Origin of the sequence: Streptomyces sp. NPDC053474 (assembly GCF_044544845.1) — a bacterium.
Taxonomy (GTDB): domain Bacteria; phylum Actinomycetota; class Actinomycetes; order Streptomycetales; family Streptomycetaceae; genus Streptomyces.
In genome coordinates this window covers 1-57,671 of sequence record NZ_JBITXV010000029.1, presented here as the reverse complement: position 1 = coordinate 57,671, position 57,671 = coordinate 1, and the positions used below count along the sequence as shown (strand labels likewise).

The window sequence follows — 57,671 nt, the reverse complement described above, 5'->3', positions numbered from 1 at the left end:
CGTTGCCATAAACTCAGCACGCAGTAACGGTCCGCCTGGCAGGCCAAAGGCGTACACTACCGGCCTTCGCCCCTCGTTGCTAAATCAGGCCCGGAATCGGCTGGTCCGCGCCCTGGGCCGGGGCGGTCAGACCCAGGCGCCGCGGTCCTTGAGGACCGCGCGCAGCGTCTCCGTCTCGTCCGTCATGATGCCGTCGACCCCCAGGTCGAGCAGCGTGTGCATCCGGGCCGGGTCATTGACCGTCCACACATGGACCTGGAGCCCGCGCGCGTGGGCGGTGCGCACGAAGCGGTGATCGACCACCCGGACCCCCGACTGCGCCTCGGGCACCTGCGCGCACACCGCGGACACCCGCGGCACCGCCGGGAGCCCCAGGGAGCGCAGCCGCAGCGCCAGGACGCCGCGCGTGCCGTACGACGTGGCGAGGCGCGGCCCCGCGAGCCGCTGGGCCCGCGCCACCCGCGCCTCTGAGAACGAGCCGACGCAGACCCGGCCCCACGCGGAGGCGCGCTCGATCAGGTCGAGCAGCGGCACGAGGGCGGGCTCGGCCTTCACGTCCACGTTCCAGCGCGCCTCGGGGAACGCCTCCAGGAGGTCCTCGAAGAGCGGCACCGGCTCACGGCCCGCCACGCGCGCGTGGCTCACCTCGCGCCAGGGCAGGTCCGCGATGCCGCCGGTCCCGTCCGTGACCCGGTCGAGCGTGGCGTCGTGGAACGCCACGAGGCGGCCGTCCGCCGTGGCGTGCACATCGGTCTCCAGGTACCGGTAGCCCTGGTCGACGGCGCGCCGGAACGCCGCCGCGGTGTTCTCCAGGCCCTCGGCCGCGCCTCCCCGGTGGGCGAAGGCGAGCGGCCCCGGATGGTCGAGGTAGGGATGGCGTACGCGCGTGGTCACCGACGCAGTATCGCCCGCTCCGATGGCGTGCCCGAGGCCACCACGACTCCGGCGGGCGGCGTGGGGAGGGCGAACAGGCGCAGGGAGAACTGGGCGAGCGGGCCGATCGTCACGGCGTACACGACGGTGCCCACGCCGAGGGTGCCGCCGAGCGCGAAGCCGGTGACGACCACCGCGACCTCCACCAGCGTGCGCGTCAGCCGGATCGAGCGGCCGGTGCGCTCGTGCAGGCCCGTCATCAGGCCGTCGCGGGGGCCGGGGCCGAACTCCGCCGCGATGTAGAGGCCGGTCGCCACGCCGTTGAGGACGATGCCCGCCACCAGCAGCGGGATCCGGACGCCAAGGCCGTGCGCGTCCGGAACGAGCGCGAGCGTGCCGTCCATCGCCAGGCCCACGACGAAGACGTTCGACACCGTGCCGAGGCCCGGCCGCTGCCGCAGCGGGATCCACAGCAGAAGCACCGCGGCGCCCACGAAGATCGAGACGACGCCGATGGACAGGCCGGTCCGCTCGGCCAGGCCCTGGTGCAGCACGTTCCACGGCTCCAGGCCGAGGCCCGAGCGCACGAGCAGCGCCGAACTCGCGCCGTACAGGACCAGCCCCGCGTACAGCTGGACGAGGCGCCGCGAGAGCTGGCCGCCGCCCGGCAGCCTGGGAAGGGACCGGCCCCGGTGCTCCGGGGCCGGGGCGGACGGAACTGGATGCTCCCTGGACAAGTGGTGCCCCCCGTGGTGGTAGTGGCCTGACTCATGACACTCTGTGGCTTGGCGCAAGGCGCCAACCATGGCCAATTCGATGAAGGTGGACTGGGATCATGGCTCAGTGGACATCGGCGGTGGGCTCGACCCAGCTCGCCCGGCTGCTCACCTCCCAGCAGGCGCGCCCGGCGGGCGCGGGCGCCCGCCGCCCGCCCGCCTACCGCGCCCTCGCCGACGGCATCAGGCTCCTCGTCCTGGAGGGACGCGTCCCCGTGGCCGCCCGCCTGCCCGCCGAGCGGGAACTCGCAGTCGCGCTCTCCGTGAGCCGCACCACGGTCGCCGCCGCCTACGAGGCGCTGCGCACCGAGGGGTTCCTGGAGTCCCGCAGGGGCGCGGGCAGCTGGACCGCCGTCCCGGCCGGGAACCCGCTCCCCGCGCGCGGGCTCGAACCCCTGCCGCCCGAAGCCGTCGGCTCCATGATCGACCTGGGCTGCGCGGCCCTGCCCGCCCCCGAGCCCTGGCTCACCCGCGCCGTGCAGGGCGCCCTGGAGGAGCTGCCTCCTTACGCCCACACCCACGGCGACTATCCGGCGGGGCTGCCCGCCCTGCGCGCCATGCTCGCCGAGCGCTACACCGCGCGCGGGATCCCGACCATGCCGGAACAGATCATGGTCACCACCGGCGCCATGGGCGCCATCGACGCGATCTGCCACCTCTTCGCGGGCCGCGGCGAGCGCATCGCCGTCGAGTCGCCCTCGTACGCCAACATCCTCCAGCTGATGCGCGAGGCGGGGGCCCGCCTGGTGCCCGTCGCGATGGCCGAGGGGCTGCGCGGCTGGGACCTGGACCGCTGGCGGCAGGTGCTGCGCGACGCCGCGCCGCGCCTCGCGTACGTCGTCGCGGACTTCCACAACCCGACCGGCGCGCTCGCCGACGAGGACCAGCGCCGCCAGCTCGTCGACGCGGCGCGCTCCGCGGGCACCGTCCTCGTCGTCGACGAGACCATGAGCGAACTCGGCCTCGACGACGTCGAGATGCCCCGCCCCGTCTGCGGGTTCGACCCCGCGGGCGCCACCGTCATCACCGTGGGCTCGGCCAGCAAGGCCTTCTGGGCGGGCATGCGCATCGGCTGGGTGCGGGCCGCGCCGGACGTGATCCGCAGCCTGGTGGCGGCGCGCGCGTACGCCGACCTGGGCACGCCCGTCCTGGAGCAGCTGGCCGTCAACTGGCTCCTGAGCACCGGCGGCTGGCGCGAGGCCGTGAACGTGCGCAGGGCGCAGGCCCGCGACAACCGCGACGCGCTGGTCGCCGCCGTGCGCAGGGAGCTGCCCGGCTGGGAGTTCGAGGTGCCGCACGGCGGCCTGACCCTGTGGGTGCGCACCGGCGGCCTGTCCGGGTCGCGCCTGGCCGAGGTCGGCGAACGCGTCGGCGTCCGCGTGCCGTCCGGCCCTCGCTTCGGCGTGGACGGCGCCTTCGAGGGCTATGTGCGGCTGCCGTTCACCGTCGGGGGAGCGGTCGCGGACGAGGCGGCGGTGCGCCTCGCGGCGGCGGCACGCCTGGTGGAGAAGGGGGCGGGCGGAGGGATGCAGGCCCCGCAGTCGTTCGTGGCCTGAACGGGCGGGCCCGGTAGGTGCGGAGGCGGGCCGGGTGACCGCCCCGCGCCTTCAGTTCTCCGCGGCTAGTTCTCCGCGGCGGCGGGTGCCGCGGAGAGGGCCGCGTCCGCGGGCCTCGTGCGCCCCGGGACCAGCTCCAGGACCGCCCGCCGGTGCGCGTCGCTCGTCGCGTCGTCGTACGGGTCCGGTGTGGCGGGGACCTGGAGGCGGTGCACCGGACCCGTGCCGAGGCGGGCGTAGCCGCGGCCCGCGGGGACCTCCGCCGTGGGGGTCGTGGGCGGCGCCGCCCCGAGGATCTGCTCCAGCTGGCTAGGGGTGGCGGGGCCGAGCACCACGCGCGCGCGGGTGTGCTGCCGTACCGCGTCGCTGAGGGCGTCCACGCTGTCGAGCTGGTCGGCCACCACGATGGTGACGCCCGCCGCGCGGCCGTGCCGCAGCGGCACCTGGAGCAGCGACTGGGGGTCCCGGTGCCCGTCGGCCGCGGCCAGGTGGCCGAGCGTGCTCGGGCGGTCGAGGAGGATCCACAGCGGGCGCCGGGTGTCCTCGGGCGGCGGCTGGCCCGCCTGCCGGGCGCGGTTGGCGGCGATGAGCCGCCGCTCCGTCTCGTGCGCCGCCCACTCCAGGCTCGCGAGGGCCCCGGTGAGCCCGCACTCGACGGCCAGGACGCCGTCGCGCCCGGTGAGGCACGCGTAGTCGCCGGTGCCGCTGCCCTCGACGATCACCACGTCGCCGTGCTGGAGGGCCTGCAGGGCGATCGAGCGGAGCAGCGTGGTGGTGCCGCTGCCGGGCGTGCCGACGGCCAGCAGGTGCGGCTCGGTCGAGCGCGGGCCGGTGCGCCACACGACGGGCGGCACGTCGCGCTGTTCCTCGCCGTCGGTCACGGGCAGCGTGCGCTGGACCGAGGTCGGGTCGGTGAAGCCGAGGACGGTCTCGCCGGGAGCGGTGACGAACCGCTGGGCGGCGATGTCGGTGGGCAGCGGCGGCAGCACGTCCACGGTGAGCGTGTTGCCCTCCTCGTCCCACTCGAAGCGGTACTCGCGGCCGCGGCCCGACTTGGCGTGCAGCAACTGCTCGATCCGCGCGCGGGACTCGGCCTCCCCGTCCGTGAAGTACGCCGGGTAGCGCACCACGAGGTGGGACACGCGGCCGGTGTCGTCGAACTCGTGGGCGGCGAAGGCCTTCTCCCACTCGCCGCCGTGCGCGAACAGCGGGCTGGGGTCCTCCGGGACGGAGAAGTACGGCACCAGCGCTTCGTAGAGGGACCGCAGGCGCTGCACCTGCGCCTCGTCCGGGCCGGTGGGCGCGGGGACGGTGCGCTCGCGGCCCTTCCAGGCGGCCGCCGCCATCAGGCTGATGACGGCGAGCAGCGGCCCGTAGGGGATGAGGGCCACCACCAGGATCACCGAGGCCACCAGGAACAGCAGCGGGCCCCGCCGGTCCTTGGGGGTCGCGGACCACTTGCGCCGCCCGGCTCCGGCGAGGCGGCGCAGCCCTCGGGTGATGGTGATCAGCGGGTGCAGGACGTCGGTGGCGCTGTCGGCGGCCGACCGGGCCAGCTCGCGGCTGCGCGCGATGTGCTCCCGGCCCCGGGCGATCTGGGCGGTGCCGGTGCTCAGGATGCGGGGGAGAGGGCGCCGGGCCACGTCGGTCTCCTGGAGGTGGTGGTGAGGGGCTCGGCCGTCAGAACTTGATGCCGCCGAGCAGGCTCGCGAGGCTCGCGCTGCCCGCCTGGATGCTCGGCGCGATCGCGGTGCCCGCGAGGAAGAAGCCGAAGAGGGCGCAGACCAGGGCGTGGGAGGCCTTGAGCCCGTCCTTGCGGAAGAAGAGGAAGACGATGATGCCGAGCAGCACGACTCCGGAGATGGACAGGACCATGAGAGTTCTCCTGATTGAGGGGGACAGTCACCATCAGTACTTCCAGGCTCACAGCATGTATCCATACGAGATGGGGTGCAAATGGGGGAAAGTATCGAAATTTCCCCTGAATGGCGGCGGGTCGCCGGGCCGTCCTGGGAGAGGGGCGGGCGGTCGGCCGCGCCCGCGGTGATCTTTGCCGCGGACGCGGTCGGTCATGTGCCGTGACGGGCAGTACCCTGTCGATTCACTCGTACGGCTGCACGGCTGCGCAGCCGGGAACCATCTGGGCCCCAGTACGCGCTGGGGCCCGGCTCACGCGCATCGCGAAAGGCGGGCACCACCATGGGCGAAGCCCTCGACCCCGAGGTCGTGGAGCTGGCGGGCAAGATCTTCGATCTGGCGCGCGCCGGCGACACCGACGCCCTCGCCGCGTACGTCGACGCGGGCGTCTCCGTGAACCTGACGAACGACAGCGGCGACTCGCTCCTCATGCTCGCCGCCTACCACGGGCGCGCGCCCGCGGTGCGGGCCCTCGTCGAGCGCGGCGCGGACGTCGACCGCGCCAACGACCGGGGGCAGACGCCGCTCGCCGGTGCCGTCTTCAAGGGCGCGGACGACGTGGTCAGGGCGCTGGTCGACGGGGGCGCCGATCCGGCCGCGGGCACGCCGTCGGCCATCGACACCGCGCGGATGTTCGACAAGGGCGAGCTGCTCACGCTGTTCGGGGCCGCCTGACCGGGGTACCCGACCTGGTGCGACGGGGGCGCCGGAAATGTGGTCGCGGCGGGTGGAACCGCTGGGTCATCATGACGACGTGATTCACGGACACGACGTCGGGGCAGAAGTTGCCGCGGCGCGTGGCCCGTGATCGGCCCGAACCCGGACCTGGTGTCCGGCATCCCCCCGGGCCACCGACGAAAGGCAGAGGAAAATGGTCTTCGACAAGCAAGAGACGGCGGGCGGCCCGACGTGTTGGCGCACGGCCAGGTAATGCGGATTCCCGGTTGCGTCGACGCTTGATGTGAGGCTGTTTCCCATGTTCGAACCGGTCATAGCGCCCAGCGGTACGCTGCTCGGCCTGCTGCAGAGAGGCCGCGGCGACGGCACCCTGCACGCGCTCACCGCACCCAGGGCCGAGGCGCTCGCCGCCCTCGACCACTGCGTGCTCAACGACCCGCGGCACGACTGGCAGGTGGAGAACCGCTCCCTGTACTACGCCCGCCTGTACCTCGATCTGAACGGTGAGCTCGACGCCGTCGAGCGCCACCTCTTCGACCCCGAGGACGCCCTGGTCACGGACGACTCGCGCACCGGCCTCGCGCTCTCGGTGCTCGGCCACCTCGCCTCGTACGACCGCCTGGACGCCCTCAGGCTGCTGCGCCGCTACGCCGAGTACGGCAGCAACTGGGCCTGGGCCCTGGACGAGCTGGCCCTGCGCGACGACGACGCGGCGCTGCGCGCCCTCGCCGGGCCCGTGCTCGCCCGCTTCTCACCCGACGCCGAGGGCGAGGCCGCCCTCACCGTCGCCGTCCGCGACGCCTTCGAGCCGCGGCCCTGGCGGCTGTGGGCCGAGGACCCCCGCCCGGAGATCGGCGCCCGCGTGCGCGCCGCCCGGGAGCGCGGCTCCTTCGACCGCTGGCAGCGCCAGCTGGAACCGGCCGGGCCGCGGCCTGGCTGGAGCGTCAAGGCCGTGCTCGACTGGGCCCAGGAAGGGCTCGACCGCGGCGCCGCGCTGCACGGTCCCGCGGCCCGCTGTCTGGGCGCCGTCGCCGGGCCCGAGGACCGCGCCGAGATCATCGCGGCGGCGCGGTACGGCGCGGACGGCGCGCGCGGCACCGCCCTGCGCTATCTCGCCGACGCGTACGACCCCGACGCGCTCGACCTCATCGAGGAGGCGGCGCGGAGCGCGTCGTCCGTCGTCGTGGACGTCGCCGCCGAGACCTTCGAGCGGATGCGCTCCGTCGCCGCCGTGCAGCGGGCCCGGCAGTGGGCCGGACGCCCGGACGTGCTCGGCGCCGCCGCCGGGCGCGTGCTCGCCTGCCGGGGCGGCGCCGAGGACAGCCAGCTGGTGCTCGCCGCGCTGCGCGAGGCCGTGCGCGGCGAAGGTCCGGACGCGCCGACGCTGTGGCCGCTGGTCGACGGCGCCGGACGCCTCGGCATCGGCTGCGCGGCGCCCGTCCTGCGCCACGTCTACCGCGAGACCGCCTCCTCCCACCTCAGGGGCCGGGCCGCCGGGGCGCTCGCCGTCACCGACCCCTCCTTCGCCGCGGGCTTCGCCGTCGAGTGCCTCTGGGACTGCGAGGAGACCACCCGCGAGGTCGCCGCACGGCACGCGGAGACCGGCGACGCGCGTGTCGTCGCCCAGCTCAGGAGGCTCGCCGCCGATCCCGCCGAGGAGGACGAGGTCCAGTCCGCGGTGCGCAACCGCATCGGTCCTGACGCACCCGCCGTGTGAGCGCCCGGCGCGCGTCGGCGGCGACCAGGACCTGAGGGCAGGGCCGCGGGCCGCCGCCGCGCGCATGACGCTCCGGCTGTGAGCCGCCCTCCCGTCCGCGTGACGTCGCTGCCGTGAGCCGCCCCCGCCCGCGTGACGTTCCTGCCGCGGGCCGCCGCCGCGCGCGGAGCGGAACGCTCATGGGACGTTCCTCGCCAGGAAAGATCCACGTTGACGTGGGCACGCCCCATCTGGCGACAACACCGGTATGCGTGTCGTCATCGTCACCGAGTCCTTCCCGCCCGATGTCAACGGCGTGTCGCACTGCGCCCTGCAGACCGCGCGGCAGCTCGTCGCCCGCGGCCACGACCCTCTCGTCATCGCCCCGGCCGCCGTGCCCGGGGCAGAGCCCGACGGCCGCGCGCCGTGCCCCGTCATCCGCGTGCCCTCGCTGCCGCTGCCCGGATACCCGCAGGTCAGGGTGGCGCTGCCGAGCCGCCGCCTGGCCGCGGCGCTGAGCGCGCACCGGGCCGAACTCGTCCACCTCGCCAGCCCGTTCGTGCTCGGCGCCCGGGGCATGACCGCCGCGGCCCGCCAGCGCATCCCTACCGTCGCCGTCTACCAGACCGACCTCGGCGGCTATGCGCGTACGTACATGGGCATGGGCGAGGCGACCGCGTGGCGGCGCATCCGGGCCGTGCACGCCGCCGCCGACCGCACGCTCGCGCCGTCCTCCGCGGCCCTCGCCGACCTGGTGGCCCACGGTGTTCCCCGGGTGCGCCTGTGGCCGCGCGGCGTGGACACCGGCCGCTTCCGGCCCTCGCTGCGCGACGAGGCGCTGCGGCGCGAGCTCGCCCCCGGCGGCGAACTCCTCGTCGGCTACGTGGGACGGCTCGCCCCGGAGAAGCACGTCGAGCTCCTGGCACGGGTGTGCGGCCTCCGCGGAGTGCGCGTCGTCGTCGTGGGCGACGGGCCGAGCAGGGCCGCGCTGGACACGGCGCTGCCGGGCGCGCTGCTGCTCGGGCGCCGTACCGGCGGCGAACTCGCCCGGATCTTCGCCTCCTTGGACGTCTTCGTGCACACCGGGCCCCTGGAGACGTTCTGCCAGACCGTGCAGGAGGCCATGGCCAGCGGTGTTCCCGTGGTCGCCCCCGCCGTGGGCGGGCCACTCGACCTGGTCGTCCCCGGCCGCACCGGGAGCCTCGTCCCGCCGGGCGACGCCGAGGCCCTGCGCGACGCCGTCTGGGCCATGGCGGCCGACCCCGGCCTGCGCGCGGCGTACGGCGCCGCGGGGCGCGCCGCGGTCGAGGGGCGGACCTGGGACGCCGTCGGCGACCAACTCGTCGGGCACTACGAAGAGGTCCTCGCGGAGCGCACGGCGGTGGCGGCGTGAGGCCCGGCACGAGGCAGGGGCCCGGAGAGGGTGCCGAGGCGGCGGGGCCGGGGGTGGTGCGACGCGGAGGCCTCGTCCTCGTGCCGCGCACCGCCCCGGCCCCCCTACGGCCCGACGGGCCGTACCCCGTGCGGCACACGGGCCCCCTGCGCATCGTGCGCATCGCCAACTTCGTGACGCCCTCGTCGGGCGGCCTGCGCACCGCCCTGCGCGAGCTGGGCCGGGGCTACCGGGCCGCCGGGCACGAGCCCGTCCTGATCGTCCCCGGGGCACGCGCCTGCGTGGCCGACACCGACCAGGGGCGCGTCGTCACCGTGCCCGGGCCCGAACTGCCCGGCACGGGCGGCTACCGCGTCCTCGCCGACCGGCGCGGGGTGACCCGCCTCCTGGAGCGCCTGGCCCCGGACCGCCTCGAAGTCTCGGACCGTACGACGCTGCGCTGGACCGGGGCGTGGGCGCGCCGCGCCCGGGTTCCCGCCGTGATGGTCTCCCACGAGGCCGCCGACGCCGTGATGCGCACCTGGGGGCTGCCGCCGCGCCTGGCCCGGCGGGCCGCCGACTCCCTGAACGCCCGTACCGCGTACGCCTACGCGCGCGTGGTGTGCACCACCGAGTGGGCCGAGCGTGAATTCGTCCGCATAGGGGCGAGCAATGTCGTACGGGCTCCCCTGGGGGTCGATCTGCGGGACCGGCACCCAGGGCTGCGGGACGCGCGGCTGCGCGCCGCCCACGCGCGCGAGGGCGACGTCCTGCTCCTGCTGTGCTCCCGGCTCTCGGTGGAGAAGCGGCCCGGGAGGGCCCTCGACGCCCTGGCGGAGCTGCGTGCGCGCGGCGTGCGCGCGGTGCTCGTCGTCGCCGGGGACGGGCCGCTGCGCCCGCGCCTCGAACAGCGGGCGGGGGAGCGGCGGTTGCCGGTGACGTTCCTGGGGCACGTCGCCGATCGCGCCGCGCTCGGCGCGCTCCAGGCCACCGCCGACGTGTGCCTGGCGCCGGGGCCCTGCGAGACGTTCGGGCTCGCCGCCCTGGAGGCGCTCGCGTGCGGCACCCCCGTCGTAGCCAGCGCCTCGTCCGCTCTTCCGGAGATCGTGGGCGGGGCGGGAGCGGTGGCCGCCGACACGGGGGGCGCGTTCGCGGACGCGGTCCAGACCGTCCTCGGCAGGCCCGAGCGGGACCGGAGACAGGGTGCACGCGCGCGTGCGGAGGGCTTCGGCTGGGACGCCGCGGTGGCCGCGTTCCTGGCGGCGCACGACGCGGGCGTCGAGGCGGGGCCGCAGGCCCTCGGGGCCGTGGCGCTGCCGGGGCACGGCGGTGCCGGATGAGCGCCCTCACCTACGTGGCCCTGGGGGACTCCCTCACCGCGGGCGTGGGCGACCCCGTGGACGGCGCCTGGCGGGGCTGGGCGGCCCTCCTCGCCGCGGGCATCGGCTCGCCCGAACGGCCCGTGGAGTTCCACAACCTGGCCGCGAACGGAGCCCGGACCTGGGACGTCCTGCACCGCCAGACGCCCGAGGCGCTGGCCCTGCGCCCCGGCCTGGCGTCCGTCGTCGTGGGCGTCAACGACACGCTGCGCCACACCTTCGACCTGCACGCCGTGGCCGCCCGCCTCGACGAGGTCTACGGCGCGCTCACCGGGCGCGGCGCCGCCCTGCTCACCGCCTGTCTGCCCGACCCCGGGGCGATGCTCGGGCTCCCCGGGCCCCTCGGCCGTCCGCTGGCCCGGCGCCAGCGCGCGGTGAACGCGGTCGTGCACGCGCTGTCGGAGCGCCACGGCGCGCTGCACCTGCACGCCGCCGACGAGGAGTGGGTGGCCGACCGCACCCTGTGGAGCACGGACCGGCTGCACCCCGGCGAGCGCGGCCACCGGGTGTTCGCCGCCCGCTGCCACGCCCTGCTCGCCGCCGAGGGCCTGGCCGTCGGGCCCGCGCCCGGGCACGAGCCCGAACTGCCGCCGCCCACCCGCTCGGCGAGCCTGTGGTGGCTGGCCACGGCGGGCACGGGGTGGGTCGCCCGGCGCTGCACCGACCTGCTGCCCCAGCTCCTCGCCCTGGCCGCGACGGAGGTGCAGCACGGGCTGTGCGGCACCAGCGGCGGCCTTGACGCACGGGCCGCGCGGTCGGTCGCGGCGGCGCTCACCGGGCTCACGGTCGCCAAGGCCCGGCCGGAGGCGGCGTGAGCGCCCCCGTGGCCACGAACCGCACCCGCGTCCCCGGCGCGGCCTGGGCCGCCCCCGCCAGGTCCGCGCGCCGCACCACGCCCACCACCGGGTAGCCGCCCGTGGTCGGGTGATCGGCGAGGAACACCACGGGCCTGCCGTCCGGCGGCACCTGGACCGCGCCGAGCACCATGCCCTCGCTGGGCAGTTCCCCGCTCACCGCCCGGTCGAGCGGGGGCCCCTCCGTGCGCAGGCCGATGCGGTTGCTCGCCGACGCCACGCGGTACGCGCGCGTGGTGAGGGTCCGCAGCGCCCCGGGCGTGAACCAGTCCGCACGCGGCCCGGCCGTCAGACGCAGCACCAGTTCGCTCGGTGGCGCCGGGTGCGGGACGACGTCCACGCGCGCGTGAGCGGGGGCCGGGTCTCCCAGGGGGAGCACCGCCCCGTCGGTGAGCGGCGGCGGCCCAAGGCCCGAGAGCAGGTCCGTGGAGCGGCTGCCGAGCACCGGCTCGACGGCCACGCCGCCGCTCAGGGCGAGGTATCCGCGTACTCCGGAGACGGCGGTTCCCACGTCGAGCAGGGCCCCGGCGGGCACCCGTACCGGCATCCCCCAGGGGGCGGGCCTGCCGTCCACCGTCACCGGGCACGGCGCGCCGCCCACCGCGACGGTGACCGCGCAGCGGGGCCGCACCGCGCAGCCGTTGAGAGTGGTCTCCAGGACAGCCGCTTCGGGAGGGTTGCCGACGAGACGGTTCACGAGGGCTGCGGCCGGCCGGTCGAGGGCTCCGGAGTGCGGCACCCCCAGGTGGGCGTGCCCGGGCCGCCCCTCGTCCTGCACGGTGGTCAGCGCCCCGGAGCGCACGACGGCGAAGGCCCGGTCGGTCATCGGGCCTCCGGGACGAAGCGGACCCGCGCACCGGGCGTCAGGAGCGCGGCCGGTACGCGCGCGTGGTCCCACAGCACGGCCTCCGTGGTGCCGATCAGCTGCCAGCCGCCGGGCGACGTACGCGGGTACACGCCCGTGTAGGGCCCGGCGAGGCCCACGGAGCCCGCGGGCACCGCCGTGCGCGGCGTGGCCCGGCGCGGCACGTCGGGCAGCCCGCCGAGGCCCGTCAGATAGCCGAAGCCGGGGGCGAACCCGCAGAAGGCGACGCGGAACTCGGCCGCCGCGTGGATCCGCGGCACCTCCCGCACCGGCACCCCCCACAGGGCGGCGACGTCCGCCAGGTCGGGGCCGTCGTACCGCACGGGGAGTTCCAGGACGTCCTGCGCGCGCGGGGACAGCGGCGGGATCTCCCAGGAGGGCAGGCGGGCGGCGAGCCGCTCCGGGGCGTCGAGGCCGTCCAGCAGCACCGTACGGGCCGCGGGGACGATCTCCCGCACCGTGAGCTCCCCGGCGGCGCGGCGGCGCAGCAGCTCGGCGTGCAGGGCCTCGGCAGCGCTGCCGTCGGACAGCTCGACGAGCAGCGCCCGTTCGCCCATCGGCAGCACGGTCATGCGCGGCCGCGCGGGGGAGGCGCTCACGCGAACGCCTCCACCTGGACGCCCGCCGCCTCCAGGCGCGCGCGGACCTGCCGGGCGAGTCCCACCGCCCCTGGTGTGTCGCCGTGCAGGCACAGGGAGCGCGCGCGGACCGGGACGCGTTCCCCGCTGTGCGCGGTCACGGCGCCGGAGCGGGCGATTCCGACGGACCGTTCCACGATGGCGTCCGCCTCGGTGATGACGGCGCCGTCCGTGCCGCGCGGCACCAGGGTTCCCTCGGCGGTGTACGCGCGGTCGGCGAACGCCTCGGTGACGACGGGGAGTCCGGCCTTCTCCGCCGTCTCCAGGAGGCGCGATCCGGGCAGGCCGAGCACCGGGAGGCGGTCGTCGGCGAGTAGCACCCCGTCCACGACGGCCGCCGCCTGCTCGGCGTCGTGGACCACCCGGTTGTAGAGCGCGCCGTGCGGCTTCACGTACGCCACGCGCGTGCCCGCCGCCCGGGCGAACACCTCCAGGGCACCGATCTGGTAGGCCACTTCGGCCGCGAGCTCCGGGGGTGGTACGTCCATCGCGCGCCGCCCGAAGCCCGCCAGGTCGCGGTACGAGACCTGGGCGCCGATCCGCACGCCCCGCTCGGCCGCACGGTCGCACACGCGCCGCATGGTGGCCGCGTCGCCCGCGTGGAAGCCGCACGCCACGTTGGCGCTGGTGACCACGGACAGCAGCTCCTCGTCGTCGGTGAGCCGCCAGCGTCCGAAGCCCTCGCCGAGGTCGGCGTTGAGGTCGATCGAGGCCCAGGTCATGAACGTCTTCGCTCCTGTTTCGTCGTCGCGTGCCCACGCGCGTGGGTGTGGCTGCCGGTCCGGTCAAGCCACGCGGTACTGCTCGTCGCGCGCGTCGGTGAGGAACATCTGGCCCGGCGCGTGCGTGAGCGCGAACGGCGGCCGGGAGGCCATCACGGCGGCCTGCGGCGTGACCCCGCACGCCCAGAAGACCGGGATGTCGTCGGGCTCGGCGTCCACCGGGTCGCCGAAGTCGGGCTCGCCGAGGTCGGCGATGCCGAGCCCGGCCGGGTCCCCGCAGTGGACGGGGGAGCCGTGCACCGCGGGCAGCAGGGAGCTCTCCTCGATCGCCGCCGCCAGGTGCGCGGGCGGGACCGGGCGCATGGAGACCACCATGGGTCCCTTCAGGCGCCCCGCGGGCCTGCACGGGCGGTCGGTGACGTACATGGAGACGTTGCGGCCCTGCTCGATGTGGCGCAGCGGCACGCCCGCCGCCGCGAGGGACCACTCGAAGGTGAAGCTGCACCCGATGAGGAACGCCACCAGGTCGTCGCGCCAGTGCGCGAGCACGTCGGTGGGCTCGTCGACCAGCTCCCCGTGGTCCCACACGCGGTAGCGCGGCAGGTCCGTGCGCAGATCGGCCCCCGGGGCGAGCGGTGTGGTCCAGGAGCCCGCGTCGGTGACGTCAAGGACCGGGCACGGCTTCGGGTTGCGCTGGCAGAACAGCAGCATCTCGTACGCCCAGTCGGCGGGGACGGCGATCAGGTTCGCCTGGGTGTGCCCAGGGGCCCAGCCCGCCGTCGGGACGCTCAGGCCCGCCCGGAACCTCTTCCGTGCCTCCCCGGGGGTCACAGCAGCTCCCTGCCGCGCGTCTCCGGAAGGCCGAGCAGGGCGACGACGGCGAGGGCGTATCCGAACGCGCCGAAGATCAGCGCGCCGCCCGTGCCCCAGCTGTCCGCCAGGAAGCCCACCGTGGTGGGGAACACGGCGCCGATCGCGCGCCCGGTGTTGTACGTGAAGCCCTGTCCGGTGCCGCGCACGGCGGCCGGGTACAGCTCGCTGAGGAACGAACCGAAGCCGCTGAAGATGGCCGACATGCAGAATCCCAGCGGGAAACCGAGCACCAGGAGAAGGCCGTTGGCGCCGTCGGGGATGTTCGTGTAGGCGACGATGCTGGCCGCCGAGAGGAAGGCGAACAGGGTGATGTTGCGCTTGCGGCCCAGTTTGTCGGTGAGGTACCCGCCGGTCAGATAGCCGAGGAAGGCGCCGGAGATCAGGAACGTCAGATACCCGCCGGTGCCGACGACCGTGAGGCCGCGGTCGTCCTTGAGGTAGGTGGGCACCCAGGTGGCGAGCGTGTAGTAGCCGCCCTGGACGCCGGTGGACAGCAGGACCGCGAAGCACGTGACGCGCAGCAGGTCCGGCTTGAAGATGGCCGTGAAGGAGCCCTTGTCGGTGCTCTTCTCGCGCGCGGCGGCCGCCTCCGGGGCGTCGTGGACGTTGCGGCGTACGTAGACCACGAGCAGCGCGGGCAGGGCGCCCGTCCAGAACATCACGCGCCAGGCGACGTCGTCGTCCAGGAACTGGAAGACCAGGGTGTACACGATCGCGGCGAGACCCCAGCCCACGGCCCAGGCGCTCTGGATCGCGCCGAGCGTGCGGCCGCGGTTCTTGGCGCTCGCGTACTCGGCGACCAGGATGGCGCCGACGGCCCACTCGCCGCCGAAACCGAGGCCCTGGAGGGCGCGGAAGACCAGCAGGGTCTCGTAGTTGGGCGCGAAGCCGCAGGCGACGGTGAACACCGCGTAGGTGACCACCGTGATCATCAGGGCCTTCACCCGGCCGATGCGGTCGGCGACGACCCCCGCGATGGCGCCGCCCACGGCGGAGACGACCAGCGTGACGGTGGTGAGCAGGCCGGTCTGGCCGCTGTTCAGGTCGAAGTACGCCTTGAGGGCGACCATCGTCAGCGGCAGCGTGAAGTAGTCGTACGAGTCGAGCGCGTACCCGCCGAAGGCGCCGGTGAAGGCGCGGCGGCCGCGCGGCCCGAGCGCGCGCAGCCAGCCGAACGCGCCGTCGTCGTCGGCAGGTCGGGTCTCGCCCCGGGGGCCGTCGACGGATATCGGGGAGGGCGGTGGGGTCGTGCTCATGGGCACCTCGCAGAGGGGTTGGCGGTGCTGGAGGGTGCTTGTGATGAGCGGTGCCGAAGGGGGTCCGGGAGCGCCGCGGGTGCTGTTGACGGGCTGAGCATGGCGGTCCCCGGCGGGGAGCGGGAGCCGCTTGCCGGACAACGTAGAGGATTGTTCAACGATCCCTCAATACCCGTGTTGTTTCGTTCTGGTCTCTGCGGTTGAATCCCGGCATGGCTGAGGGGATCGCTGAGCATGGCTGAACTGACGGGTCTCGCCGACGACCGCGCGCTACTGGGCCGCACCAGCACCGCCGAACGCGTCGCGGACATCCTGCGGAGCCGCATCGCCGAGGGGTACTTCCCTCCCGGAACACGCCTCTCCGAAGACAGCATCGGCGGCGCGCTCGGCGTCTCCCGCAACACCCTGCGCGAGGCCTTCCGGCTCCTCACCCACGAGCGGCTCCTGGTCCACGAGCTCAACCGGGGCGTGTTCGTACGCGTCCTGACCGTCGACGACGTCGAGGACATCTACCGCGTCCGGAGCCTGGTCGAGTGCGCCGTCGTCCGCGGCCTCGGACCGCCGCCGTACGCCGTCGACGGACTCGCCGACGCGGTCGCCGAGGGCGAGGCGGCGGCCCGCGCGCGGGACTGGAAGGGCGTGTCCACCGCCAACATCCACTTCCACCGCGAACTGGTCGCGCTCGCCGGCAGCGACCGCACCGACGAGCTGATGCGCAGCGTCTTCGCCGAACTGCGCCTCGCCTTCCACGTGGTGGACGACCCGCGCCGCCTGCACGAGCCCTACCTCGCCCGCAACCGGCAGCTCCTGGAGGCCCTCCAGGCCGGTACCGCGCCCGAGGCCGAGCGGCTGCTCGCCGCGTACCTGGACGACTCGCGCCGCGGCCTGGTCGACACCTACGCGCGACGGGTCGCGGAGGGCGGGCTCGGCGCCAGGTGAGGCGGGAGCGGGCCCGGCGGCGACGCCGGGGCCCGCACGGTGCATCTGCGTCGTTTCGACCGTTGTCAGACCGAGGACCTAGTCTGTGCACCGTGACTTCGCCTGCCGTATCGGACACCGCTCCGCCCCAGCTCAGCGCGGGGCCGCGGCCCGCGCCGGGCCCGGCCGCCGACGAGGGCCTGGCGCGGCGCCTGCGCGCGCTCGCGTGCACGGCGCCGCTGCACGACCTGGACGCCCGCAAGGCCAACCTCGCGGGGGAGTACTCGGTGTACGCGATGGCGGAGGTGGCCCTGTCCGCCATCGACCTCGTCACGCTGAACATGGACTTCGACACGGGCGCCGACCACGAGCAGATCGTCGCCCGCCTGCTGCCCCGCGTCGCCGCCCAGGCCCCGCGCCGCCCGGCCGCCGAGCACGAGCGCGTCGCCCGCTGGGTCCTGGAGAACCTGATCAACGTCGGCAGCGTGGACCGCGGCTTCCGCGCGGTCTACGGCACCTTCGACCCCGACGGGACGTACGTCCGCAGGGACTACGACTTCAAGCTCATCGAGGAGGTCCCCGGCTACGGCGGCGGCGTCTACCTCCGCACCACCGACGAGGCCGTGAACGTCCTGGTCGGGGCCCTCGACACGGACGTCACCAGCGCCCAGATCGCCGCCGAGGTGAAGCTGGAGGTGCTCATCAGCAGGGGCCGCCTCGCCGACGCCCAGCTCGCCGCCGAGCAGGCGCGCTACCGCACGGTCCAGTACTCGGAGACGCTCCGCAAGGCCCTCGACGCCACCCGGCGCAACGTCCGCGCGGTGGACTGGCTGCGCGCCGTCCCCGACATGATCGCCGAGGCCCTGGACCACGTGGCCGACCGCTACCGCCACGAGAACGCGATCCTGACGAACATCCGCAAGGCCCGCGACGAGTCCGAGGACCCCGAGCAGAAGCGCCGCGCCGCCGAGCTCGTCGACATCGTCAAGGACTGCATCCGCCGCCACACCCAGCTCCAGTCCCGGCTCCTCGAAGCGGGCCCCCTGTTCCGCGCGGAGCAGGACCGGCAGGCCTTCGCCACGCCCGCCGCGCGCACGGGCCTCGACCTGTACGGCCAGCTCGTCACCCCCGTGCTGCCGCTCCCCGCCGAGCAGGCCACCCGGGTCACGGACGCCTTCTTCGCCCACGGCACGGGCCTGCGCACGCCCGTGTCCGTCCGCGTCGGCGACCTCGTCGACATACTCCTGACGCCGCCGCTGGAGCGCGAGCACCTGGGCGCCGAGATGCCCGAGCCCGACCTCATCGCCACCCCCGACGACAGCCGGTTCAGCGAGGAGCAGCTGGCCAGTGCCATGGAGCTGCTCGCCCTGCCGCCGGACGCGCCGCGCAGGCTCTCCGGGCTGCTCGCCGACGCCCGCCGCCGCGACCCCGAGCTGCCGTACCTGGTCGCCCTGCTCGCCGTGCACGCGGCCAGCCCGCCGGTGGGCACCGCCTACCGCCAGGGCGAGGAGCAGCTCCTGTTCGCCGTGGACGACGGCACGGAGCTCGACGACCCCGAGTTCGGCGGCGCCGACCTCGTCGTCGGCACCGCGCTGCTCGACGCCGCGGGGATGGCCGCCGACCGCACGGAGGCGGCGTGACCCCCCGGGCCCGCGGCACCGCCCCGGGCGCCCCAGGAGACGTACGACCGACCCACCGCAGCAAGGAGCCGCAGCCGTGACCGACCACCCCGCAGAGCACGCCGCGTGGGGCGAGCCGGACTCCGCCCCGGCCCCGGCCGCCGCCCCCGCCGTCACCCCGGCCGACGCCGCCGACGCCGCCCGGCTCGTCGCCTTCGGGCTCCAGCCCAAGCTCCAGCCCGCCCGCGACCAGGAGTACGGCGAACTGCTGCGCCGCTACCGCGAGGACCCGGCCTTCGCGCGCCTCGCCGACGCCGTCGCCACCGGGCTCGGCCTCGTCGTCCTCGAGGTGTCCCCGCGCGCGGGGATGGCGGTCACCGCCGCCGAGGACTCCGTGTTCGCCGTCCGCATGGGCGACTACGCGCGCCGCGCCGCCGCCGACTCCACCGACCGCTTCCTGCACGGCCTCGCCCACCTCGCGATCGCCGCCATGGCCTTCCCGCGCCCCGAGGACCTCGCCGACGACGGCTACATCGGCCGCGTCACCGTCAACGGGGTCGACGCGTTCGTCCGCCAGGCCTGCCGCCGCCTGGAGGAGCGCGCCGAGGAGCAGGGCGAGAACACCGACCCGGCGACGCACGCCCCCGGCCTGGAGGCCGCCTGGCGCGTCTGGGCCCGGCGCAGCTCCACCGGAGCCACCAAGGACGCGCGCAGACTGGCCGGTTCGACCACGGGCATCGTCGGCAAGGCCGCCGCGTTCCTCACCGACTCCGGTTTCCTCCAGCGCACCGGCGACGACTCCGGCGGGACCTACCGCACGACGGCCCGCTACCAGCTCCAGGTGCGCGACATGGCGGGCAGCGCCGCCATGGCCGAGCTCCTGGAGCTCGGCGTCGTCCCGGTCACCGACGGCTCCGCGACGCTCCTGCCCCCCGACGACACCGACGACCTGGAGCTGGTGGCCGACGCGGGCCTGCCGTTCCACTCCTGACCCCCGGTCCTGACCCCCGGTCCTGACCTCCGGTCCTGACCCCTGGGCGGGCCCCACCACCGGGGGCTCGCCCCCACCGCCCGCCGTTCCGCACGAGTCACCGACTTACGACGAGAGTCCGCCGCCATGTACGAGCTGTCCCGGGTCCGCCTCTACTCCATCGGACCTGCCGGTGCCCGCTACGCCGACACCGTCCTCGACCTGCGCGGCGTCGGCGAGGTGGTGCCCGACCCCGCGCCCGCGCAGGCGGAGTTCTTCGAGGAGGAGCCGGTCGGCCCGCCGCGCAGGCCCGCGCCCGCGGGCGTGCTCTTCCTGGAGAACGGCGGCGGCAAGTCGGTCCTGCTCAAGCTGATCTTCTCGGTGATGCTCCCGGGCCACCGCAACACCCTGGGTGGCGCCAGCTCCGGCGTCCTGCGCAAGTTCCTGCTGGCCGACGACTGCGGCCACGTCGCCCTGGAGTGGCAGCACACGCTGACCGGCGAGTGCGTCGTCGTCGGCAAGGTCAGCGAGTGGCGCGGCCGCCAGGTCTCGAACGACCCGCGGAAGTTCGCCGAGGCCTGGTACTCCTTCCGGCCGGGCCCCGGCATGAGCCTGGACTCGCTGCCCGTCGCCGAGTCCACCGCCGTCAGGGCCGCCGCGGAGGGCGCGTCCGGCGCGCAGGGCCGCCGCCGCACCATGAAGGGCTTCCGGGACGCCCTGACGGAGGCGGGCAAGGCGTACCCGCACCTCGAAGTGCACTGGGAAGAGATCCACGACCGGTGGAACGAACACCTCGGCGACCTGGGCCTCGACCCCGAACTCTTCCGCTACCAGCGCGAGATGAACGCCGACGAGGGCGAGGCCGCGGGCCTGTTCGCCGTCAAGAAGGACTCCGACTTCACCGACCTGCTGCTGCGCGCCGTCACGGACACGCGCGACACGGACGGCCTCGCCGACCTCGTCCACGGCTTCGGCAACAAGCTGGGCCGCCGCGCCGAGCTGATCGCCGAGCGGGACTTCACCGCGGGCTCCGTCGACCTGCTCGGCCGCATCGTCGAGGCCGCCGAGACCCGGGCACGCGCACGTGAGGTGCACGCGGGCGCCGAGCGGCGCACCCGCACCCTCGCCCGGCGCCTGTCCGCCCGCGGCGTCGAGGAGCGCGGCCGCGCCGCCGACCTCGCCGAGCAGGTCACGGCCGCCGCGCACACCGTCACCACGGCCGAGCAGGCCCGCGAGCGCTCCGCGCTCATCTCCGCCGAACTGGCCTACCGGCACGCCTCCCTGGCGCTGACCGTCGCCGAGAAGGCCGCCACCGCCCAGCGCCGCGAGCTGGCCGACGCCCGCACCCTGCACGCGGCGTGGCAGGCCGCCGAGGCCGTCCTGCGCCACCGGGCGGCCGCCGACCGCTCCGCGCGCGTGGCCGCCGCCATCCGCGAGGCCGAGCGGGACGCGGCCCCCGCGCTCGCCGCCCGCGCCAAGGCCGCCGCCGACCTCGTACGGGCGCTGCACACGGCGGCCGAGGGAGCCGAGGCGCACGCGAACGAGGAGGAGGAGCGCTCCGCCGTCCTCCAGGAGACCGGCGAGGCCGCCCACCGCGACGCCACCGCCGCCGCGACCGAGGCGCAGCGCGCCCGCAGCGAGACCGGCCACCTGCGCCAGCGCCTGGCCGAGGTCGAGCAGGAGACCGCAGAGGCCGTCCGCGCGGGCTGGCTCGACGACAGCGAGCCCGACGCCGACCCGGCGCGCGCCGCGCTCGCCGCGAGCGACGCCGAGAAGTCCGCGGTCGCCGCCTGGGACACTGCCCGCGAGGCCGGGAGCCGGGCCGCCGAGCACGCCAAGGAGGCCGCCGCCGCGGAGGCCCGCGCCGAGCTGACGGCTGCCCGCGCCGCCGACGCCGCGACGGCCGCCGAGCAGGCGTACGAAGGGGAGCGGCGCACCGCCGAGTCCCTCGCGAGCGACGAGCGGCTCGCGGAACTCCTCGGCCTGCCCGGCACCGCGAGCGCGGGCACGCCCGGCGCCGGGGTGCCGCAGCCGCGCCGCGCGGCCGTCGACGCCACCGGCGGCACGCCCGAGAGCGAGGCGCCCGCGGACCCCGAAGGCCGCGCCGACGAGCCCCTCACCGCCGAGCACCTCGACCACTGCGCCGACGATCTGCGCGTCCTCCTGGAGGACGGGGTGGCCGCCGCCGAGCGGCAGCTGTTCGAGCTGCGCACCGCCGCCGCCGACGACTCCCGCATCCTCGGCGCGCTCGGCGACGGCGGGCTGCTGCCGCCGGGGCCCGACGTCCTGGCCACCGTCGAGTTCCTCGGCGAGCACGGCATCCCCGCGCTGCCCGGCTGGCGCTATCTGGCCCAGGCCGTCGACCCCACCGACCACGCGCGCGTGCTCGCGGCCCGGCCCGAGCTCGTCGACGGCGTCATCATCACCGACCCCGACACGCACGTGCGGGCCCGCGAGGCGCTCTCCGGTGCCGCCCTGCTGCCGCGCTCGACGGTCGCCGTCGGCACCGCCGCCGCCCTCCTCGCCCCGGCCCCCGCGGCCGACGCGGAAGCCGACGGCGACGTCTTCCTCGTACCGCCGAACCCGGCCATGCACGACGAGCACGCCGCCGACGAGGAGCGGCAGGCCCTGCGCGCCCGCGCCACCCGGCGCGACGACGAGATCCGCGTCCTCGCCCAGCGCCTGGCCAAGGACCGGGAGCTGGCCGCGCGGCTCGCGTCCTGGCGCTCCGGCTGCCCGGCCGGACGCCTCGCCGAGCTGGCCGCCGCCGCGCGCGCGGCCCGCTCCTTCGCCGAGGAGGCCGAGGCCGAGCTCGCCGAGGCCCGTACCGCGCGCGCCGAGGCCGACGAGGTCGCGGGCGACGCCGCGCGCGTGCGCGACGAGCGGCAGGAGGCCGCCCAGCGCGCCCGCCGCGCCGCCGACGCGCTCGCGGGCCTGGCGTTCCGGCTGCGCGAGCGCGCCGGGTGGCAGACGAAACTGCGCGAACTGGCCGACGAGGCCGTGGAGTTCGAGGCCCGCGCCCAGGCCTGCCTCGACCGTGCCCGCGCCGCCGACGAGGACCGCCGTGCCGCGCAGCGCGCCGCCGACGACGCCCGCCGCACCGCCCGCGCGCTGCGCGCCGAGCGCGCCGAGATCGCCGGTGCTCCCGAGGACATCGCCCTCGACGAGGAGGCCCCCAAGACCTCGCTGCCCGCGCTGCGCGAGGCCTACCGCGCGGCCTCGCAGCTCTACGAGAAGGTCGGTGTCGGGGCCGACCTGCGCGCCGAGCAGGCCCGCGCCGAGAGCGACGAGTCCGCCGCCCTCGCCGAGCTCGACCGGCTCAGCAACAAGGTGCGCACCCGCGCCGCCCAGCTCCTCGAAGGCACCGACGGCGCCGACGGCCCCTCCCGGCAGGCCGCCTCCGCGCGCGCGGAGGCGCAGGTCCAGCTCATCGAGTCCCGCGCGTCCGCCGCCAGCGAGCAGCTCGGCCGACTGCGCGGCGAGGCCGAGCGGCACGCGCCCGAGGACGGCGACGCGCACACCGAGCTGCCCGCCGAGCTGGTGCCCGCCGACGCCGAGCACGCCCAGGCGCTGCTGCGCACGGCCACGGGCGAACTGGCCGCCCACAGCGCGGCCCTGACCCGGGCCAAGGAGGCGCACGCCGCGCTGCTGCGCACCCACCGCGCCACCGAGGACGCGGCCGGAGGTTTCGACGAGACGGCCGCGCTCCTGCGCGACCTGCTGCGCGAGCACCCCGACGGGGACGGCGACGAGCAGCCCGAGCCCTACCCCGGCACCCTGGAGGAGGCCCGGCAGGCCGCCGCCGAGGCCCGCCGCTCGCTGCGCGGCTGCGCCGCCGACCTGTCCGCCGCCGAGACGGCCGTCCGCGAGGCCAGCGACATCCTCGTCCGGCACGCCAACTCCACCCGCTACGAACAGGTCCGCACCCCCGCCCGCCAGCAGATCCGCGAGCTGCCCGCCGCGGCGCTGCCCGAGCACGCCAAGAAGTGGGCGGACGCCTTCGCGCCCCGCCTGCGCGTCCTCACCGACGAGCTGGAGCAGCTGGAGCGCAACCGCGACAGCATCGTCGACCGGCTGCGCGGCCTCGTCGAGTCGGCCCTCGCCACCCTCAGGTCCGCCCAGCGCCTGTCCCGGCTCCCCGAAGGCCTCGGCGAGTGGTCGGGCCAGGAGTTCCTGCGCATCCGCTTCGAGGAGCCCGACCAGGCCACCCTGGTGGAGCGCCTCGGCGTGGTCATCGACGAGGCCACGCGCGCGGCCGTGAAGAAGAACTCCGACCTGCGAAGGGACGGAATGTCCCTGCTGCTCAGGGGAGTTCAGGCCGCCCTTGAGCCGCGCGGCATCGCCGTGGAGATCCTCAAGCCCGACGCGGTGCTGCGCGCCGAGCGCGTCCCCGTCGGCCAGATGGGCGACGTGTTCTCCGGCGGCCAGCTGCTGACCGCCGCCATCGCCCTGTACTGCACGATGGCCGCCCTGCGGTCGAACGACCGGGGCCGCGACAAGCACCGCCACGCGGGCACCCTGTTCCTCGACAACCCCATCGGCCGCGCCAACGCCACGTACCTCCTGGAGCTCCAGCGGGCCGTGTCGGACGCCCTCGGCGTGCAGCTGCTGTACACCACGGGGCTGTTCGACACGACCGCGCTTGCCGAGTTCCCGCTGGTCATCCGCTTGCGCAACGACGCTGACCTGCGGGCGGGCCTGAAGTACATCAGCGTCGAGGAGCATCTGCGCCCCGGCCTGCCGCAGGAGCAGCAGGCCCCGGCCGAGGAGACCGTGCACGGGGAGATCACGGCGACGCGGATGTACAAGCGGCCCGTGACGACCTGAGGGCGCACGGGGCTGCGGCCTCTCTGGGGGGTGCTGTTCAGGCGAGCCGTCGGGTCACCCAGTCGTGGAACTCCCCGATGTGGTGTTCGGTCGGCACGAGCACCCCGCCGTGCCGGTAGGCGCGGGAGCTCATCGCGGGCTGGGTGCGCTCGCACGCCGCGAAGTCCTGCTCGTTGACCCGGTGGAAGAGCTCCACGGACTTCGACAGATCGGCGCCGGAGGCCACGACGTCGGGTGCGTACAGCCAGTCGCACTCGACGACCGTGCGGTCCGCGGCCAGCGGGACCATGCGGTGCAGGATCACGTGGTCCGGTACGAGGTTCACGAACGCCGTCGGCCTGACGGTGATCGCGTAGTAGCGGCGGTCCTGCTCGTCGGCGACCCCCGGGAGGCGCCCGAAGCCCGCGCTGCCGTCGACGGTGAAGCCGCGCACCCCGTCGCCGAAGGCCGCGCCGTGCCCGACGTAGTACTGCGCGGCGAAGCCGTCGGTGAACTCCGGAAGCACGTCGGTCAGTTCGGGGTGGATGGTCGCGCAGTGGTAGCACTCCATGAAGTTCTCGACGATCAGCTTCCAGTTGGCGCGCACGTCGTAGCGCACCCGCCGTCCGAGGGCCAGGTCCTGGAGGCGGTAGCGCTCGACGGCCGCCGGGTCGCCCAGCCGCGCGGTGACGGCGCCGACCACGGTCTCCTCGAAGGACGGCGGCTCGTCGGCCAGACACACCCAGGCGTAGCCGAGCCACTCCCGCAGCGCCACCGCCACCAGGCCGTACGCGGTCCGGTCGACGTCGGGCATCCCGGTGAGGTTCGGCGCCGCGACGAGCTTGCCGTCCAGGTCGTACGTCCAGGCGTGGTACGGGCACCGCAGGCCGCGCCGCACCTCGCCCGCGTCGTCGGCGCACAGCCGGGCGCCCCGGTGGCGGCAGACGTTGAGGAAGGCGCGCAGTGCGCCGTCGCGGGCACGGGTGACCAGGACGCTCTCGCGGCCGACCTGGACGGTGCGGTACGTGCCGGGTCTGTCGAGGTCGGCGGCGCGTACGGCGCACACCCACAGCGCCTCGAAGACGCGCTCCTGCTCGCGCGCGAAGACCTCGGGGTCGGTGTACGAGCGGCCGGGCAGGGTCGCGATGAGACTCCTGGACACCTGGGTCGTCACGTCGGTCCTCCTAAGCGGGCGCCGCGGCGGGCAGCTGGCCGGTGATCCGGCGCGGGTCGAACAGCTCGACGGGGTGCGCGGTGGCGCCGTCGAGCGCCAGGTCAGCGAGGATCTCGCCGACGACCGGCACGAACTTGAAGCCGTGCCCGGAGAAGCCGCAGGCGACCGTCACCGACTCCGGGTGGGCGGGGTGCCGGGCGATGACGAAGTGCTCGTCGGGCGTCGTGGTGTACATGCAGGTTGCGGCCTTGAGCAGGCGCCCGGGAAGCAGGGGGATCTGGCGGGACATGTGGTCGGCCATCGCGGCGGCCTCGTGCGGGTGGACCGTGCGGTCGATGGTGTCAGGGGTGCAGACGTCGCCCTTGCGGAAGAAGGCGACCTTCGCGCCGAGTTCGGGACCGTCGATCGCCGGGAAGCCGTACACCTGGACGCCCTCCGGGTCCTCCCACACGTAGATCGGATGGTGTGCGGGCAGGAAGGGGCCGACGCCGCCGGTCGGCTGGAACCAGTACATGACCTGCCGCTCGATCGTGAACGGCACCCCGAGGTCCGCGAGCAGCTCGGGCGCCCAGGCACCGGGGCAGATCACCAACTGGCCCGCGGTGTACGTGTCCTCGGGCGTGTGCACGCGGACGCCGCCCCCACACGGCTCCCACCGCACGACCGGCTCCTCGAAGCGCAGCTCGGCGCCCTGCCGGGTGGCGAGCTGGAGGTGCGCGGCGACGGTGTTCTCCGGCCGCAGCAGGCCCGCGCGCCGCTCGAAGAGCGCCACTTCGTCGGCGCGGGGCGTGAGCGTCGGGAAGCGGCGGCGGATCTCGCGGGCGTCGAGCATCTCGTGCGGCAGTCCCCACGTCTCGGCGGACAGCCGCGCCCCGGAGACGACGCGCCCGTCCGGACGGCCGACCATCACACCGCCGCACAGGATCGCGATCTCGCGCCCGGTGTCCCGCTCCACCTGTTCGTACAGCTCGTACGCGCGCAGCAGCAGCGGTACGTACGCGGGGTCCTCGAAGTACGACTGGCGCGTGACCCGGGAGCCGCCGTGGCTGGAGCCGCGCTGGTGCACGGGGCCGAACCGCTCCAGGCCGAGGACGCGGGCCCCGCGCGCGGACAGGTGATGGGCGGCGGCGCTGCCCATGCCGCCCAGACCGATCACGATCACGTCGTACGTGGGGGTGGTGCGGGACATGCGGTCTCCAAGGGAGGGCGACGGGGCGGGAAGAGCGGGGGAGGACGGCGCGGGGCCGAGGGGTGGCTAGCAGCGGATGCGGGTCATCTCGGGGTCGAAGAGGGGTTCGTCGGCGACCGTCGCGGGCAGGCGCTCGCCGAAGTACTCGATGTGGACGGGCGTTCCGGCGGGCAGCGGCGGCAGCCAGGCGTAGGCGACGCAGCGGCCCAGCGTGTAGCCGTACGCGGCGCTGGTGACGTATCCGGCCGGGGTGCCCTCGACTCCGGCCGGGGCGTCCTCGACGTACACGGGCTCCTTGCCGAGGACGACGGCGGCCGGGTCGTCGAGGAGCAGCGGCGTCAGCCTTCGGGGGGCGGGGCCGCGCTCCCGCAGGGCCGCGCGGCCGACGAAGTCGCCCTTGTCCTGGCGTACGGCGAAGCCGAGCCCGGCCTCGTAGGGGTCGTGCTCGGTGGTCATGTCCTGGCCCCAGGCGCGGTAGCCCTTCTCCAGGCGCAGGCTGGTGAAGGCGGACCGCCCGGCCGCGACGACGCCGAGGTCCCGGCCCGCTTCCCACAGCGTGTCCCACAGGCGCAGGCCCAGGTCGGCGGTGGTGTACAGCTCCCAGCCGAGTTCCCCGACGTAGCTCAGGCGCAGGGCCGTCACCGGGACGTCGCCGATGTGCGTCCGCCGGGCCTTGAAGTAGCCGAAGGCCCGGTGCGAGAAGTCGTCGCGGGTGAGCGGCTGCACCAGCGCGCGGGCGCGCGGACCCCAGACGCCGACGCAGCACGTCCCCTGGGTGATCTCCCTGATGTGGACGTCGTCCGGCGCGTGCCACAGTAGCCAGGTGAGATCGGCGGGGGAGTTGGCGCCGACTTGGAAGTGGTCGGGGGCGAGCCGTGCCACGGTCAGGTCGGAGCGGATGCCGCCCGCCTCGTCGAGAAGGAGGGTGTAGGTGACCGAACCGGGCTTCTTGTGAAGGTTGTTGGTGGTCATGCGCTGGAGGAAGGCCAGGGCGCCGGGGCCCGTGACCTCCAGGCGGCGCAGCGGCGTCATGTCGTACAGCGCGACGCGTTCGCGTGTCGCCCGCGCCTCGGCGGCGGCGACCGGTGACCAGTGGCGGGCGGACCAGGCGTCCCGCGCGGGCAGCTCCAGGCCCGAGGTGAGCGGCGCGTTCGCCTCGTACCAGTGCGGGCGCTCCCAGCCGCCGCCTTCCAGGAACACCGCCCCCAGTTCGAGTTGGCGGGCGTAGAAGGGGCTGACGCGCAGCGGCCGCGGCTGGTCGATCGGCTGCTGCGGGTGGATCACGTCGTAGACCTCGACGAACTGCTGGGCGCCGCGCCGCGCGATGTACGCGGGGGAGTGCTGCGCGTCCTCGAAGCGCGTCAGGTCGCAGTCGTGCACGTCCGTCGAGGGCCTGCCGTCGACCATCCACTCGGCGACCGCCTTGGCTACGCCTGCCGAGTGCGTGACCCACACGGCCTCGGCGAGCCAGAAGCCGCGCAGCGCCGGGGACGGGCCGAGCAGGGGCATGCCGTCGGGAGTGAAGGAGAAGACGCCGTTGAAACCCTCGTCGACCGCCGACTCCTTGAGCGCGGGCAGCAGACCGCAGCAGTCCTGCCAGCTCGGTGCGAAGTCCTCTTCGGTGAAGGGGCGCACCGACGGCATCGCGGGCACGGCACGGCCGCGCCCGGCCGCCTCGTCGTACGAGTCGACCGTGAACGGGTCGACGGGCAGCGGCCGGTGGGCGTACGAGCCGATGCCGATGCGGTCGGTGTGCTCACGGAAGTACAGATCCCTGTCCTGGAACCGGAGGATGGGCCGGGAGGCCTCCGTGCGCGGGTCGTTGACGCCCGCGAGCTCGGGCAGCGGGCGCGTCTTCGCGTACTGGTGGGCGAGCGGCAGCAGCGGCACGTCGACGCCCGCCATCCGTCCGATCACCGGGCCCCAGAAGCCCGCGGCCGACACCACGCGGTCGGCGGGGAACGTGCCGCGGTCCGTGACCACGCCGGTGACCCGGCCCTCGGCGCGCTCGATGCCGGTCACGGTGTGCCGGTCGAGGAAGCGGGCACCGCGCCGGGTGGCCCGGTCGATCTGCGCGCGGCAGGCGGGCACGGCCCGGGCGAGCCCGTCGTCGGGCGTGTGCAGGCCGCCGAGGACCTGCCCGCTGTCGAGCAGCGGCCACAGCTCCGCGCACCGTTCGGGGCCGACGAGCCGCGCGCGAACGCCCCAGGACGCGGCGAGCCCGGCCCTGCGGCGCAGATCGGCCCAGCGCTCCGGCGTGGTGGCGAGCTCCAGGCCGCCGACGGGGTGGAAGCAGGGCAGCCCGTCGACGGTCAGGGAGCTGAACTTCCGCACGGTGTAGGCGGCGAACTCGCTCAGCGTCTTGGACGGGCTGGTCTGGAATACGAGCCCGGGCGCGTGCGACGTGGAGCCGCCCGGGGCGGGCAGTGGCCCCTGTTCGAGGACGGTGACATCGCTCCAGCCGCGCGCGGTGAGCTCGTCGGCGAGGGAGCAGCCGACGATTCCGGCGCCGATGATGACGACGCGGGGGCCGCGAGGGCCGTGGGGGTGCTCGTGCGGGGTGGAGGCGGTGGCCTTCGCCGTGCCGCGCTGGGGGGCGGTCGGCGTGTCCTGCCGCGGGGCGTTGCGGGCCCTGTCCGGCGCGGCCGTCACAGGACCACCACCGAGCGCAGCACCGTGCCCTCCCGCATCCGGTCGAAGGCCGCCTCGACCTGGTCGAGGGCGATCCGTTCGCTGACGAAGGCGCCGAGGTCCAGTCTGCGGCGCACGTACTCGTCGACGAGGATCGGGAAGTCCCGCGTGGGCAGGCAGTCGCCGTACCAGGAGGACTTGAGCGCACCGCCACGGGAGAAGAGGTCGATCAGCGGCAGCTCGATGGTCATCGCCGGGTCGGGTACGCCGACCTGGACGAGGGTGCCCGCGTGGTCGCGCATGTAGAAGGCCTGGCGATAGGTGTCGGGGATGCCCACCGCGTCGATCGCCACGTCGACGCCGAAGCCGCGGGTGAGCCCGCGCACCGCCGCCACCGGTTCCGTGCCACGGGAGTTGACCGTGTCCGTCGCCCCGAACCGCGTCGCGCCGTCGAGCTTCGCGTCGTCGACGTCGACCGCGATGACGCGTCTGGCTCCGGCGAGCGCGGCCCCCGCGATCGCCGCGCAGCCCACGCCGCCGCAGCCGATGACGGCGACGGTGTCGCCGCGGCGTACGCCGCCCGTGTGCACGGCGGCTCCGTACCCGGCCATCACCCCGCAGCCGATGAGGCCCGCCGCCTCCGGACGCGCCGCCGGGTCGACCTTCACGGCCTGACCCGCCGCGACCAGGGTCTTCTGCGCGAACGCGCCGATGCCGAGCGCGGGGGTGAGCGGGGTGCCGTCGAGGAGCGTCATGGGCTGGGCCGCGTTGCGGGAGTCGAAGCAGTACCAGGGGCGGCCCCGCAGACAGGAGCGGCACGTTCCGCACGGGGCGCGCCAGGCGATGACCACGTAGTCGCCGGGTCGCAGGCCCTCGGCGCCCTCGCCGACCGCCTCGACCGTCCCGGCGGCCTCGTGCCCGAGCAGGAACGGGAAGCCGTCGCCGACCGCGCCCTCCCGGTAGTGCAGATCGGTGTGGCAGACCCCGCAGGCCTGCACGGAGACGAGTACCTCGCCCGGTCCGGGGTCCGGCACGACGATCGTCTGCACCTCGACGGGTGCGCCCTTCTTCGCGGCGACGACGCCACGGACCTCGTGTGGCACGGCCAGGCTCCTCTGCGGGACCGTTGCGCGACTCCGCGCAAACGCGGCTGTTGTTGCGTACTCCACAGTTCGTTGCGCTATCAGGAACATCGTGCGAGCGGCATCAAGGGGCCGTCAAGGGGTCGTCAAGGGGCGGACGCGAAGGCCTGGGAAAAGGCCGGGGCGGCTTCGGGGCGCGGTGTGGCGGGAGGCCTGACGGTGGGGCGGCCGGGCGGTGTTGCCGGGTGCCCCTCGGGGCTGTGGGCGGTGGGGCGGAGGGGGGCAGCGGGGCTGGGGGGGCTTCCGGGCGGTGCGGCGGAGGGTGGCAGCGGGGCCGGGTGACCTCCGGGCGGTGCCGTGAAGGCCGGGGCCGCCGAGTTGGCCTGCGGTGGTGTGGCGGCGGTGCCTCGTCCCGGCCTGTGGCTCAGAGGCCGTAGCCCATGCGGCGGGACAGGTCCACGGCCGCCGCGACCGTGCGCTTGGCGAGCTCGGTGAGCCGGTCCTCGGTCAGCCGGTACACCGGCCCGGACGCGCTGAGCGCCCCGATCACCTTGCCGTCGTGCGCCCGCACCGGCGCGGCGACCGCGGCGAGCCCCACCTCGAACTCCTCCACGGCCGTCGCGAAGCCCTGCTCGACGACGGTCTCCAACTCGCCGCGCAGCGCCACCGTGCCGGTCACGGTGTGGTCGGTGAGCCGTGGCAGCGTCCGGGCGACCAGGCCCTCGCGCAGCGTCGTCGGCAGATGGGCGAGCAGCACCTTCCCGCTGGAGGTGGCGTGCAGCGGGGTGCGGCGGCCGAGCCAGTTCTGCGCGGTCACGGACGCGGGGCCGCGCGCCTGCATGATGTTGACCGCGGCGTCGTCGTCGAGGACCGCGATGTTGACCGTTTCGCCCAGCTCGTCGGCCAGCGCGCGGCAGACGGGGGCGCCCTCCTGGGAGATGTCCATGCGCACGGCCGCGGCGCCCGCGAGGCGCAGCACGCCCGCGCCGAGGAAGTACTTGCCGCGGTCCTTGGCCTGACCGACCAGGCCCCGGTTCTCCAGGACGCCGAGCAGCCGGAACGCCGTCGACTTGTGCACGCCCAGCTCGTCGGCGATCTCGGTGACCCCGGCCTCGCCGTGCCGCGCGAGGATCTCCAGGACGCTCACGGCCCGGTCCACGGACTGCACCGACCCCGTGGCCGCCCCGGACTGCCGCGCCCGGGATCTGCCCGCCCCGGGCTGGTCCTGGCGCGGCTCACCGTTCTGGTCAGGGCTTTTCGGCGTGCGGGTCATATCTCAACTCTCACCACTCGGCGGCGGTTGAAGCCGCTTCTCAGGGAAGCCCTTGACTCCGTGGGCGTCCCACCGGATTCTGTTGCGCATAGCACTACGTGGTGCGTCATATGGAACTCCATGTTACCGAAGAGTCCCCAGTCGAAACGGGGCCGGACAGGGCTGGGGCCTCCTGACAGGGCTGGGCGTCGAGCTGGCGTCGAGGCCATAGCCGTGGCGGCTGTCGCTGCGGCCGGATCGCGGCCACACTCCGGTGGGCCCAGGTGGGCCCAGGTGGGCCCAGGTGGGCTCCGGCGGGCTCCCGCGGGCTCCAGGCGGGAGTTGAGGCGTGGGACCTTGCCGGTGCCGGACCTGGCCGGGGGCCTGGCACCTTGGCCGGACTCGACCCTCCGGGCCCGGCCGGACCCCTCCTGAGCCTGTGCACCCGGCCAAGTCCGGAACCCGCGCTCCAGCTGGGACCTGAACCTCCGAGCCAGTGACCGAAGCCTGATCCCTCCGAGCCTGAGCGAAGCCACAACTTCTGGGCCTGGCCAAGGCCTTGGCCAGGCCCAGAAGCCCCGCCCCCCACCGGGAGCCCGAGGCCCCACCGGACCCGAGGAACCGAGCCAAGCACCGCTCCGGCCCGACCGCCCCGCGTCGATCCGAGCCTTCCACCACATACGACCGAGAGATCCAGAGGGACGCCATGATTCCCGTCTGCCGCCTCGACGAGCTCCCCGCGGGCGAATCCGTCCGCCTCGACACCACCCCGCCCATCGCGGTGTTCAACGCCGACGGCGCCCTGTACGCCATCGACGACACCTGTAGCCACCAGGACGCCTCCCTCGCCGCGGGCTGGCTGGAGGGCTGCCTGGTCGAATGCCCCTTGCACGCCGCCTCGTTCGACCTCAGGACGGGCCAACCGACCTGCCTGCCCGCGCGCCGCCCCGTGCGCACCCACCGCGTGAGCGTCGTGGACGGCATGGTCCACGTCCATGTGACGGGCGCCCCTTCGGCCCCGGCCGAGGCGGGCGCGGCGGCGGGGGAGGGCTCCGCCGCATGAGGACGGTCATCGTCGTGGGCGCCTCCCTCGCCGGTCTCTACGCGGTCCGCGAGCTGCGCGCCCAGGGCTTCGACGGCCGCCTCGTCGTCATCGGCGCGGAACCTCACCTTCCCTATGACCGCCCGCCCTTGTCCAAGACCTTCCTCACGGGCCCCTCGCCTGGCACCGGCATTGCCACCGGGCCGGGTCCCGGCGCGGCCGCCGAGCTCGACCTCGCCCTGGCCGACGCCGAGGAACTCGCGGAACTGGACGCCGAGTGGCACCTCGGCGTCCCCGCGAGCGGGCTCGACACGGGCAGCCGTACGGTGCTGCTCGCCGACGGCCGCGCGGTCGTCGGCGACGGCGTCGTCATCGCCACCGGCGCGCGGGCCCGCCCCCTCCCGGGCCCACCCCTCACCGGCGTCCACACCCTGCGCACCCTCGACGACGCCCGCGCCCTGCGCGCCGCGCTGGCCCGCGGCCCCCGCCGGGTCGTGGTGATCGGCGGCGGTTTCATCGGCGCGGAGACGGCCTCCTCGTGCGTGGCGCTCGGCCACGACGTCACCGTCGTGGAGGCCGCCCCGCTGCCGCTGGTGCCCCAACTGGGCGCTGACATGGCTGCGTTCTGCGCCGACCTGCACCGACGGGGTGGTGCGCGACTGCTCACCGGCGCAGGCGTGGCGGGCCTGCGCCCCGCACCGCGCACGGCCTCCGTGCCCGGCCCTGGCGCCCGGGTCGCCGCCGTGGAACTCGCCGACGGTCGTCTGCTCCCCGCCGACGTGGTGGTCGTCGGCATCGGAGCACAGCCCAACACCGCCTGGCTGGAGGGCACATCGCTCGACGGCGGCGCCGGGGAGCTGCGCGGCGGAGTCCCATGCGACGAGGGCTGCGTGACGGCGCTGCCACAGGTCGTGGCTGTGGGGGACGTTGCCCGCGTCGGCGTCGGCGTCGGCTTCGGCAGCGTTGGCGGAGCCGGAGCCGGAGCCGGAGCCGGAGCTGGAGCTGGAGCTGGAGCTGGAGCTGGAGCTGGAGCTGGAGCTGGAGCTGGAGCCGGTGGCGGTAGTGCCGCCCACGTCGGTGGCGTCCGCGCCGAGCACTGGACGAACGCCACGGAGCAACCTCGCGTAGCCGTACGCAACTTGCTCGCCGCCCGCACCGTGGAGACCGTGAACACCCTCCCTTACTTCTGGTCGGACCAGTACGGCTCCCGCATTCAGTTCGCGGGCCACCGCCCCGCCTCGGCCACGGTCCGAGTGCGGGAGGGCGGTCCCGCCCCGGACGACGGCGGCTTCCTAGCGGTGTACGAGGACGAGGGCCGCCCGACGGCCGTCCTGGCCGTGGACCGCCCGCGCGCGTTCATGCGAGCCCGCAGAGAGCTACGGGCCGGACACATGGCCTCGGCGTGACGGCGCCGCGCACGGCCCGGGGCGGGTGATACACCCGCCCGGCGAGCGCCGATTGGGCCTTCGCAGCCCGCAGCCCGCAGCCCGCAGCCCGCAGCCCATGGCCACTAGCCGCTAGTGGGTAGCAGGTAGTCGACGATGCGCGGGAAGCGAGACGCGGCGCGCCGTCAGGAGTGTGACAGCTGTCGCGCCGCGCCCCGCCCCCGTATGCCCTCCTTGGTGCGGGCGGCCGCACGAGCCGCACGGCGGGCCCTGCGCCGCTCGCGCCGGAGCTGGCGTGCCGTGCTGTTGGGTGCCGACACCACGCCGTTGCGCTGGCTCCACACCTGGCGGGTCACCCAGACGTCGAGGACGCCCCAGGTGGCCACGACCGTGCTGGCGACGCTGCTGAGGACCATGGGGAAGGCCAGCCAGGACCCGGCCATCGCGCAGAAGAACGCCGTCATCGCCTGAATGAGGGTCAGCGCCACGATGATCACGGCCCGTACGGCGGCGGTGCGCACCGGGTCCGGCAGGCGCGGCCGGGTCGCGGGCTCCTCGACCCACAGGGGCCGCCGCGCCTCCTGGGTGTCGTGTCCCACGTATGTGTCGTATCCCAAGCGGTGGCCTCCCGTTGGCGTGGCGGCGACGGCCGCTGCTCTGGCATCGGCTCTCCGCTGGCCTGCTTGCCCCGGGGCGGGGCGTCCTGGTGCGGCCCGAGGGTCGGCCCTCGGCCTCTCCGGGCTCCGGGGCTCGGCACCGCCTGCTTTTGCCTCGTCGTCGCGCTCGGCCCGGCGCAGCTCTCGTCTGCGTGCGCGCTCGGCCCGCCAGGGCTGCCCCGGCACGTCCCGCTCGTCCTGCTGTCGCGTGGCCAACTGCGTCTCCAGCCTCGCCGATTCGCCGCTCGCGCGCTTCTCGGATGTCTTGTCGCGCTCCGTTGTGCTCATCAACTCGTCACTCCCCCCGCTGCCTTACGGCGCGACGCGTGTCGCACGCACGCTGTCCCGCGCCCCGCGGCCGCCGAGAGTCTCCTGTCCGACTCTCTGGCTGCTGCCCGTTTTACGCTGCTTTACGCCGCCCGCCAAGCCGTACATCGCCGCTCGGTCCTGTGCGCCTCGCTGCTCGGTCCCGCGCACCTCGCCGTTAGGCCCGTGCGCCCCACTCGGTCGCCCCGTCCATCCATTCGCCCCATTCGACCTCGTGCTCACCTTCCGTACTGATCGACGAACGGGCCCCGCCGATGATTCCCACCCGGCACGAGACATCACTCGGAAGAGTGATCGGTTGCCGTTGGCGCACACTTCAGGCCAACTGGCCCACGGTGTAAGGGGGATGGGGGCGCGCGGGGTGCGCCGCAGGCGGGAGGCAATCTCCCGCAATGGGCGGACAACTCCCGACGTCCTTTTCGCGTCACGGCTGAAAAGCGTCCGGACGTGTCTTCGAGTTGCTCGTGTGTCAGTAGTAGGCTCACGCCGTTTGTTGACGCACATGCGTGCCCCTGGGCCATTCGCGCGGCCGCATGGGGCCCGATCTAGGGGAGGCCATGCGCTTTCGCGGGAAGTCGATCCGCCGGAAGATCGTGGCATTGCTGCTCGTGCCGCTCGTGTCCCTCACGGCGATCTGGGGCTTCGCCACGTTTGTGACCGGGCGTGAGGCCAACAAGCTGATCGACACCGCGTACATCATCGACGACTTGGCCAAACCCATCCAGGACACCGTCCAAGTGGTCCAGGAGGAGCGGCGTCAGACGCTCATCCACCTCGCGGACCCGCGGGCGTCGGACGCGCTCGCCGCGCTGCGCAGCAGCCGCGACGCCACGGACGAACTCATCGCCAAGGTCAGGTCCGCCGCCAAGGACTCCAAGTCCCGGGACGTCCTCGACGGCCGCTCGGAAGAACGCCTGACGGCGGTCCTCGACGCCTTCGACGGCATCGGGGCCCTGCGCCGCACCGTCGGGGAAGGCACCATCAGCCGCGACGAGGCGCTGAAGATGTACACGCGCCTCACCGACCCCTGCTACGGCTTCCTGACGACGCTCAATGCCCTGGACGACGTCAGCATCACCGCGCAGAGCCGCGCCCTCGTCGGCGTCGACCAGGCCCGTGAACTCCTCTCCCGCGAAGACGCCTTGATCGCCTCGGCGCTGACCACGGGCACCGTCACGAAGGCCGAGGTCCGCCAGGTCACCGACCTGATGGCGCAGCGCTCGCTGCTCCTCGACAACAGCCTCGCCCAGCTCCCCGACGGCGAGCGCGCCCGCTACGAGCGTTACTGGAACGGCGCCGAGACCGCCCGCCTGCGCGACGCCGAGAAGACCCTCGCGGAGTCCGGCCCCGGCACCCCGCGCGCGGTCACCTCATCCGACTGGAACCAGGAGGCGAACAAGGTCCTCCTCGGCCTCGCCGAGCGCAATGACGCGGCCATCGACAGGCTGCGCGACCGGGCCCGTCCCGAAGCCGTCAAGGTGATCGTGCAGCTGGCCGTCGCCGGTGTGGTCGGTCTGCTCGCCGTGGTCGTCTCCATCGTGCTCTCCGTGCGCATCGGCCGCGGTCTCATCCGCGACCTGCGCCGTCTGCGTCTGGAGGCCCACGAGGCGTCCGGCGTGCGCCTGCCCGGCCTGCTGCGGCGCCTCGCGGCGGGCGAGCAGGTCGACGTGGAGACCGAGGCCCCCCGCCTCAGTTACGAGAAGGACGAGATCGGCCAGGTCGGCCAGGCCATGAACACCCTGCAACGCGCCGCCGTCGAGGCCACCGTCAAACAGGCCGACCTGCGCCGCGGCGTCTCCGAAGTGTTCGTCAACCTCGCCCGCCGCAGCCAGGTCCTGCTGCACAAGCAGCTGACGCTCCTCGACACCATGGAGCGCAGGACCGAGGACACCGACGAACTGGCCGACCTGTTCCGCCTCGACCACCTCACCACCCGCATGCGGCGGCACGCCGAAGGCCTCGTGATCCTCTCCGGCGCCGCGCCCTCCCGGCAGTGGCGCAAGCCCGTCCAGCTCATGGACGTCGTCCGCGCGGCCGTCGCCGAGGTCGAGGACTACGAACGCATCGAGGTACGCCGACTGCCCCGGATCGCCGTCACCGGGCCCGCCGTCGCCGACCTCACGCATCTGCTCGCCGAGCTCCTGGAGAACGCCACGGTGTTCTCGCCCCCGCACACCGCGGTGCAGGTCCTGGGGGAGCACGTGGCCAACGGCTTCACCCTGGAGATCCACGACCGGGGCCTCGGCATGGCGTCCGAGGCCCTCCTCGACGCCAACCTCCGCCTCGCCGAGACGCCTGAGTTCGAACTGTCCGACACCGACCGCCTCGGCCTCTTCGTCGTCAGCCGTCTGGCCCAGCGTCAGCGGGTCCGTGTCTCCTTGCAGCCCTCCCCGTACGGTGGCACGACCGCCGTCGTCTTCATCCCGGAGTCCCTGCTCACGGACGACGTCCCCGACACCGGAGGCGTCGGATTCCGCCTCGACCGGCCGCAGCCCGCCACGCCCGTGGGCGGCGAGCCCGCGGGCGACCGCGCCTCGGCCCTCGCCCAGGTCCCCGTCCAGCTTCCCGGCCTGCCCGCGTCCATCCTGGACGGACCGGTCGAACTGGAGGCGCCGGTCGGCGGGGCGAGCCTGGAGGGCTTTGCGGGCTCTCTCGGCGAATTCGGTGACCTGGAGGATGCCGACAGCGAGCGCGGCGGCCTGTTCCGCCCCCGCCGCCGCGCCACCGATGCCCCCGGAGAGCAGCATCAGCAGGCGCGCGAACCGGTCCTCGACGAGCCCGCCCGAGGCACCGACCCCGTCGGCTACGGAACCTCCGGTCGCGACGACCTCCTGGACAACGAGCGCCCTCCTGGGGCCACGGTTCCCCTGCCGCGCCGCAGCACGCCGAAGCTGGTCTCCTCGCACGGCCGCCGCGTCGGCCCGACCCGCGCGCGCGACACGGACGCCCTCGACGCCGCCGAGACCGGAGACGACGTACGGCCCCGCCGCGAGGCCCCGGACGGGCGCCCCGGCCGCGGCCCCGCCCGCGACACCCGTCCGGCCGACCGCGCGGGCCTCGAACCGCCCCGCCGCCCGCGCCTCGACGACAGCTGGCCCGACCTGACCCCGCCCCGCCCGGAGCGGAGCGAGCCCCAGGCGGACCCGCGGCCGCTGCCCCGGCGGCGTCCGGCGGCGGACCCGCCGCGCAGCACCACCCGCACGGAGACAGCGCCCGGTGCGGACCGGGCGGCGAGGACGGACAGGGACGCCATGGACCGGGCCGCAGGCAGCACCGAGACGCCGCCCCGCACGGCGCCCCAGGACCCCGGGGGGCCTCCCCTGGGAGGGCTGCCGCGCAGGGTCCGGCAGGCGAACCTCGCCCCGCAGCTCAAGGACGGCCCCGGCCGCTCCACGGAACGCGACACCACCGCCCCGGCCGCCGGGAGGCCGGACGAGCGCGACGCCGACGAGGTACGCAGCCGCATGGCCTCGCTCCAGCGCGGCTGGCAGCGCGGCCGCGAAGAGAACGCCGCGGGCGACAGCGCCCCTGACGGCACAGCACCAGGAACGACATCTGAGGGGGACGGTCGATGACCGCACCGAAGGCCGACGCACGCACCACCGCGACCGGGGCGGCGGGAGAGCTGAACTGGCTCCTCGACGACCTGGTGGAGCGTGTCGCCAGCATCCGCAAAGCGCTCGTCCTCTCCGGCGACGGCCTGCCGACGGGCGTGTCCAAGAACCTCACCCGGGAGGACAGCGAGCACCTCGCCGCCGTCGCGTCCGGCTTCCACAGCCTCGCCAAGGGCGTCGGGCGCCACTTCGAGGCGGGCAAGGTCAGGCAGACCGTCGTCGAGCTCGACGACGCGTTCCTCTTCGTCACGGCCGCGGGCGACGGCAGTTGCCTCGCCGTCCTCGCGGACGCGGACTCCGACGTCGGCCTGGTGGCGTACGAGATGACGCTGCTGGTCAAGAGGGTGGGTGTGCACCTGGGTTCGGCGCCGCGCACCGACCTGCCCACGGGAGGGTAGTGGGAGGGCATGAGCGACGACGACGGTCAGGCCCCTCCCTCGACGCCTCGCTGGTTCGACGACGACGCCGGTCCTGTGGTGCGCCCGTACGCGATGACGCGCGGACGCACCACCAGCCCGGCCCAGCACCGCCTCGACCTGATCGCGGTCGTGGTCGCGGAGTCCCGCGCCGATGACACGGAAGCCGACCAGACGCTGTCACCGGAGCACGTGGACATCGTCGACCTGTGCCGCGACAGCCCTCAGTCCGTCGCGGAACTCGCCGCGGAACTCGACCTTCCGATTGGCGTGATCCGCGTTCTGATCGGCGACCTCGTCCACGACGAACTGGTGCACGTCACCCGCCCCGTACCCCCCGCCGAGCTGCCGGACGAGAGTATTCTGCGCGACGTGATCGACGGCCTCCGGGCGCTCTGAACAGCGCGAAAGCGGGGATTGAGACGTGACTGGCTGGCAGTTCTGGGTCGACAGGGGCGGCACGTTCACGGATGTCGTCGCGCGCCGTCCGGACGGCCGCCTCCTCACCCACAAGCTGTTGTCCGACAACCCCGCGCGCTACGCGGACGCGGCCGTCGCGGGCATCGCGCACCTCCTCGTCGAAGCGGGTGCCCTGGAGCCGACGGGCGCTCAGGAGCCGAGCGCGGGCGACAGCCATGGGCCGCGCGCCCCCCAGGACCTCCTGCGCGCCGCAGATCCGCGCTCCGTGCCGATCGACGCCGTCCGGATGGGCACCACCGTCGCCACCAACGCCCTCCTGGAGCGCAAGGGAGAGCCCACGGCGCTCGTCATCACCCGGGGCTTCCGCGACGCCCTGCGCATCGCGTACCAGAACCGCCCGCAGATCTTCGCGCGCGAGATCGTCCTGCCCGAAGAGCTCTACGCGCGCGTGCTCGAAGTCGACGAGCGGGTGGCCGCCGACGGCGAGGTGCTGCGCGCCCCCGACCTGGACGCGCTCGACGGACCGTTGCGGCAGGCCTACGACGACGGCATCCGCGCCGTCGCCGTCGTGTGCCTGCACAGCCATCTGTACCCCGCCCACGAGCGGGCCGTCGGCGAGCTCGCCCGCGCCGTCGGCTTTCCGCAGGTCTCGCTGTCCAGCGAGGTCAGCCCGCTGATGAAGCTCGTACCGCGCGGCGACACCGCCGTCGTCGACGCCTACCTCTCGCCCGTCCTGCGTCGGTACGTCGAGCACGTCGCCCACGAACTCAGCGGCGTGCGCCTGATGTTCATGCAGTCCAACGGTGGACTCGCGGAAGCCGGGCAGTTCCGCGGCAAGGACGCCATCCTCTCCGGGCCCGCGGGCGGCATCGTGGGCATGGCCCGCATGTCGCGGCTCGCCGGGTTCGACCGCGTCATCGGCTTCGACATGGGCGGCACGTCGACGGACGTGTCGCACTACGCGGGGGAGTACGAACGCGTCTTCACCACGCAGATCGCGGGCGTGCGGCTGCGCGCCCCCATGCTCGACATCCACACCGTGGCCGCCGGCGGCGGCTCCGTGCTGCACTTCGACGGCAGCCGCTACCGCGTGGGCCCCGACTCGGCGGGCGCCGACCCCGGCCCCGCCTGCTACCGCGGCGGCGGCCCCCTGACCCTCACCGACGCCAACGTCGCGCTCGGCCGCATCCAGGCGGCCCACTTCCCCCACGTCTTCGGCCCCGAGGGCGACCAGCCGCTGGACGAGGAGCACGTCCGCGAGCGGTTCGCCGCGCTGGCACGCGAGATCACCGGGAGCACGGGCGACGACCGCACGCCGGAACAGGTCGCCGAGGGCTATCTCCAGATCGCCGTCGCCAACATCGCGGCCGCCGTCAAGCGCATCTCGGTCCAGAAGGGCCACGACGTCACCCGCTACGCCCTGACGACGTTCGGCGGCGCGGGCGGGCAGCACGCGTGCATGGTCGCCGACTCGCTCGGCATCCGCACCGTCCTCGTGCCTCCCATGGCGGGCGTGCTCTCCGCCCTCGGCATCGGCCTCGCCGACACCACGGCGATGCGCGAGCAGTCCGTCGAGGCACCCCTGGAGGCCACGGCGATGCACCACGTCCTGAAGACGGCCGACGACCTGGAGGAGGCCGCCCGCGCCGAGCTGCGCGCGGAGGACGTGCCCGCCGACCGCGTGCGCGTCACGCGCCGCGCGCACCTGCGCTACGACGGCACTGATACCACGCTCGCCGTGGAGCTCACCGAGCCGGAGGCGATGCGCCGCACCTTCGAAGAACGCCATCGCGCCCACTACTCCTTTGCCCTGGACCGCCCCGTCGTCGTCGAAGCCCTCTCCGTGGAGGCCACCGGCCTCACCGAGCCCCCGGACCTCTCCGGGCTCGGCGGCGCCACCGCGTCCGGCGCCACGGCCCCTGCGCGCTCCGTACGCCTGCACACGGGCGGCGCCTGGCGTGACGTCCCCCTGCACCGCCGCGAGGAACTGCCGCCCGGCCGGACCGTCACAGGCCCCGCGATCATCACCGAAGCCGGTGCCACCACGGTCGTCGACGACGGCTGGCAGGCCGCGACGACCGAGGACGGGCACCTGATCATGGAACGCGCGACGGCGCCCGCGGGTTCCCGCGCGAGCACGGAGGCCGACCCCGTCCTCCTCGAAGTCTTCAACAACCTCTTCATGTCGATCGCCGAACAGATGGGCGCCCGCCTGGAGTCCACAGCCCAGTCGGTCAACATCAAGGAGAGGCTCGATTTCTCCTGCGCCCTGTTCGACCCGGACGGCAGCCTCGTGGCCAACGCCCCGCACATCCCCGTGCACTTGGGCTCCATGGGGACCAGCGTCAAGGAGGTCATCCGCCGCCGAGGCGCCGCCATGCGCCCCGGCGACACGTACGCGGTGAACGACCCGTACCACGGAGGCACCCACCTCCCCGACGTCACCGTCATCACCCCGGTCTTCGACACCCCGGGGGAGCGGATCCTCTTCTACGTGGCCTCGCGCGGCCACCACGCCGAGATCGGCGGCATCGCGCCCGGCTCCATGCCCGCGCACAGCCGCACCATCGACGAGGAAGGCATCCTCTTCGACAACTGGCTCCTGGTCGAAGGCGGCCGCTTCCGCGAGGACGAGACCTCGCGCCTGCTCACCGAGACCCGCTACCCCTCCCGCAACCCGGCCACGAACCTCGCCGACCTGCGGGCCCAGATCGCCGCCAACCAGAAGGGCGTCGACGAAGTCGCCCGCATGATCGACAACTTCGGGCTCGACGTCGTCCAGGCGTACATGCGGCACGTCCAGGACAACGCCGAGGACTCCGTGCGCCGCGTTATCGACGCCCTAGAAGAGGGTGAGTTCGCTTACGAGACCGACTCGGGCGCCGTCATCAAGGTCCGTGTCACCGTGGACCGCGAACAGCGTGAGGCGACGATCGACTTCACCGGTACCTCACCCCAGCTGACGACCAACTTCAACGCGCCGTTCGCCGTGGTCAACGCGGCCGTCCTGTACGTCTTCCGCACCCTGGTGGCCGACGACATCCCCCTCAACGACGGCTGTCTGCGTCCCTTGCGCATCATCGTTCCGCCCGGCACGTTCCTGTCGCCGGAGCCGCCCGCGGCCGTCGTCGCGGGCAACGTGGAGACCTCCCAGGCCCTCACCGGCGCCCTCTACGCGGCGCTCGGCGTCCAGGCCGAGGGCTCCGGCACCATGAACAACGTCACCTTCGGCAACGACCGCCACCAGTACTACGAGACCGTGGCCTCCGGGTCCGGAGCGGGCGACGGCTTCCCCGGGGCACCCGTCGTACAGACCCACATGACCAACTCGCGCCTCACCGACCCCGAGGTCCTGGAGTGGCGGCTGCCCGTCCTGCTCGACGAGTTCGCCGTACGGCGCGGCAGCGGCGGCGACGGCCGCTGGCGCGGCGGAGACGGCGCCGTACGCCGCATCCGCTTCCGGGAGCCCATGACGGTCTCCACGCTGTCCCAGCACCGCAGGGTAGCGCCGTACGGCATGGCGGGCGGCGAGCCCGGAGCCCTGGGCTCGGGCCGCGTCGAGCGCGCCGACGGCACCGTCGTACGGCTCGACGGCAGCGACACGGCGGACGCGGGCCCCGGTGACGTCCTCGTGATCGAGACCCCCGGAGGCGGCGGGTACGGCCCGCCACCCGCGCAGGCCCGCCCGGCGCCCTCCGACCCGACTGAAGCACGCGACACCACTGATGACTGATGCAGGAGAAGAGAGCAATGATCTTCAAGCGTTCTGAGCGCGGTACGGCCCCCGTGGAGCCGGTCACGCTGAAGATCCTGGTGGCGGGCGGCTTCGGCGTGGGCAAGACGACGCTCGTCGGCGCCGTCAGCGAGATCAAGCCGCTGCGCACGGAGGAGACGCTAAGCGAGGCCGGGCGCCCCGTGGACGACGTCAACGGCGTCCCCGGCAAGCACACCACCACCGTGGCCATGGACTTCGGCCGGATCACGCTCCGCGAGGACCTCGTCCTGTACCTCTTCGGCACCCCCGGCCAGGACCGCTTCTGGTTCCTGTGGGACGAGCTGGCGACCGGCGCGCTCGGCGCCGTGGTGCTCGCCGACACCCGCCGCCTGGAGGACTGCTTCGCTGCCGTCGACTACTTCGAACGCCGCTCCATACCCTTCGTCGTCGGAGTCAACTGCTTCGAAGGAGCGTCTCGTTACCCGGCCGACGAGGTGCGCCAGGCGCTCGACCTCGACCCGGGCACCCCTGTGGTGCTGTGCGACGCGCGCGAGAAGGAGTCCGTCAAGGAGGTCCTGATCGACGTGGTGGAGCACGCGATGGCGGTCGGCGCCGCGGCCCGCGAGCCCGTCGCCACCTGAGCCCCGGCGGGACTCTGAGCACCGGCGAGAGCCCTGAAGTCCGGCGGGATCCTGAAGGTCAACGGAATCCCGTGGCCCGATGAACCCGTGGTCCGTCGCGCCCTGTCCTCCGCGCGCCGCGAGCGGCCCGCACCCCCGCCGACCGGGGTACGAGCCGCCGCCACGCACGCGCGCGTGAGCCTCGATGGCCCCCTACGCGCGCGTGCCCGCCGCCGTCGCTTCGGCGCGCGGGGTCTCAGCCCTCGGCGTTGCCGTCCGTGCCGTCGTCGTGCCAGCCGAAGCTGCGCTCCACGGCCTTGCGCCAGTTGTGGTACTCGCGGTCGCGTGCCTGGGCCTCCATCCGCGGCGTCCACTCGGCGTCGCGCTGCCAGTGGGCCTTCAGCTCGTCCAGGTCGTGCCACACGCCCGTCGCGAGCCCCGCGGCGTACGCGGCCCCCAGACACGTCGTCTCGGCGATCTGAGGGCGGATCACGGGCACGCCCAGCACGTCCGCCTGGTGCTGCATCAGCAGGTTGTTCTTGGTCATGCCGCCGTCCACCTTCAAGGTGGTGATCCGCACTCCGGAGTCCTGGTACATCGCGTCGACGACCTCGCGGGTCTGCCAGCTCGTCGCCTCCAGGACCGCGCGCGCCAGATGTGCCTTGGTCACGTACCTGGTCAGGCCCGTGATGACGCCGCGCGCGTCGGAGCGCCAGTAGGGGGCGAACAGGCCGGAGAAGGCGGGCACGACGTACGCGCCGCCGTTGTCCTCCACGCTTGCCGCCAGTGGCTCGATCTCGTCGGCTGTACGGATGATGCCGAGCTGGTCCCGGAACCACTGCACGAGTGCCCCGGTGATCGCGATGGACCCCTCCAGACAGTAGACGGGTGCCTCACCGCCGATCTTGTACCCCATTGTGGTGAGCAGCCCGCTCTTGGAAGGCACGGGCCTGTTCCCGGTGTTGAGCAGTAGGAAACTGCCCGTCCCGTACGTGTTCTTGGCCGTGCCGGTGTCGTAGCAGGCCTGCCCGAAGACGGCCGCCTGCTGGTCGCCCAGGGCGGAGGCCACGGGCACCCCCGCCAGCTGCCCCACGGCCGTCCCGTACACCTCGGCGGACGACCTGATCTCCGGCAGGACCGCCTCCGGCACGTTCATGGCGGAGAGGATCGAGGAGTCCCACTGGAGCGTTTCCAAGTTCATCAGCATCGTGCGCCCGGCGTTGGTGACGTCCGTGACGTGGACGCCGCCGTCGGTGCCGCCGGTGAGGTTCCAGATGAGCCAGGTGTCGATCGTGCCGAAGGCGATGTCGCCCCGCTCGGCACGCGCGCGCAGCCCCGGCACGTTGTCCAGCAGCCAGGCCGCCTTGGGCCCGGAGAAGTAGCTCGCCAGGGGCAGGCCGGTCTGCTCGCGGAAGCGGTCCTGGCCGTCGGTGCCGCCCAGCTCGTGGCAGAGCGCCGACGTGCGGGTGTCCTGCCAGACGATGGCGTTGTGCACCGGCTTGCCCGTGGCGCGGTCCCACAGGACCGTCGTCTCCCGCTGGTTGGTGATGCCGAGGGCGCTGAGCTGGTCGGCGCGCAGCCCGGCCTTGGCGATCGCGCCCGCCACCACGGCCTGCACCTTGGACCAGATCTCGGTGGCGTCGTGCTCCACCCAGCCGGGTTTGGGGAAGATCTGGCGGTGTTCGCGCTGGTCCACGGCGACGATCGCGCCGTCCTGGTTGAAGATGATGCAGCGGCTCGAGGTGGTGCCCTGGTCGATCGCGGCGACGAATTTCTCGGAGCTGTCCGTCATGGCTCCTCCTTGTCGGAAGCTGCTCGGGGCGCGTGGGAGGCCGCCCGGGAGCGCTGGAGGTCTCCCGGGCGGCCGCTCAGAAGGCTGCGTTGTAGATGACGCCCGCGAGGGCGCCGCCGATCAGCGGACCGGCCACCGGAATCCAGGCGTAGCTCCAGTCGGACGTGCCCTTGTGGGGGATCGGCAGGAACTGGTGCACGATGCGCGGGCCGAGGTCACGGGCCGGGTTGATGGCGTAGCCGGTGGGCCCGCCGAGCGAGAGGCCGATGCCGACGACGAGGAAGGCGACGATCAGCGTCTGGATGCCCGACTCCCCGAGGCCCTTGGTGAGCCCGAAGGCGAGGATGGGAAGGACCAGGCCGACCGTCGCGATGACCTCGGTGATCAGGTTGGCGACCGGGTTCCGGATCTCCGGGATGGTGGAGAAGATGCCGAGCGTCGGCGTGGGCCCCGTGCCGCCCGCCCGGTCGTCCTTGCCGCCCGTCGGCACGTTGGCGTTGAACTGCGCGAGGTACGTGAGGTACGCGAGGACGGCGCCGAGCATCGCGCCGACCATCTGCCCGGCGAGATAGATCCAGACCTTGCCCCACTTGTCGGTGTCGATGGCGATGCCGATCGTCACGGCGGGGTTGAGGTGGCCGCCGGACAGCGGCCCGGCGGTGTAGGCCCCCGCCAGGACGCCGAAGCCCCACCCGAAGGCGATGACGACCCACCCGGAGGCCTTGGCCTTCGAGTGGTTGAGGGTGACGGCGGCGCACACACCGGCGCCGAAGAGAATCAGAATCGCGGTGCCGATGACCTCACCGACGAAGATGTCCCCGTTCGAGTACATGGCGGCTCCTAGTCCCTCGCCCGGGGCGACGAGCCCCGGTCCTCCGTGCAGGGTGCGCTTCCCACGACTACAGCCCGCTCACGCACAGCGGCATCCGCTGTGGCAGGGGACTCCCGCGCCCCGGAGACGAGCGTGCCGTCACAGTCGCATCGCCCATGGGGGGATAACCCGCTGAACAGGCCCTTTCTGTGCAGAGCCTGGGAGCACACGGGCCCTGAGCGGCACGGAGCCGAAGAATGGCGATGCCGACTGACACCGGGAAGTGTTCACCGCCCGTGATGGAGCGTCAAGGTCGCCGACACCACCGGTTAACCGGCGCACACTCTTCCGCGCCCGGCGCGGGGTCAGCGCACAGCGATCACGGAGGAGCCGTGCCCGAACAGCCCTTGGTTCGCGGTGAGCCCCACCCGCGCCCCCGTCACCTGACGGCCACCGGCCTGGCCCCTCAACTGCCACGTCAACTCGCAGACTTGGGCGATCGCCTGCGCCGGAACGGCCTCTCCGAAGGAGGCGAGTCCGCCACTGGTGTTCACCGGTATGTGCCCGCCGGGGCAGGTCGCTCCCTCGCGCAGCAGCTTGACCCCCTCGCCCTCGCCGCACAGCCCGAGGTCCTCGTACCACTGGAGCTCCAGTGCGGTCGACAGGTCGTACACCTCGGCCAGGGAGAGGTCGTCCGGGCCGATTCCCGCCTCCTCGTAGGCGGCGTGTGCGACGGAGGCCCGGAACGTCCGCTCGCCGGGCGGCACGGCGACGGCCGAGTCGGTGGCGATGTCCGGGAGGTCCAGGACCGTGTTCGGATACGTCGGCGTGACCGTGGACACCGCGCGGATGCGCACCGGGTCGGGCGCGCCGTGCCGCCGGGCGAACTCCATCGTGGACAGCACCAGGGCCGCCGCCCCGTCGGACGTCGCGCAGATGTCGAGCAGCCGCAAAGGGTCCGCTACGACGGCTGAGGCGGCGACCTCCTCGGCGGTGACGGCCGTGCGGTAGCGGGCGTGCGGGTTCAGCGCCCCCAGGGCCGCGTTCTTCACTTTGACCTGCGCGAAGTCCTCCAGCGTGTCACCGTGCACGGCCATGCGGCGGCGGGCGTACAGGGCGAAGTACGCCGGGTTCGTCGCTCCGAGGACGCGGAAGCGGAGCCAGTCCGGGTCATCCGGCCGGTCGCCGCCAGCGGGCCGGAAGAAGCCCTTGGGGGCCGCGTCCGCGCCGACGACGAGCACGACGTCCGCGAGCCCCGCGAGCAGTTGCGCGCGGGCCGTGGCGATGGCCTGGGCCCCGGACGCGCACGCCGCGTACACGCTCGCCACGCGCGCGCCCTGCCAGCCGAGCGCCTTGGCGAAGGTCGCCCCCGCCACGTACCCCGGATAGCCGCCGCGCACCGTGTCCGCGCCGACGATCGACCCCACGTCTCGCCAGTCGACGCCCGCGTCCGCGAGGGCCGCGCGGGCCGCCACCGTGCCGTACGTGACGAAGCCGCGCCCCCACTTGCCCCAGGGGTGCATGCCCGCGCCGAGGACCGCCACCTCGCCCGTCACGCCCTCACCCCCACCGGACTCCAGTGCCACGTGGTCCAGGCCGTCTCCGCGTCCTCATGGAGCACGCCGGGCACGACCTCGACCTCCATCCCGACCTCCAGGTCGGCGACGGTCACGCCGGGAGCCCCCTGGCCGAGCACGACCATGCGCTCGGCTTCGAGCTCCACAGCGATCAACGTGTAGGGCCGCCAGGGAAGTTCCGGATCGGAGAGGTAAGGCTCCGGCGGGCGATAGCGCCCGTCGGTGTACGACCACACCCGCCCGCGCCGCGACAGCGCGACCTCGACCAGCTCGTCGCCCGCACACCCCGGATTGCGGCAGAAGCCGTCCTCGCGGGGGAAGTGGACCGCCGCGCACCGCGCGCACCGCGTCCCCAGGAGCCGGAAGGAATCCCCTTCCCCGGCGAACCACTGCGCCACCACAGGCGCTCGCTTCGGCGACATGAGCCCTCCAGGAACCCTGATCTGACGGGACGTCAGGAGTGTGACATGGAGGCCCCTGTCACGTCAGTGGGGCAGCGAACGACGAGACACCGGGAAGTCGAAGTACGTGTCCGGGAAAAGCTCCGGCTTGTACGTGAAGTGCCACCATTCCTCGGGCAGATTGACGAAGCTGGCCTTGGTCAGCGCGTTCCGCAGCAGATCCCGGTGCGCGCGCTGCTCACCGGTGACGCGCGGGTCGTCCGTGTGCGACAGCGTGTCGAAGCAGTCGTAGCCCGTGCCCATGTCGAGGGAGTTGTCCGGAAAGCGCTCGCTCCGGGGCGCGTAGCACGGCTTCAGGGGCTCCCCGGGGACGTACGGGCGGGTGGGCAGCGCGGGCAGCCGCACCACCGTCAGATCGACCGTCGAGCCCCGACTGTGCCCGGACTTCTTCGCGATGTAGCCGTCCTCGAAGAGCCTCGACTTGTCGACCTGGGGATAGAACTCCGCCTTCATCCGCTCGTCACCCAGGTCCTCGGCCCAGCGCACGAAGTGGTCGACGGCCCGCTGCGGCCGGTAGCAGTCGTACACCTTGAGGGAGTAGCCCTTCCGGAGGAGAGCGCGCTGCGCCGTGCGGAGGGCCTTGGCGGCCGGTTCGGTGAGGATGCACAACGGCTGCCGATAGCCGTCGATCCGCCGACCCACGAAGTTGTGCGGCGTGAAGTAGCGCATCTCCTGGATGATCGTCGGGTCGACGTCCCGCAACGCCACGAAGCCGTCCGGGGCTTGCGGTTCGGTGCGTGCCTCGGCGGGCGCGGACGCGGCCGCCACCGCGAAAAGGGCGACGGCGGCAAGGGCGAGTCTCCGTAGAGCGGGAGCGAATGTCGTCATGCCCGTGCGTCTATCAGCATCTCCGTACTCCACGGAAGACCGGCGCCCGGAGATCGGCTACAGTCCGCCGCGTGTCCCCATCCCAACACCCCATCAACTCCGCGCCGGACGCCCACTGCTCGAGCTGCGGCGCGCGCTACGGAGACCACGTCACCGGCTGGCCCCGCACCTGCGCCGACTGCGAGGCCGTGGTCTACCGCAACCCGCTGCCCGTGGCCGTCGCCCTCCAGCCGGTGTACGACACGAAGGGCACCTCCCTGGTCGTCGTGACCCGTTCCATCGCCCCCGCGCGCGGGGGATCCGCTCTGCCCGGCGGCTACGTGGACCACCGGGAGGACTGGCGCCACGCCGTCGCCCGGGAGCTCAAGGAAGAGACCGGCATCGGCGCCGCGAGCCGCGACGTACGCATCGTGGAGGTCCTCAGCTCCCCCGACGGCCACCTGCTCCTCTTCGGCCTGCTCCCGGAGCGCCCCGCGGCCGACCTGCCCCAGTCCACCCCCACGGACGAGACCGAAGGCTGGGAGCTCCTCTACCGCCCCACCGAACTCGCCTTCCCGCTGCACACGTCGGTGGTGCGGGCCTGGTTCGAAGGGCGCTACATCTGAGCCCCGGAGCACGCGAGAGCGGCCCCTGGGCACGGCGCGTCCCCTAAGAGGCGCCGTGCGTCCCCTGGGGCGTCGCGAGTCCCCGGATCCGCACGGGGTGCTCCACCGGGTACCCGCCGCCCTTCTCGCCCTCCCGCTCGACGAGCAGCTCGTCCCCGCTCCAGCGCACCCCATAGCGCTGTAGCTCCGGCTCGTCCCACCCGTCTCCGGGGTCCGCTATCACCAGACCCCCACCGGTGCGCCCCTTGGCCGGAGCCCAGACGTCCAGAGCGAGTCGCCCGTCCTCGCCCCGCACGGGCAGCACCGCACCGGCCCGCGCGAGCACCGGAACACGGGACAGCGGCGCCTCCAGGACGGCCTTCCCGGGCCCCTCGTACGCCGTCCCGGTCGCGGTGTCGTACCACCGCCCCGGAGGCAGCCGTACGGCCCGCTGCGTGACTCCCTCCGACAGGACCGGCGCCACGAGCAGCGCGTCGCCGAGCAGGAACGCGTCCTCGCAGTCCCGTAGTGCCCTGTCCTCGGGAGCGACCCACCACAGAGGGCGTACGTACGGTGCCCCCGTACGCCGCGCCAACTGCGCCAGCGTGACGAAGTACGGCAGCAGCCGACGCCGCTCCGCGAGCGCCACGCGCGCGTGCTCCAGCACCTCGGGACCGAACTCCCAGGGCTCCCTGCGACCGGCCCGCAACGCCGCATGCGTACGGAACAGCGGCAGATACGCGCCGAGCTGGAACCATCGCAAGAACAGCTCAGGAGAGGGGCTGCCGTCGAAGCCGCCCACATCAGGCCCCGAATAGGGCACCCCGCACAGGCCGAGCCCCAACACCAGCGCGAGCGAGGCCCGCAACCCCGCCCAGGTGGAGGCCACGTCGCCCGACCACGTCCCTCCGTAGCGCTGCATTCCCGCCCACCCGGAGCGCGAGAACAAAAACGGCCGCTCCGTAGGCCGCAGTTCACGCATCGCCTCGTAGCCCGCCCGGGCCATGCCCAGGGCGTACACGTTGTGCGCCTCCCGGTGGTCACCGCCGCGGCCCTCCAGCGCGTGCCGGGCCGAGCGGGGCAGCGTGGTCTCCCCGAAGGCCGCGAACGACACCGGCTCGTTCATGTCGTGCCAGAAGCCCGAGAAGCCCTGCGCGAGCCGCTCGTCGTACAGGCCGCCCCACCACTTGCGCACCCGTCCCGCCGTGAAGTCGGGGAACACCGAGTCCCCGGGCCACACGAGGCCCCGCACCACCCGCCCCGCCGCGTCCCGCACGAACGCGTCCGCCGCCGTCCCGCTGTCGTACACGGCATTGCCCGGCGCGGCCTTCACCGCCGGGTCCACGATCGACACCAGGCGGACCCCGTCCCGGCGCAGCTCCCCGGCCAGCTGCGGCAGCGTCGGGAAGCGCTCCTTGTCGACCGTGAACACCTGGTGCGCGTCGAAGTGGTCGATGTCCAAGTGGACGGCGTCCAGGGGCAGCCCGCGCTCCTGATACCCCGCCACGACCCGTCGCACCTCACGCTCGCTGCCGAAGCCCCACCGCGCGTGGTGGTGGCCCAGCGCCCACGTCGGCGGTACCGCGGGCGCGCCCGTCAGCGACGCCCAGGAGTGCAGCACGCGCGCGGGAGTCCCCACCATCACCCAGCAGCGCAGCGGCCCCCCGTCCATCCGCACCTCGCACGACCCCGGCCGGTCGTGACCGGAACCGGCACCCTCCAGGCCCTCGTGCAGCCGCACCGAGCCGTCCCAGCTGTTGTCGTGGAACACCAGGTGCGTGCCCACGTCGGCGACCACCAGCTGCACCGGCATCGTGATGTACAGCGGATCGTCACCGGGCTCGAACGAACCGCCCGGATCGGTGTTCCACAAGCGGTACGTGCCATTCCGCAGCCGTGGCCCCGCAGCCCTCCCGCCGAGCCCGAAGAACCGCGCGTCCGCCGCCACCTCCGACCGCTGCACCCACCGAGCCGTCCCCCCGTCCACCGGCTCCCACCAGCGGGGCGGCAGATCACGCCGCAGCACCACACCACCGGGCGTCCGCAGCTCCACCGCGCCGTGGCGCGAGACGACCACCGTCGCCCGCTCCGAAACCACCCGCCAGCCGCCCTCCTTGTCGGGCTCCAGAACTGCCCTGGGGTCCGCCTCCGGAGCCCCTCCCACCAGCGCGTACGACGGCGACGGCTCGGCCCCGTCCCAGCCCCAGAACACGGCCCCGCCCGCCGTCACCCGCACCCGCAGCTCGGACCGCGCGAACCGCACCACACCACCGCCGGGCCCCGGCTCCACCAGCGTCACGGGCCCCGGCGTCCGGGCCCGCTCGGCACCCCGAGGGGCAAGACCGGCCGCGTCGGCCCGCCGCCGACGCCATGCGGAGCGCACCTCGCGCACCCTCTGGGCCGGGTCGGACATGCCGACCGCCTTCACCGAACGCACCAGGTCACGACCGTTCATGCTGCTCACCCTGCCACCGAAGGAGGAGCGGGTGCACCGCGTTCAACTGCCGTTCACTCAAGGGTCCGGTACGCCGTCGCCCGGCCGCCTCCGGCGCGGCAGACCCTGGTGCGGAAGTCGATCACGTGGCATCGTCCTGTCAGCCGTGTCACGCGCACACCGAGCCCGTGCGCACGACAGCCGCCCACAACGCGTAGAGCCCAGGAGCAGCCGCATGTCCACAGCGAACCCCTCGCCGCTCTGGCAGCCGGACCAGGAGCGAATCGCCGGCGCCCGGATCACGCGCTTCCAGGCCTGGGCGGCCGAACACCACGGAGCCCCCGCCATCGGCGGCTACGCGGCCCTGCACCGCTGGTCCGTGGACGAGCTCGACACCTTCTGGAAGGCCGTCACCGAGTGGTTCGACGTCCGCTTCACCACCCCCTACGCGCGCGTGCTCGGCGATCGCTCCATGCCCGGCGCCGAGTGGTTCCCGGGCGCCACCCTGAACTACGCCGAGCACGCCCTGCGCGCCGGCGAGGACCCCACGCGCGCGGACGCCCCAGCTCTCCTGTACGTCGACGAGACCCACGACCCGATCGACGTCACCTGGTCCGAGCTGCGCCGCCAGGTGGGCTCCCTGGCCGCCGAGCTGCGCGCCCTCGGCGTCCGCCCCGGGGACCGCGTCAGCGGCTACGTACCGAACATCCCGCAGGCCGTCGTCGCGCTCCTGGCCACCGCGGCCGTCGGAGCCGTCTGGACCTCCTGCGCGCCCGACTTCGGCGCCCGCAGCGTCCTCGACCGCTTCCAGCAGGTCGAACCGGTCGTCCTCTTCACGGTCGACGGCTACCGCTACGGCGGCAAGGAGCACGACCGCCGCGACACCGTCGCCGAGCTGCGCCGCGAACTGCCCACCCTCCGCGCGGTCGTCCACATCCCGCTCCTCGGCACCGACGCCCCCGAAGGGGCCCTGGAGTGGTCCGCGCTCACCGCGGCGGACACGGCCCCCGTCTTCGAGCCCGTCCCCTTCGACCACCCCCTGTGGGTGCTCTACTCCTCCGGCACCACGGGCCTGCCCAAGGCCATCGTCCAGTCCCAGGGCGGCATCCTCGTCGAGCACCTCAAGCAGGTCGGCCTGCACTGCGACCTCGGGCCCGACGACCGGTTCTTCTGGTACACCTCGACCGGCTGGATGATGTGGAACTTCCTCGTCTCCGGCCTGCTCACGGGCACGACGATCGTCCTCTACGACGGCAGCCCCGGCCACCCGGACACCGGCGCCCAGTGGCGCGTCGCCGAACGCACCGGAGCCACGCTCTTCGGCACCTCCGCCGCGTACGTCATGGCCTGCCGCAAGGCGGACGTACACCCCGCACGCGACTACGACCTCTCGCGCGTGCAGTGCGTCGCCACCACCGGCTCACCGCTGCCCCCCGACGGCTTCCGCTGGCTCCACGACGCCTTCGCCGAGGTGACGGGGCCGGTGTGGATCGCCTCCGTCAGCGGCGGCACCGACGTCTGCTCCTGCTTCGCCGGAGCCGTGCCCACGCTGCCCGTGCACATCGGCGAGCTCCAGGCCCCCTGCCTCGGCACCGACCTCCAGGCCTGGGACCCCCAGGGCAAGCCCCTCGTCGACGAGGTCGGCGAACTCGTCGTCACCAACCCCATGCCGTCGATGCCCATCCACTTCTGGAACGACCCCGACGGCAGCCGCTACCACGACAGCTACTTCGACACCTACCCCGGCGTCTGGCGCCACGGCGACTGGATCACCCTCACCGCCCGCGGCTCGGTCGTCATCCACGGCCGCTCCGACTCCACGCTCAACCGCCAGGGCGTCCGCATGGGCTCGGCCGACATCTACGAAGCCGTCGAACGCCTCCCGGAGATCCGCGAATCCCTCGTCATCGGCGTCGAGCTGCCCGACGGCGGCTACTGGATGCCGCTGTTCATCCACCTCGCCCCCGGCGCCGTGCTCGACGACGGCCTGCGCGACCGCATCAAGACGACCATCCGCGCACAGCTCTCGCCCCGCCACGTCCCCGACGAGGTCATCGAAGTCCCCGCCGTCCCGCACACCCTCACCGGCAAGCGCATCGAAGTCCCGGTCAAGCGCCTCCTGCAGGGCACCCCGCTCGACAAGGCCGTCAACCCGGGCTCCGTGGACAACATCGAGCTGCTCCGCTTCTACGAGCAGCTGGCTCGCGACCGCGCCTGACGCCCGCCCGGCGGCCATTGTCAGTGCCTCCCGTTACGTTGGGTGAGCACTGATCGACGGATCGCAGGGGGACATCATGGGGAACACCCAGCACCACACCATGCGCCGCGCGCTGCGCCGCGAAGTCGCCGGGACCATCGGCCTGCTGGCCGACGAGGGCGACTTCGCGGCGATGCGCCGGTATCGCACCTTCACCTTCGACGACCACGTGACCTACCTCCAAGAAGTGGAGGGCCTCCTCAAATCCCTGGCCTCCCAGGGCAGGCTCACGAGCATCGCCCTCTTCGACCCGGAGGAGTACGAGGAGTTCTGCGCGGACACCGGCCTCGCCCCGGACGCCTCCGCCAGCCGCGCCCGCTTCGCCGCCGAACTGGCCACAGCGGGCCCCACCGTGCCGTACGAGGGCCAGGCGCTGGCCGACCTCGTCCCCGGCCTCGTCGACGAGACCGTCCGCCAGACGACGTGGGAGTACGCGACGATGCTCCTGGCCGGCATCGGAGCCTGCGCCGAGTGCGGCGTGGACATCGGCAGGTCCGCCTTCGCCCGGGCCTCCGAGCTCCTGATGCGCGTGCTCGAGACGGCGGGCCCTGGCCCCCGCCACCTGGTGTGCAGCGTTCCGTGCGACGGCCAGACGCTCCTCGCCGCCCTGCACGCCGGACACGACCACGACGGGACCGCCCGCCTGGACGAGGCCGAAGCCCTGGAGTTCACCACGGTCCTCGCGGTCGGCATCGCCACCCGCAGCGCGGGCGGCCTCGTCATGCGCACCAGCGGGGAGAGCGGTGACCGCGTCCAGGGCTGGCGTCTGGAGGGCGAGCGCCTGCGCCCGCTCACCGCGGCCGAGGTCTTCGACGCCTACTGCACCGACGCGCTCTCCGGCGACCTGATCGCCCCGGAGTCGGGCGTCGACTACAGCGCGGCACCCGACCTCGGTGACGACGAGCCAGGCTCGGGACACCGCCACTGAACGTCGAAGGGGCGCCCCACCCTGCGGTGGAGCGCCCCTCGGAACAGCGGTCCTGCGACGGGCCCGGCGATCAGACCGGCCCGTTCGTACGGATCGTCATTCGCCGGACAGCACGGCCTGCGCGGCCTTGCGCGCGTCCTCGGCGCTGTCCGCGGCCCGTGCCGCGGCCGCGGCACGCTCGCACTGGGCCAGCGTGTACTTGCCGAGCGTCGCCCGCACATAAGGAATCGAAGCGGCACCCATGGACAGGGAGGTGACACCCAGACCCGTCAGCACACAGGCCAGCAGCGGATCCGACGCGGCCTCACCACATACGCCACAGCTCTTGCCCTCGGCCTTCGCCGCCTCCGCGGACAGCGCCACCAGGTCGAGCAGCGCGGGCTGCCACGGGTCCTGGAGCCGGGACACCGCACCGACCTGACGGTCGGCGGCGAAGGTGTACTGCGCCAGGTCGTTGGTGCCCAGGGACAGGAACTCGACCTCCTGGAGGATCGAGCGCGCGCGCAGCGCGGCGGAGGGGATCTCCACCATCGCGCCGAACTTCGCCCGCAGTCCCGCCGCACGGCAGGCGTCGGCGAAGGCCTTGGCGTCGGCACGGTCAGCGACCATCGGCGCCATGACCTCAAGGTAGACGGGCAGCCCCTCGGAGGCCTTGGCCAGCGCGGTCAGCTGCGTGCGCAGCACCTCGGGGTGGTCGAGCAGCGACCGCAGCCCGCGCACGCCCAGAGCCGGGTTCGGCTCGTCGGCGGGCGTGAGGAAGTCCAGCGGCTTGTCGGCGCCCGCGTCGAGCACACGCACGACGACGCGCCCCTCGGGGAAGGCCTCGAGCACCTGGCGGTACGCCTCGACCTGCTTCTCCTCGGTCGGCGCCTTGCTGCTGTCGTCGAGGAAGAGGAACTCCGTACGGAACAGACCGACGCCCTCGGCGCCCGCCTCGACCGCGGCGGGGACGTCGGCGGGGCCGCCGACGTTCGCCAGGAGGGGCACCTTGTGCCCGTCAGACGTCGCGCCCGGACCCGTCGACGCGGCGAGCGCGGCCTTGCGCTCGGCGGCCGCGGCCTCGAGCTCGGCGCGCTTCTCCGCGCTCGGGTCCACGAAGATCTCGCCGGTGCTGCCGTCCACGGCCACGACCGTGCCCTCGGCGAGCTCACCGGCGCCGGGCAGCGCCACGACGGCGGGGACGCCGAGCGCCCGCGCCAGGATCGCGCTGTGGCTGGTCGGGCCGCCCTCTTCGGTCACGAAGCCGAGCACGAGCGCCGGGTCGAGCAGCGCGGTGTCCGCCGGAGCGAGGTCACGGGCGATGAGGACGTACGGCTCGTCGCTGTCCGGGACGCCCGGCATCGGCACACCGAGGAGCCGGGCGACGATACGGTTGCGCACGTCGTCGAGGTCGGCGACGCGACCCGCCATGTACTCACCCGCGCCCGCGAGCAGCTCGCGGTAGTAGGAGAAGGCGTCGTAGACGCCGCGCTCGGCCGAGCTGCCCACCGTGATGCGCCGGTCCACGTCGGCCATCAGCTCGGGGTCCTGCGCGATCATCGCCTGCGCTTCGAGCACGGCCTGGGCCTCACCGCCGGCCAGGTTGCCGCGGGCCATCAGGTCGGCCGCGACAGCCTCGACGGCCTGACGGGCGCGCCCCTGTTCGCGCTCCGCCTCGTCCGCCGGAATCTGCTTGGCAGGCGGTTCGAGCACCGCCGTTCCCATGTGCCGAACCTCGCCGATGGCCACCCCGTGGCTTACGCCGACGCCTCGCAGCGTTGTCTCCATCTCACCGTCTCCGATAGTGGCGGCGGGCCCAGCCGCCGCGGTGGTTGTACTGCCTGCCGTCGCACCCCGACGGCGCCGACGTCACTTCCAGCTGAAGAGAGCGTCGCCGGACTTCACGTCGCCGTCCTCGACGACGTCGGCCAGGGACTCGGCCGTCGCTTCGAGCGCCACGACGGGGCACACCGGAGACTTGCCTGCGGCCTCGACGGCCGCGGGGTTCCAGCGCACGACGGCCTGGCCGCGCTGTACGGTGTCACCCTTATTGACAAGAAGTTCAAAACCCTCGCCGTTGAGCTGAACGGTGTCGATGCCCAGGTGCGTCAGCACACCGTGGCCCTGGTCGTCGACGACGACGAAGGCGTGGGGGTGGAGCGAGACGATGATGCCGTCGACGGGGGCCACGGCCTCGGACGCCTCGCGCACGGGGTCAATGGCCGTGCCGGGGCCGACCATGGCGCCCGAGAAGACGGGGTCCGGTACCGCCGCGAGTCCGATGGCGCGTCCGGCGAGCGGGGACGAAACGCTGGTCATGGCAAGCCTCCCAGGGGGTGGAGATGGGTAACCGCCGCCACTACCTGTCCTGGACGACGCACTGTTCAGAAGGGTAAGTCATAGGAAGTCCCGGTTCCGCACGAAGGTCCTGGTTGGCGGACGTAGGAGCGCAGCACTAACGATTTGCGCCGCCCGGAACCCCGATGTAGAGTCGGGACCCTGCCCAGGGCCAAGCGACGCAATCAGCGTCCCGGCTCGGCAGCCTCTTTCAAGTCAGATCCTACGCAGGGTCTGGTTCCGTGCGCCCATGAGAGATCGTGGTCAGCGGGACGGAAAAGACTTGATAGAGTCGGAACCGCCGGAAGGCCGAAAGGCCGGAAAGCACCGAGGAAATCGGAACGGACCGGGAAGCCGGAAAGATCTGATAGAGTCGGAAACACGAAATACCG

Annotated in this window: 43 protein-coding genes; 20 read left to right on the top strand and 23 right to left on the bottom strand. The window is 73.9% G+C overall.

Features of this window, described 5'->3' with window-relative positions; genetic code table 11:
• Positions 1 to 126 precede the first annotated feature (126 nt).
• Both ACIG3E_RS39820 and ACIG3E_RS39815 read right to left on the bottom strand, forming a co-directional pair.
• Positions 127 to 894 (bottom strand): glycerophosphodiester phosphodiesterase, encoded by a 768-nt coding sequence (locus ACIG3E_RS39820; RefSeq protein WP_399625873.1) that lies wholly within the window; start codon positions 892 to 894, stop codon positions 127 to 129.
• Positions 891 to 1,544: a YitT family protein gene (locus tag ACIG3E_RS39815; RefSeq protein ID WP_399625888.1), complete on the bottom strand. Its 654-nt coding sequence runs from the start codon at positions 1,542 to 1,544 to the stop codon at positions 891 to 893. Before ACIG3E_RS39815 ends, ACIG3E_RS39820 begins: the two co-directional genes overlap by 4 nt.
• 164 nt (positions 1,545 to 1,708) lie before the next feature.
• Between ACIG3E_RS39815 and ACIG3E_RS39810 the strand changes: the two genes are divergently transcribed.
• On the top strand, positions 1,709 to 3,205 hold the full coding sequence (locus tag ACIG3E_RS39810; protein ID WP_399625871.1) for a PLP-dependent aminotransferase family protein: 1,497 nt from the start codon (positions 1,709 to 1,711) through the stop codon (positions 3,203 to 3,205).
• A 65-nt stretch (positions 3,206 to 3,270) separates the two neighbouring features.
• Here ACIG3E_RS39810 and ACIG3E_RS39805 read toward each other — a convergent pair whose 3' ends face one another.
• Together ACIG3E_RS39805 and ACIG3E_RS39800 are read right to left on the bottom strand one after the other, a co-directional pair.
• A complete protein-coding gene (locus ACIG3E_RS39805) occupies positions 3,271 to 4,848 on the bottom strand; it encodes a hypothetical protein (protein WP_399625868.1) in 1,578 nt (525 codons plus the stop codon).
• A 37-nt stretch (positions 4,849 to 4,885) separates the two neighbouring features.
• A complete protein-coding gene (locus ACIG3E_RS39800; protein WP_030674661.1) occupies positions 4,886 to 5,080 on the bottom strand; it encodes a hypothetical protein in 195 nt (64 codons plus the stop codon).
• A gap of 324 nt (positions 5,081 to 5,404) precedes the next feature.
• Here ACIG3E_RS39800 and ACIG3E_RS39795 point away from each other — a divergent pair, with 324 nt between their 5' ends.
• The 5 genes from ACIG3E_RS39795 (at position 5,405) to ACIG3E_RS39775 (ending at position 11,062) form a co-directional block, all read left to right on the top strand.
• Positions 5,405 to 5,797 (top strand): ankyrin repeat domain-containing protein, encoded by a 393-nt coding sequence (locus ACIG3E_RS39795; protein ID WP_399625866.1) that lies wholly within the window; start codon positions 5,405 to 5,407, stop codon positions 5,795 to 5,797.
• Positions 5,798 to 6,098: 301 nt separating this feature from the next.
• Positions 6,099 to 7,517: a HEAT repeat domain-containing protein gene (locus ACIG3E_RS39790; RefSeq protein ID WP_399625863.1), complete on the top strand. Its 1,419-nt coding sequence runs from the start codon at positions 6,099 to 6,101 to the stop codon at positions 7,515 to 7,517.
• Positions 7,518 to 7,764: 247 nt separating this feature from the next.
• Positions 7,765 to 8,889, top strand: coding sequence for a glycosyltransferase family 4 protein (locus ACIG3E_RS39785; RefSeq protein ID WP_399625860.1), 1,125 nt, complete (start codon positions 7,765 to 7,767; stop codon positions 8,887 to 8,889).
• Positions 8,890 to 9,017: 128 nt separating this feature from the next.
• The gene (locus tag ACIG3E_RS39780) at positions 9,018 to 10,208 is read left to right on the top strand and encodes a glycosyltransferase (protein WP_399625886.1); all 1,191 of its coding nucleotides are present in this window, start codon (positions 9,018 to 9,020) and stop codon (positions 10,206 to 10,208) included.
• The gene (locus ACIG3E_RS39775) at positions 10,205 to 11,062 is read left to right on the top strand and encodes an SGNH/GDSL hydrolase family protein (RefSeq protein WP_399625857.1); all 858 of its coding nucleotides are present in this window, start codon (positions 10,205 to 10,207) and stop codon (positions 11,060 to 11,062) included. The genes ACIG3E_RS39780 and ACIG3E_RS39775 overlap by 4 nt, the downstream gene beginning before the upstream one ends.
• Here ACIG3E_RS39775 and ACIG3E_RS39770 read toward each other — a convergent pair.
• From ACIG3E_RS39770 to ACIG3E_RS39750, 5 genes are all read right to left on the bottom strand, one after another.
• Positions 11,028 to 11,927, bottom strand: coding sequence for a biotin-dependent carboxyltransferase family protein (locus ACIG3E_RS39770; protein WP_399625855.1), 900 nt, complete (start codon positions 11,925 to 11,927; stop codon positions 11,028 to 11,030). The two genes, ACIG3E_RS39775 and ACIG3E_RS39770, sit on opposite strands and share 35 nt — an antisense overlap.
• Complete coding sequence (locus ACIG3E_RS39765; RefSeq protein ID WP_242728543.1) at positions 11,924 to 12,538, bottom strand: allophanate hydrolase subunit 1; 615 nt, start codon at positions 12,536 to 12,538, stop codon at positions 11,924 to 11,926. The genes ACIG3E_RS39770 and ACIG3E_RS39765 overlap by 4 nt, the downstream gene beginning before the upstream one ends.
• 23 nt (positions 12,539 to 12,561) lie before the next feature.
• On the bottom strand, positions 12,562 to 13,326 hold the full coding sequence (locus ACIG3E_RS39760; protein WP_399625853.1) for a LamB/YcsF family protein: 765 nt from the start codon (positions 13,324 to 13,326) through the stop codon (positions 12,562 to 12,564).
• 63 nt (positions 13,327 to 13,389) lie between these two features.
• On the bottom strand, positions 13,390 to 14,217 hold the full coding sequence (locus tag ACIG3E_RS39755) for a putative hydro-lyase (protein ID WP_399625883.1): 828 nt from the start codon (positions 14,215 to 14,217) through the stop codon (positions 13,390 to 13,392).
• Positions 14,154 to 15,455: an MFS transporter gene (locus ACIG3E_RS39750; RefSeq protein ID WP_399625850.1), complete on the bottom strand. Its 1,302-nt coding sequence runs from the start codon at positions 15,453 to 15,455 to the stop codon at positions 14,154 to 14,156. Before ACIG3E_RS39750 ends, ACIG3E_RS39755 begins: the two co-directional genes overlap by 64 nt.
• Before the next feature lie 234 nt (positions 15,456 to 15,689).
• On the opposite strand from ACIG3E_RS39750, the gene ACIG3E_RS39745 reads away from it, so the two are divergent.
• The 4 genes from ACIG3E_RS39745 (at position 15,690) to ACIG3E_RS39730 (ending at position 23,789) form a co-directional block, all read left to right on the top strand.
• Positions 15,690 to 16,394, top strand: a complete 705-nt coding sequence (locus ACIG3E_RS39745) for a GntR family transcriptional regulator (protein ID WP_399625847.1) — start codon at positions 15,690 to 15,692, stop codon at positions 16,392 to 16,394.
• Between the two features lie 92 nt (positions 16,395 to 16,486).
• Positions 16,487 to 18,013 carry a hypothetical protein gene (locus ACIG3E_RS39740; protein ID WP_399625844.1) on the top strand — a complete coding sequence of 509 codons (1,527 nt, stop codon included), beginning with the start codon at positions 16,487 to 16,489 and terminating at the stop codon, positions 18,011 to 18,013.
• A gap of 76 nt (positions 18,014 to 18,089) precedes the next feature.
• Positions 18,090 to 18,983 (top strand): hypothetical protein, encoded by an 894-nt coding sequence (locus tag ACIG3E_RS39735; protein ID WP_399625842.1) that lies wholly within the window; start codon positions 18,090 to 18,092, stop codon positions 18,981 to 18,983.
• 126 nt (positions 18,984 to 19,109) lie between these two features.
• Complete coding sequence (locus ACIG3E_RS39730; RefSeq protein WP_399625840.1) at positions 19,110 to 23,789, top strand: hypothetical protein; 4,680 nt, start codon at positions 19,110 to 19,112, stop codon at positions 23,787 to 23,789.
• Between the two features lie 37 nt (positions 23,790 to 23,826).
• On the opposite strand, the gene ACIG3E_RS39725 is transcribed toward ACIG3E_RS39730, so the two are convergent.
• The 5 genes from ACIG3E_RS39725 to ACIG3E_RS39705 form a co-directional block, all read right to left on the bottom strand.
• The gene (locus ACIG3E_RS39725; RefSeq protein WP_399625838.1) at positions 23,827 to 24,942 is read right to left on the bottom strand and encodes an aromatic ring-hydroxylating dioxygenase subunit alpha; all 1,116 of its coding nucleotides are present in this window, start codon (positions 24,940 to 24,942) and stop codon (positions 23,827 to 23,829) included.
• A gap of 10 nt (positions 24,943 to 24,952) precedes the next feature.
• On the bottom strand, positions 24,953 to 26,131 hold the full coding sequence (gene solA / locus ACIG3E_RS39720) for an N-methyl-L-tryptophan oxidase (protein WP_399625836.1): 1,179 nt from the start codon (positions 26,129 to 26,131) through the stop codon (positions 24,953 to 24,955).
• Positions 26,132 to 26,197: 66 nt separating this feature from the next.
• Entirely contained in the window at positions 26,198 to 28,648 is a 2,451-nt protein-coding gene (locus ACIG3E_RS39715) for an FAD-dependent oxidoreductase (RefSeq protein WP_399625881.1), read from the bottom strand.
• A gap of 131 nt (positions 28,649 to 28,779) precedes the next feature.
• On the bottom strand, positions 28,780 to 29,865 hold the full coding sequence (locus ACIG3E_RS39710) for an S-(hydroxymethyl)mycothiol dehydrogenase (protein ID WP_242715372.1): 1,086 nt from the start codon (positions 29,863 to 29,865) through the stop codon (positions 28,780 to 28,782).
• Positions 29,866 to 30,268: 403 nt separating this feature from the next.
• Positions 30,269 to 31,012 carry an IclR family transcriptional regulator gene (locus ACIG3E_RS39705; protein ID WP_138966207.1) on the bottom strand — a complete coding sequence of 248 codons (744 nt, stop codon included), beginning with the start codon at positions 31,010 to 31,012 and terminating at the stop codon, positions 30,269 to 30,271.
• A 790-nt stretch (positions 31,013 to 31,802) separates the two neighbouring features.
• On the opposite strand from ACIG3E_RS39705, the gene ACIG3E_RS39700 reads away from it, so the two are divergent.
• Positions 31,803 to 32,159 (top strand): bifunctional 3-phenylpropionate/cinnamic acid dioxygenase ferredoxin subunit, encoded by a 357-nt coding sequence (locus ACIG3E_RS39700; protein ID WP_399625833.1) that lies wholly within the window; start codon positions 31,803 to 31,805, stop codon positions 32,157 to 32,159.
• Positions 32,156 to 33,544, top strand: a complete 1,389-nt coding sequence (locus ACIG3E_RS39695; RefSeq protein ID WP_399625831.1) for an NAD(P)/FAD-dependent oxidoreductase — start codon at positions 32,156 to 32,158, stop codon at positions 33,542 to 33,544. The genes ACIG3E_RS39700 and ACIG3E_RS39695 overlap by 4 nt, the downstream gene beginning before the upstream one ends.
• Before the next feature lie 164 nt (positions 33,545 to 33,708).
• Here the strand turns inward: ACIG3E_RS39695 and ACIG3E_RS39690 are convergent, their stop codons facing one another.
• Positions 33,709 to 34,320 carry a hypothetical protein gene (locus tag ACIG3E_RS39690; RefSeq protein ID WP_399625878.1) on the bottom strand — a complete coding sequence of 204 codons (612 nt, stop codon included), beginning with the start codon at positions 34,318 to 34,320 and terminating at the stop codon, positions 33,709 to 33,711.
• Between the two features lie 743 nt (positions 34,321 to 35,063).
• Between ACIG3E_RS39690 and ACIG3E_RS39685 the strand changes: the two genes are divergently transcribed.
• Genes ACIG3E_RS39685 through ACIG3E_RS39665 form a run of 5 tightly spaced genes read left to right on the top strand, consistent with a single transcriptional unit; the run spans position 35,064 to position 43,312 of the window.
• A complete protein-coding gene (locus tag ACIG3E_RS39685; protein WP_399625829.1) occupies positions 35,064 to 38,081 on the top strand; it encodes a nitrate- and nitrite sensing domain-containing protein in 3,018 nt (1,005 codons plus the stop codon).
• Positions 38,078 to 38,518, top strand: coding sequence for a roadblock/LC7 domain-containing protein (locus tag ACIG3E_RS39680; RefSeq protein WP_138958487.1), 441 nt, complete (start codon positions 38,078 to 38,080; stop codon positions 38,516 to 38,518). The genes ACIG3E_RS39685 and ACIG3E_RS39680 overlap by 4 nt, the downstream gene beginning before the upstream one ends.
• Positions 38,519 to 38,527: 9 nt before the next feature.
• Positions 38,528 to 38,935, top strand: coding sequence for a DUF742 domain-containing protein (locus ACIG3E_RS39675; protein ID WP_138958486.1), 408 nt, complete (start codon positions 38,528 to 38,530; stop codon positions 38,933 to 38,935).
• Between the two features lie 25 nt (positions 38,936 to 38,960).
• Positions 38,961 to 42,689, top strand: coding sequence for a hydantoinase B/oxoprolinase family protein (locus ACIG3E_RS39670; protein WP_399625826.1), 3,729 nt, complete (start codon positions 38,961 to 38,963; stop codon positions 42,687 to 42,689).
• Positions 42,690 to 42,706: 17 nt separating this feature from the next.
• The gene (locus ACIG3E_RS39665; protein ID WP_138958484.1) at positions 42,707 to 43,312 is read left to right on the top strand and encodes an ATP/GTP-binding protein; all 606 of its coding nucleotides are present in this window, start codon (positions 42,707 to 42,709) and stop codon (positions 43,310 to 43,312) included.
• A gap of 235 nt (positions 43,313 to 43,547) precedes the next feature.
• Here ACIG3E_RS39665 and glpK read toward each other — a convergent pair whose 3' ends face one another.
• The 5 genes from glpK to ACIG3E_RS39640 all read right to left on the bottom strand — a co-directional run bounded on the left by glpK (position 43,548) and on the right by ACIG3E_RS39640 (position 48,760).
• Positions 43,548 to 45,083, bottom strand: a complete 1,536-nt coding sequence (gene glpK / locus ACIG3E_RS39660; protein ID WP_399625822.1) for a glycerol kinase GlpK — start codon at positions 45,081 to 45,083, stop codon at positions 43,548 to 43,550.
• 76 nt (positions 45,084 to 45,159) lie between these two features.
• Positions 45,160 to 45,915, bottom strand: a complete 756-nt coding sequence (locus tag ACIG3E_RS39655) for an MIP/aquaporin family protein (RefSeq protein WP_399625820.1) — start codon at positions 45,913 to 45,915, stop codon at positions 45,160 to 45,162.
• A 344-nt stretch (positions 45,916 to 46,259) separates the two neighbouring features.
• Entirely contained in the window at positions 46,260 to 47,450 is a 1,191-nt protein-coding gene (locus ACIG3E_RS39650; protein WP_399625818.1) for a lipid-transfer protein, read from the bottom strand.
• Positions 47,447 to 47,872: a Zn-ribbon domain-containing OB-fold protein gene (locus ACIG3E_RS39645; protein WP_399625876.1), complete on the bottom strand. Its 426-nt coding sequence runs from the start codon at positions 47,870 to 47,872 to the stop codon at positions 47,447 to 47,449. The genes ACIG3E_RS39650 and ACIG3E_RS39645 overlap by 4 nt, the downstream gene beginning before the upstream one ends.
• 84 nt (positions 47,873 to 47,956) lie before the next feature.
• The gene (locus ACIG3E_RS39640) at positions 47,957 to 48,760 is read right to left on the bottom strand and encodes a M15 family metallopeptidase (protein WP_399625816.1); all 804 of its coding nucleotides are present in this window, start codon (positions 48,758 to 48,760) and stop codon (positions 47,957 to 47,959) included.
• Between the two features lie 71 nt (positions 48,761 to 48,831).
• Between ACIG3E_RS39640 and ACIG3E_RS39635 the strand changes: the two genes are divergently transcribed.
• A complete protein-coding gene (locus ACIG3E_RS39635; protein WP_399625814.1) occupies positions 48,832 to 49,365 on the top strand; it encodes an NUDIX domain-containing protein in 534 nt (177 codons plus the stop codon).
• 43 nt (positions 49,366 to 49,408) lie between these two features.
• Here the strand turns inward: ACIG3E_RS39635 and ACIG3E_RS39630 are convergent, their stop codons facing one another.
• Complete coding sequence (locus tag ACIG3E_RS39630) at positions 49,409 to 51,799, bottom strand: glycoside hydrolase family 31 protein (protein ID WP_399625812.1); 2,391 nt, start codon at positions 51,797 to 51,799, stop codon at positions 49,409 to 49,411.
• Between the two features lie 214 nt (positions 51,800 to 52,013).
• Between ACIG3E_RS39630 and ACIG3E_RS39625 the strand changes: the two genes are divergently transcribed.
• Both ACIG3E_RS39625 and ACIG3E_RS39620 read left to right on the top strand, forming a co-directional pair.
• Entirely contained in the window at positions 52,014 to 53,996 is a 1,983-nt protein-coding gene (locus ACIG3E_RS39625; RefSeq protein ID WP_399625809.1) for an acetoacetate--CoA ligase, read from the top strand.
• 76 nt (positions 53,997 to 54,072) lie between these two features.
• Positions 54,073 to 54,963 carry a hypothetical protein gene (locus ACIG3E_RS39620; protein ID WP_399625807.1) on the top strand — a complete coding sequence of 297 codons (891 nt, stop codon included), beginning with the start codon at positions 54,073 to 54,075 and terminating at the stop codon, positions 54,961 to 54,963.
• Between the two features lie 96 nt (positions 54,964 to 55,059).
• Here ACIG3E_RS39620 and ptsP read toward each other — a convergent pair whose 3' ends face one another.
• The gene (gene ptsP / locus ACIG3E_RS39615) at positions 55,060 to 56,730 is read right to left on the bottom strand and encodes a phosphoenolpyruvate--protein phosphotransferase (RefSeq protein ID WP_399625805.1); all 1,671 of its coding nucleotides are present in this window, start codon (positions 56,728 to 56,730) and stop codon (positions 55,060 to 55,062) included.
• 81 nt (positions 56,731 to 56,811) lie between these two features.
• Positions 56,812 to 57,261, bottom strand: a complete 450-nt coding sequence (locus ACIG3E_RS39610; protein WP_138958474.1) for a PTS glucose transporter subunit IIA — start codon at positions 57,259 to 57,261, stop codon at positions 56,812 to 56,814.
• Positions 57,262 to 57,671 lie beyond the last annotated feature (410 nt).

Bases quoted from the DNA above. Each gene is read 5' to 3' on its own strand.
- ACIG3E_RS39785 (WP_399625860.1), top strand. From the start codon at position 7,765: ATGCGTGTCGTCATCGTCACCGAGTCCTTCCCGCCCGATGTCAACGGC.
- glpK (WP_399625822.1), bottom strand. From the start codon at position 45,083: ATGACGGACAGCTCCGAGAAATTCGTCGCCGCGATCGACCAGGGCACC.
- ACIG3E_RS39750 (WP_399625850.1), bottom strand. From the start codon at position 15,455: ATGAGCACGACCCCACCGCCCTCCCCGATATCCGTCGACGGCCCCCGG.
- ACIG3E_RS39680 (WP_138958487.1), top strand. From the start codon at position 38,078: ATGACCGCACCGAAGGCCGACGCACGCACCACCGCGACCGGGGCGGCG.
- ACIG3E_RS39620 (WP_399625807.1), top strand. From the start codon at position 54,073: ATGGGGAACACCCAGCACCACACCATGCGCCGCGCGCTGCGCCGCGAA.
- ACIG3E_RS39700 (WP_399625833.1), top strand. From the start codon at position 31,803: ATGATTCCCGTCTGCCGCCTCGACGAGCTCCCCGCGGGCGAATCCGTC.
- ACIG3E_RS39790 (WP_399625863.1), top strand. From the start codon at position 6,099: ATGTTCGAACCGGTCATAGCGCCCAGCGGTACGCTGCTCGGCCTGCTG.
- ACIG3E_RS39760 (WP_399625853.1), bottom strand. From the start codon at position 13,326: ATGACCTGGGCCTCGATCGACCTCAACGCCGACCTCGGCGAGGGCTTC.
- ptsP (WP_399625805.1), bottom strand. From the start codon at position 56,730: ATGGAGACAACGCTGCGAGGCGTCGGCGTAAGCCACGGGGTGGCCATC.
- ACIG3E_RS39800 (WP_030674661.1), bottom strand. From the start codon at position 5,080: ATGGTCCTGTCCATCTCCGGAGTCGTGCTGCTCGGCATCATCGTCTTC.
- ACIG3E_RS39730 (WP_399625840.1), top strand. From the start codon at position 19,110: ATGTACGAGCTGTCCCGGGTCCGCCTCTACTCCATCGGACCTGCCGGT.
- ACIG3E_RS39745 (WP_399625847.1), top strand. From the start codon at position 15,690: ATGGCTGAACTGACGGGTCTCGCCGACGACCGCGCGCTACTGGGCCGC.
- solA (WP_399625836.1), bottom strand. From the start codon at position 26,131: ATGTCCCGCACCACCCCCACGTACGACGTGATCGTGATCGGTCTGGGC.
- ACIG3E_RS39770 (WP_399625855.1), bottom strand. From the start codon at position 11,927: ATGACCGACCGGGCCTTCGCCGTCGTGCGCTCCGGGGCGCTGACCACC.
- ACIG3E_RS39685 (WP_399625829.1), top strand. From the start codon at position 35,064: ATGCGCTTTCGCGGGAAGTCGATCCGCCGGAAGATCGTGGCATTGCTG.
- ACIG3E_RS39625 (WP_399625809.1), top strand. From the start codon at position 52,014: ATGTCCACAGCGAACCCCTCGCCGCTCTGGCAGCCGGACCAGGAGCGA.
- ACIG3E_RS39695 (WP_399625831.1), top strand. From the start codon at position 32,156: ATGAGGACGGTCATCGTCGTGGGCGCCTCCCTCGCCGGTCTCTACGCG.
- ACIG3E_RS39675 (WP_138958486.1), top strand. From the start codon at position 38,528: ATGAGCGACGACGACGGTCAGGCCCCTCCCTCGACGCCTCGCTGGTTC.
- ACIG3E_RS39630 (WP_399625812.1), bottom strand. From the start codon at position 51,799: ATGAACGGTCGTGACCTGGTGCGTTCGGTGAAGGCGGTCGGCATGTCC.
- ACIG3E_RS39795 (WP_399625866.1), top strand. From the start codon at position 5,405: ATGGGCGAAGCCCTCGACCCCGAGGTCGTGGAGCTGGCGGGCAAGATC.
- ACIG3E_RS39810 (WP_399625871.1), top strand. From the start codon at position 1,709: ATGGCTCAGTGGACATCGGCGGTGGGCTCGACCCAGCTCGCCCGGCTG.
- ACIG3E_RS39765 (WP_242728543.1), bottom strand. From the start codon at position 12,538: ATGACCGTGCTGCCGATGGGCGAACGGGCGCTGCTCGTCGAGCTGTCC.
- ACIG3E_RS39775 (WP_399625857.1), top strand. From the start codon at position 10,205: ATGAGCGCCCTCACCTACGTGGCCCTGGGGGACTCCCTCACCGCGGGC.
- ACIG3E_RS39655 (WP_399625820.1), bottom strand. From the start codon at position 45,915: ATGTACTCGAACGGGGACATCTTCGTCGGTGAGGTCATCGGCACCGCG.
- ACIG3E_RS39640 (WP_399625816.1), bottom strand. From the start codon at position 48,760: ATGACGACATTCGCTCCCGCTCTACGGAGACTCGCCCTTGCCGCCGTC.
- ACIG3E_RS39610 (WP_138958474.1), bottom strand. From the start codon at position 57,261: ATGACCAGCGTTTCGTCCCCGCTCGCCGGACGCGCCATCGGACTCGCG.
- ACIG3E_RS39665 (WP_138958484.1), top strand. From the start codon at position 42,707: ATGATCTTCAAGCGTTCTGAGCGCGGTACGGCCCCCGTGGAGCCGGTC.